Origin of the sequence: Devosia sp. LjRoot3 (assembly GCF_964252865.1) — a bacterium.
Taxonomy (GTDB): domain Bacteria; phylum Pseudomonadota; class Alphaproteobacteria; order Rhizobiales; family Devosiaceae; genus Devosia.
In genome coordinates this window covers 670,397-728,067 of record NZ_CAXUPK020000002.1, presented here as the reverse complement: position 1 = coordinate 728,067, position 57,671 = coordinate 670,397, and the positions used below count along the sequence as shown (strand labels likewise).

47 protein-coding genes (2 of these 47 running past the window's edge) are annotated in these 57,671 nt (G+C 62.4%); 22 read left to right on the top strand and 25 right to left on the bottom strand.

Annotated features, from left to right (window positions below; translation table 11 throughout):
- The 3 genes in view from ACSQ2A_RS10505 to ACSQ2A_RS10495 are tightly spaced (at most 8 nt apart) and all read right to left on the bottom strand, a layout consistent with a single transcriptional unit that may run on beyond the window.
- Window positions 1-524, bottom strand: partial view of a M10 family metallopeptidase C-terminal domain-containing protein gene (locus ACSQ2A_RS10505; protein ID WP_436072185.1) — the start only. It extends 5,233 nt beyond the left edge of the window; only the first 524 of its 5,757 coding nucleotides appear in the window; its start codon is at window positions 522-524; the stop codon falls past the left edge of the window.
- An 8-nt stretch (window positions 525-532) separates the two neighbouring features.
- Entirely contained in the window at window positions 533-1,252 is a 720-nt protein-coding gene (locus ACSQ2A_RS10500) for a tetratricopeptide repeat protein (protein WP_436072184.1), read from the bottom strand.
- Entirely contained in the window at window positions 1,236-2,192 is a 957-nt protein-coding gene (locus ACSQ2A_RS10495; protein ID WP_436072183.1) for an MJ1477/TM1410 family putative glycoside hydrolase, read from the bottom strand. Before ACSQ2A_RS10495 ends, ACSQ2A_RS10500 begins: the two co-directional genes overlap by 17 nt.
- A gap of 163 nt (window positions 2,193-2,355) precedes the next feature.
- Between ACSQ2A_RS10495 and ACSQ2A_RS10490 the strand changes: the two genes are divergently transcribed.
- From ACSQ2A_RS10490 to ACSQ2A_RS10475, 4 genes are read left to right on the top strand one after another with little or no spacing between them, the layout of a single operon-like run.
- Window positions 2,356-3,051 carry a hypothetical protein gene (locus ACSQ2A_RS10490; protein ID WP_436072182.1) on the top strand — a complete coding sequence of 232 codons (696 nt, stop codon included), beginning with the start codon at window positions 2,356-2,358 and terminating at the stop codon, window positions 3,049-3,051.
- A 43-nt stretch (window positions 3,052-3,094) separates the two neighbouring features.
- Entirely contained in the window at window positions 3,095-4,615 is a 1,521-nt protein-coding gene (gene pelF, locus ACSQ2A_RS10485) for a GT4 family glycosyltransferase PelF (RefSeq protein WP_436072181.1), read from the top strand.
- Entirely contained in the window at window positions 4,615-6,009 is a 1,395-nt protein-coding gene (gene pelG, locus ACSQ2A_RS10480; RefSeq protein WP_436072180.1) for an exopolysaccharide Pel transporter PelG, read from the top strand. Before pelF ends, pelG begins: the two co-directional genes overlap by 1 nt.
- A 34-nt stretch (window positions 6,010-6,043) precedes the next feature.
- Window positions 6,044-6,664 (top strand): hypothetical protein, encoded by a 621-nt coding sequence (locus ACSQ2A_RS10475; protein WP_436072179.1) that lies wholly within the window; start codon window positions 6,044-6,046, stop codon window positions 6,662-6,664.
- Between the two features lie 111 nt (window positions 6,665-6,775).
- Here ACSQ2A_RS10475 and ACSQ2A_RS10470 read toward each other — a convergent pair whose 3' ends face one another.
- Window positions 6,776-7,420, bottom strand: a complete 645-nt coding sequence (locus ACSQ2A_RS10470) for a response regulator (protein ID WP_295415194.1) — start codon at window positions 7,418-7,420, stop codon at window positions 6,776-6,778.
- A 24-nt stretch (window positions 7,421-7,444) separates the two neighbouring features.
- Complete coding sequence (locus ACSQ2A_RS10465; protein WP_436072178.1) at window positions 7,445-8,833, bottom strand: sensor histidine kinase; 1,389 nt, start codon at window positions 8,831-8,833, stop codon at window positions 7,445-7,447.
- Window positions 8,834-9,222: 389 nt separating this feature from the next.
- On the opposite strand from ACSQ2A_RS10465, the gene ACSQ2A_RS10460 reads away from it, so the two are divergent.
- From ACSQ2A_RS10460 to ACSQ2A_RS10440, 5 genes are all read left to right on the top strand, one after another.
- Entirely contained in the window at window positions 9,223-16,632 is a 7,410-nt protein-coding gene (locus tag ACSQ2A_RS10460; protein ID WP_436072177.1) for a peroxidase family protein, read from the top strand.
- 72 nt (window positions 16,633-16,704) lie between these two features.
- The gene (locus ACSQ2A_RS10455) at window positions 16,705-18,468 is read left to right on the top strand and encodes a type I secretion system permease/ATPase (protein ID WP_295410010.1); all 1,764 of its coding nucleotides are present in this window, start codon (window positions 16,705-16,707) and stop codon (window positions 18,466-18,468) included.
- Window positions 18,465-20,456, top strand: coding sequence for a calcium-binding protein (locus ACSQ2A_RS10450; protein WP_436072176.1), 1,992 nt, complete (start codon window positions 18,465-18,467; stop codon window positions 20,454-20,456). Before ACSQ2A_RS10455 ends, ACSQ2A_RS10450 begins: the two co-directional genes overlap by 4 nt.
- Before the next feature lie 21 nt (window positions 20,457-20,477).
- Complete coding sequence (locus ACSQ2A_RS10445) at window positions 20,478-21,821, top strand: HlyD family type I secretion periplasmic adaptor subunit (protein WP_436072175.1); 1,344 nt, start codon at window positions 20,478-20,480, stop codon at window positions 21,819-21,821.
- 130 nt (window positions 21,822-21,951) lie between these two features.
- On the top strand, window positions 21,952-22,611 hold the full coding sequence (locus tag ACSQ2A_RS10440) for a response regulator (RefSeq protein WP_295415199.1): 660 nt from the start codon (window positions 21,952-21,954) through the stop codon (window positions 22,609-22,611).
- A gap of 36 nt (window positions 22,612-22,647) precedes the next feature.
- Here ACSQ2A_RS10440 and galE read toward each other — a convergent pair whose 3' ends face one another.
- Both galE and ACSQ2A_RS10430 read right to left on the bottom strand, forming a co-directional pair.
- Window positions 22,648-23,634 carry a UDP-glucose 4-epimerase GalE gene (gene galE / locus ACSQ2A_RS10435; protein ID WP_295415200.1) on the bottom strand — a complete coding sequence of 329 codons (987 nt, stop codon included), beginning with the start codon at window positions 23,632-23,634 and terminating at the stop codon, window positions 22,648-22,650.
- Window positions 23,635-23,774: 140 nt separating this feature from the next.
- On the bottom strand, window positions 23,775-24,572 hold the full coding sequence (locus ACSQ2A_RS10430) for a Crp/Fnr family transcriptional regulator (RefSeq protein WP_436072174.1): 798 nt from the start codon (window positions 24,570-24,572) through the stop codon (window positions 23,775-23,777).
- On the opposite strand from ACSQ2A_RS10430, the gene ACSQ2A_RS10425 reads away from it, so the two are divergent.
- On the top strand, window positions 24,552-24,779 hold the full coding sequence (locus ACSQ2A_RS10425) for a hypothetical protein (protein ID WP_295415202.1): 228 nt from the start codon (window positions 24,552-24,554) through the stop codon (window positions 24,777-24,779). The two genes, ACSQ2A_RS10430 and ACSQ2A_RS10425, sit on opposite strands and share 21 nt — an antisense overlap.
- 84 nt (window positions 24,780-24,863) lie before the next feature.
- On the opposite strand, the gene ACSQ2A_RS10420 is transcribed toward ACSQ2A_RS10425, so the two are convergent.
- The 7 genes from ACSQ2A_RS10420 to ACSQ2A_RS10390 form a co-directional block, all read right to left on the bottom strand.
- On the bottom strand, window positions 24,864-25,727 hold the full coding sequence (locus ACSQ2A_RS10420) for an ROK family protein (protein ID WP_436072173.1): 864 nt from the start codon (window positions 25,725-25,727) through the stop codon (window positions 24,864-24,866).
- A complete protein-coding gene (locus ACSQ2A_RS10415; protein ID WP_436072172.1) occupies window positions 25,724-26,398 on the bottom strand; it encodes an N-acetylmannosamine-6-phosphate 2-epimerase in 675 nt (224 codons plus the stop codon). The genes ACSQ2A_RS10420 and ACSQ2A_RS10415 overlap by 4 nt, the downstream gene beginning before the upstream one ends.
- An 11-nt stretch (window positions 26,399-26,409) precedes the next feature.
- Complete coding sequence (locus ACSQ2A_RS10410; protein WP_436072171.1) at window positions 26,410-27,342, bottom strand: dihydrodipicolinate synthase family protein; 933 nt, start codon at window positions 27,340-27,342, stop codon at window positions 26,410-26,412.
- 14 nt (window positions 27,343-27,356) lie between these two features.
- Complete coding sequence (locus ACSQ2A_RS10405) at window positions 27,357-28,184, bottom strand: ABC transporter ATP-binding protein (protein WP_436072170.1); 828 nt, start codon at window positions 28,182-28,184, stop codon at window positions 27,357-27,359.
- Window positions 28,181-30,172 (bottom strand): dipeptide/oligopeptide/nickel ABC transporter permease/ATP-binding protein, encoded by a 1,992-nt coding sequence (locus ACSQ2A_RS10400; RefSeq protein WP_436072169.1) that lies wholly within the window; start codon window positions 30,170-30,172, stop codon window positions 28,181-28,183. The genes ACSQ2A_RS10405 and ACSQ2A_RS10400 overlap by 4 nt, the downstream gene beginning before the upstream one ends.
- A complete protein-coding gene (locus ACSQ2A_RS10395; protein WP_295415208.1) occupies window positions 30,172-31,137 on the bottom strand; it encodes an ABC transporter permease in 966 nt (321 codons plus the stop codon). Before ACSQ2A_RS10395 ends, ACSQ2A_RS10400 begins: the two co-directional genes overlap by 1 nt.
- An 87-nt stretch (window positions 31,138-31,224) precedes the next feature.
- Window positions 31,225-32,730, bottom strand: coding sequence for an ABC transporter substrate-binding protein (locus tag ACSQ2A_RS10390; protein WP_436072168.1), 1,506 nt, complete (start codon window positions 32,728-32,730; stop codon window positions 31,225-31,227).
- Between the two features lie 206 nt (window positions 32,731-32,936).
- On the opposite strand from ACSQ2A_RS10390, the gene ACSQ2A_RS10385 reads away from it, so the two are divergent.
- Window positions 32,937-33,671 carry a FadR/GntR family transcriptional regulator gene (locus ACSQ2A_RS10385; protein ID WP_436072167.1) on the top strand — a complete coding sequence of 245 codons (735 nt, stop codon included), beginning with the start codon at window positions 32,937-32,939 and terminating at the stop codon, window positions 33,669-33,671.
- A 168-nt stretch (window positions 33,672-33,839) separates the two neighbouring features.
- Here ACSQ2A_RS10385 and ACSQ2A_RS10380 read toward each other — a convergent pair whose 3' ends face one another.
- Together ACSQ2A_RS10380 and ACSQ2A_RS10375 are read right to left on the bottom strand one after the other, a co-directional pair.
- A complete protein-coding gene (locus tag ACSQ2A_RS10380; protein WP_436072166.1) occupies window positions 33,840-34,313 on the bottom strand; it encodes an ureidoglycolate lyase in 474 nt (157 codons plus the stop codon).
- An 8-nt stretch (window positions 34,314-34,321) separates the two neighbouring features.
- Window positions 34,322-35,626 (bottom strand): aminotransferase class III-fold pyridoxal phosphate-dependent enzyme, encoded by a 1,305-nt coding sequence (locus ACSQ2A_RS10375; protein ID WP_436072165.1) that lies wholly within the window; start codon window positions 35,624-35,626, stop codon window positions 34,322-34,324.
- A 75-nt stretch (window positions 35,627-35,701) separates the two neighbouring features.
- On the opposite strand from ACSQ2A_RS10375, the gene ACSQ2A_RS10370 reads away from it, so the two are divergent.
- Entirely contained in the window at window positions 35,702-36,745 is a 1,044-nt protein-coding gene (locus ACSQ2A_RS10370; protein WP_436072164.1) for an amidohydrolase family protein, read from the top strand.
- On the opposite strand, the gene ACSQ2A_RS10365 is transcribed toward ACSQ2A_RS10370, so the two are convergent.
- The 8 genes from ACSQ2A_RS10365 to ACSQ2A_RS10330 all read right to left on the bottom strand — a co-directional run bounded on the left by ACSQ2A_RS10365 (window position 36,732) and on the right by ACSQ2A_RS10330 (window position 45,124).
- Window positions 36,732-37,661 carry a dihydrodipicolinate synthase family protein gene (locus ACSQ2A_RS10365; RefSeq protein WP_436072163.1) on the bottom strand — a complete coding sequence of 310 codons (930 nt, stop codon included), beginning with the start codon at window positions 37,659-37,661 and terminating at the stop codon, window positions 36,732-36,734. The two genes, ACSQ2A_RS10370 and ACSQ2A_RS10365, sit on opposite strands and share 14 nt — an antisense overlap.
- 21 nt (window positions 37,662-37,682) lie before the next feature.
- Window positions 37,683-38,606 carry a dihydrodipicolinate synthase family protein gene (locus ACSQ2A_RS10360; RefSeq protein WP_436072162.1) on the bottom strand — a complete coding sequence of 308 codons (924 nt, stop codon included), beginning with the start codon at window positions 38,604-38,606 and terminating at the stop codon, window positions 37,683-37,685.
- A gap of 21 nt (window positions 38,607-38,627) precedes the next feature.
- Window positions 38,628-39,668 (bottom strand): ABC transporter ATP-binding protein, encoded by a 1,041-nt coding sequence (locus tag ACSQ2A_RS10355; RefSeq protein ID WP_436072161.1) that lies wholly within the window; start codon window positions 39,666-39,668, stop codon window positions 38,628-38,630.
- The gene (locus ACSQ2A_RS10350; protein WP_436072160.1) at window positions 39,661-40,671 is read right to left on the bottom strand and encodes an ABC transporter ATP-binding protein; all 1,011 of its coding nucleotides are present in this window, start codon (window positions 40,669-40,671) and stop codon (window positions 39,661-39,663) included. Before ACSQ2A_RS10350 ends, ACSQ2A_RS10355 begins: the two co-directional genes overlap by 8 nt.
- A gap of 4 nt (window positions 40,672-40,675) precedes the next feature.
- Window positions 40,676-41,617 carry an ABC transporter permease gene (locus tag ACSQ2A_RS10345; protein ID WP_436072159.1) on the bottom strand — a complete coding sequence of 314 codons (942 nt, stop codon included), beginning with the start codon at window positions 41,615-41,617 and terminating at the stop codon, window positions 40,676-40,678.
- 3 nt (window positions 41,618-41,620) lie between these two features.
- The gene (locus ACSQ2A_RS10340; protein ID WP_436072158.1) at window positions 41,621-42,583 is read right to left on the bottom strand and encodes an ABC transporter permease; all 963 of its coding nucleotides are present in this window, start codon (window positions 42,581-42,583) and stop codon (window positions 41,621-41,623) included.
- A gap of 81 nt (window positions 42,584-42,664) precedes the next feature.
- On the bottom strand, window positions 42,665-44,296 hold the full coding sequence (locus tag ACSQ2A_RS10335) for an ABC transporter substrate-binding protein (protein WP_436072157.1): 1,632 nt from the start codon (window positions 44,294-44,296) through the stop codon (window positions 42,665-42,667).
- 108 nt (window positions 44,297-44,404) lie between these two features.
- Window positions 44,405-45,124, bottom strand: a complete 720-nt coding sequence (locus ACSQ2A_RS10330) for an FCD domain-containing protein (protein WP_436072156.1) — start codon at window positions 45,122-45,124, stop codon at window positions 44,405-44,407.
- 362 nt (window positions 45,125-45,486) lie between these two features.
- On the opposite strand from ACSQ2A_RS10330, the gene ACSQ2A_RS10325 reads away from it, so the two are divergent.
- The 7 genes from ACSQ2A_RS10325 to ACSQ2A_RS10295 are packed head-to-tail and all read left to right on the top strand — an operon-like array spanning window position 45,487 to window position 52,655.
- On the top strand, window positions 45,487-46,494 hold the full coding sequence (locus tag ACSQ2A_RS10325) for a Gfo/Idh/MocA family protein (RefSeq protein WP_436072155.1): 1,008 nt from the start codon (window positions 45,487-45,489) through the stop codon (window positions 46,492-46,494).
- Window positions 46,495-46,502: 8 nt separating this feature from the next.
- Complete coding sequence (locus ACSQ2A_RS10320) at window positions 46,503-47,279, top strand: SDR family NAD(P)-dependent oxidoreductase (protein WP_436072154.1); 777 nt, start codon at window positions 46,503-46,505, stop codon at window positions 47,277-47,279.
- A gap of 5 nt (window positions 47,280-47,284) precedes the next feature.
- Window positions 47,285-48,244: a Gfo/Idh/MocA family oxidoreductase gene (locus tag ACSQ2A_RS10315; RefSeq protein ID WP_436072153.1), complete on the top strand. Its 960-nt coding sequence runs from the start codon at window positions 47,285-47,287 to the stop codon at window positions 48,242-48,244.
- 3 nt (window positions 48,245-48,247) lie between these two features.
- The gene (locus tag ACSQ2A_RS10310) at window positions 48,248-49,033 is read left to right on the top strand and encodes an SDR family oxidoreductase (protein WP_436072152.1); all 786 of its coding nucleotides are present in this window, start codon (window positions 48,248-48,250) and stop codon (window positions 49,031-49,033) included.
- Between the two features lie 5 nt (window positions 49,034-49,038).
- Window positions 49,039-49,851 (top strand): HpcH/HpaI aldolase family protein, encoded by an 813-nt coding sequence (locus ACSQ2A_RS10305; RefSeq protein ID WP_436072151.1) that lies wholly within the window; start codon window positions 49,039-49,041, stop codon window positions 49,849-49,851.
- 9 nt (window positions 49,852-49,860) lie between these two features.
- A complete protein-coding gene (locus tag ACSQ2A_RS10300; protein ID WP_436072150.1) occupies window positions 49,861-51,141 on the top strand; it encodes an amino acid deaminase in 1,281 nt (426 codons plus the stop codon).
- A 14-nt stretch (window positions 51,142-51,155) separates the two neighbouring features.
- Complete coding sequence (locus ACSQ2A_RS10295) at window positions 51,156-52,655, top strand: M81 family metallopeptidase (protein WP_436072149.1); 1,500 nt, start codon at window positions 51,156-51,158, stop codon at window positions 52,653-52,655.
- Between the two features lie 68 nt (window positions 52,656-52,723).
- On the opposite strand, the gene ACSQ2A_RS10290 is transcribed toward ACSQ2A_RS10295, so the two are convergent.
- A complete protein-coding gene (locus tag ACSQ2A_RS10290) occupies window positions 52,724-53,500 on the bottom strand; it encodes a phytanoyl-CoA dioxygenase family protein (RefSeq protein WP_436072148.1) in 777 nt (258 codons plus the stop codon).
- Between the two features lie 149 nt (window positions 53,501-53,649).
- Here ACSQ2A_RS10290 and ACSQ2A_RS10285 point away from each other — a divergent pair, with 149 nt between their 5' ends.
- The 3 genes in view from ACSQ2A_RS10285 to ACSQ2A_RS10275 are tightly spaced (at most 8 nt apart) and all read left to right on the top strand, a layout consistent with a single transcriptional unit that may run on beyond the window.
- Window positions 53,650-54,441, top strand: a complete 792-nt coding sequence (locus ACSQ2A_RS10285) for a helix-turn-helix transcriptional regulator (RefSeq protein WP_436072147.1) — start codon at window positions 53,650-53,652, stop codon at window positions 54,439-54,441.
- An 8-nt stretch (window positions 54,442-54,449) separates the two neighbouring features.
- The gene (locus ACSQ2A_RS10280; protein WP_436072146.1) at window positions 54,450-55,523 is read left to right on the top strand and encodes a sialidase family protein; all 1,074 of its coding nucleotides are present in this window, start codon (window positions 54,450-54,452) and stop codon (window positions 55,521-55,523) included.
- Window positions 55,524-55,530: 7 nt separating this feature from the next.
- Window positions 55,531-57,671, top strand: the 5' portion of a protein-coding gene (locus ACSQ2A_RS10275) for an MFS transporter (protein ID WP_436072145.1). Its footprint extends 115 nt past the window's final position; 2,141 of the gene's 2,256 nt are visible here — the first part of the coding sequence; the start codon lies at window positions 55,531-55,533; its stop codon lies off the right edge, out of view.

Genomic DNA, 57,671 nt, shown 5'->3' with positions numbered 1-57,671 from the left:
TCGAGGCGCTGATCCACGGTCCATTCGGTCAGCAGGCCATCAAAGACGCTCGGCACGGGCGTCGTGATCGTATAGGCCGCCTGGGTATAGTCGGCTGGCAGGAAGACGGTATTGTTGATGTCGGCCATGATGCCGACGCTCGATACGCTCGCCCCCAGAAGGCTCTTGGGCAGGGCGATTTCCAGCACCCGGCGGTCAGCGCTCATCGCATAGGTGAGATCACCGACCAGGGTCTGCCCGTCGGCCCCTGTATAGAGCCGGGGCACGCCATTGGCGCCGAAATTGACATTGAACTCGGCACCCGCCGCAAAACCCCAGACCTTGTAGCCGGTATTGATATTGGCATCGGTATTGAGCCAAAGCGTCGAGGTTGCGCCAATCGCCTGGGGCGAACTGAGGGCGAAGTAGAAAACGTCCCCTTCCAGCCGTCCATAGAGGGCATAGCCGGCAATGGTGGTGGCGGCGGTTTCCAGCCGGTCGTCAGCCGTCCAGTCGAGAAGTGCTCCGTCAAGAACAATGGCCATAATGGTTCCTACTCAATCGCCGTAAGTAATGGGGTTGCAGGGGAAGGCAGGTTCGTCAGGGCAAGGACCTGCGCGGATCGCGCGGCCTCAAATCGCCAGAAACTGCCCGATGGAGCGACCCAGAGGGCCGCACTTGCGCCATTGGGAGACAGGGCCTGCAGATAGGCGAGCCGCTCCAGCGACGGCGCGTCCGAACGGCCGTCAGCGACCGCCCGGGTCAACAAGGACGCCTCGCCGGAGGTGTCGCCCGTCAGGCGATAAAGCACCCGCAGGCGCGCAAAATCGGCATCGCTGGGACTGGCGTCGTAGATCCGGCGCAGGATCGTCATCTCGCCGTGCACATCGCCCATCTGCCGGTAGAGATCGCTGAGCTCGCGCAGAGCCTCGATATTATCGACATGCAATGCCGGCTGCTGGGCGAGCAGCAGAGCAGCGCTATCGGGCTGTCGCGCCAGCATATAGAGCCTGAAGAGCATATAGCCCTCATAGTCGTTGAGCGGACGGTCCTCCTCGACGGCGACGAGTATATTGATCGCATCGCCATAGCGGCCCTCTGCAAGAAGGCCCTCGGCCTTTTCTTCGGTGCCGGGGAGCAAGGCCAGCGTGCCCGCAAGGCTCACGACGGCGAGGAGCATGATCGCTAGCAGCGTCCGGTCTGGCCGCGTCGGGGTCGCCGGCACGGCGCGATAGAGCTGGTTGGGATCCTGGAAACTAACGGGACCGGACATCGTCGAGCTCCCTGCTGCCGATGAAAATCGGAACCCCGAGGGCGTCGGCATTTTTGTGGGCCAAGGCCCTCGATTCCGCCGTATCGAGATATTCGATGAGAAAGACGGGCTTGCCCGAGGCGAGAAAGCGCTGCAGCGGCGTCAGGCTTGCGCGCAGCTCGCCCTTGGAATTGAGCGTGCCGTCGCCATCGAGGCCGAAGAACAGGTCTTCCTTGCCGACGCCATCGATAGCAGCCGCATAGTCGGGATAGTTCAACAGCTCTTCGGCATTCTGGCCGACGACGATGAACCCGGGATGGGCGCTGCGGGCATAGGCGGCAATGGTCGAGACGAACTCGACCATCAATTGCATGCGGCTGGCCCGTGAAACCTTTGGGTCGGACACGTCGAAGGCATCGATGCGGTCGAGATAGACCCCGTCAAAGCCCGCCGCCATGATGCTGTCGAGATAGGCTTCCGGCCCGCCCATGATCACGCTCTGCCAGGCAGGATCCCAATAGTGCACCGCATAATTGCCCGGCCAATCCGGGTTTTCTTTCCCGAGCCAGCCTGGTGGCGAAGCCTGCCAGCTCCGGTTCCAGTATGAGCGGTAGTCCTCGGCTTCCCCGATGCTGAGATAGGCCAGCACGATGCGCGCACCGCCATCGGGCTTGCGCTTCATGGCCATGACCTCGGATCGGCTGAACGCCTGCTCTGCCGAGCCATCGCGCGCATAGTCGATGACCATGAGATCATAGGGCGAATCTGCAACAAGATCGGGGTCCACCATCTGCAGCTGATAGCCCCAGCTGCGGGCGTCAGAGAGATGGGGGCGCACAGGCGTGGCGCAAACCGGGCTCGCCGAAACGGCCAGCGCCAGATGCATCATCACCGAGGCGCCAAGCATCGGCACGGAATGCAGTCTTCCGGATCTCGAACTGAGAATTTCGCTGATGCTCATCTTTTCCGCCGGGCGTTGCGCAGGCCGCTCCTGCGCCGTTCCCACAGATAGGACAGTGCCACCAGCACGGCATTGACGGCCATCAATGCGGTCCGACCTGCCCCCTCATAGCCTGATCTCGAACGACCTGCCGCGAACAGGCCTCTATTTTGGGAGTGCTGTCATGAACGAGCATATCAGTGCACAGAATTTGGTTCCCGACCCAGCCGTCCATGGCAGCGGCAGCACCGTGGCAATCAGGACCCTGCAGATCGCCACGCTCATCGGCGAAATCCTGCTCAGCGCCTATGCGCTGGCCGGCAATGGCTGGGGCGCGGTGGCGCTGGGGCACCTCGGCATCGTCGCCGCCCTCGTCTTTGTGATCGTTTGCCTCGAACGGGCCAGGATCGACACCGGCTCGCTGCAGACCTTCACCCTCTTGACCTTTGCCGGCGGGCCGATCGGCGCCGCAGCGGCCCTGCTCGGGGATCAGCCGATCTGGCGGCCCAAGGCCGACGCCCTGGACAAATGGTACAATACCATTGCCCCCGTCGAAGAGCCGGCCGTCACGCTGGTCGACATGATCATCGACGGGCGTCTCATCAGCCCGCAGACTCGCCTGCCGCGCCCCTATGATGCGCTCTTGAGCACCGGGACCATGCAGGAAAAACAGGGCCTCCTGGCCTATCTCGCGATCGAGGACGACGAAAAATTCGTCGAGGTCGCCCTGGCTCTGGCCCTGCGCAGCACCGATCAACGCGTACGCGTTCAGGCCGCCGCCGTCGCTGCCCATACGCGGGGCCGCAGCCGGCGCCGCCAATTGTCGAACATGAGTGAAAACGTCATCCAGGCCACGCTTGGTCGCCCCGCGGCGATCTGAGCGCGGCGCACAGCGTTCTGCGAAATTTTGGGGAGTTTCAATTATGTGGCGTGACGTGAACATGATGCCGGCCAATGCGCCGGAGCCCATCGCCGATATCTGCCTGATAGCGGAGGGTTGCTACCCCTACGTCGCCGGGGGCGTCTCCACCTGGATCGACTGGCTGATCCGCTCGCATCCCGAACTCACCTTCACGGTCCTCGCGATCCTGCCGGGCGCCCCGACCAGCGAGCCGCGCTATGCTAGGCCGGACAACCTCCTCTCGATCGAACACGTCCGGCTCGACGACAACAATATGGGCACGACGCATGACTGGCCGGCCGCGACCCCGGAATATACCGGCGAACTCATCGGCCACCTGCTGACCGACGGCGACACGCGCCAACTCAGCGAGTTGATGAAGCTCCTGGGCCCTCCGGGACGACGGGTCTCGCTCGATACCCTGCTCAACTCGCCGGAAGCCTGGCAGACCATGTGCTACCACTATGGCTCCATGGCCCATGCCTCGTTCCTGGGCTATTTCTGGGCCTGGCGGACGTTGGTCGGCGGCCTCTTCCGGGTCTTGACCTGCCCCCTGCCCCAGGCCCGCATCTATCACGCTGTTTCCACCGGCTATGCCGGCCTCATCGGTGCGCGCGCTGCCATCGAAACCGGCCGCAAGACGCTCATCACCGAGCACGGCATCTATTCCAACGAACGCCGCATCGAGATCCTGATGGCCGACTGGATTTCCAACAGCATCGATAACGGCCTCGACCTCTCCGATGACCGCAAGGATATCCGCGAACTCTGGGCCCGCAGCTTTGAAAGCTTTGCCCGCGTCGCCTACAATTCGGCCACCGAGATCGTGGCGCTTTATGAAGCCAACCAGACCTTCCAGCTGGCACTTGGTGCCGGCCCCGAAAAGCTGAGTGTCATTCCCAACGGCGTTGATTCAGAACGCTTCGGCCGGATCAAGCCGATCTCGCATGACCGCCCGACCATCGCCTTTATCGGCCGGGTCACGCCCATCAAGGACGTGCAGACCTTCATCGACGTCGCCGAACGGCTGCGACGACGCTTCCCCGACCTCCAGGCCCTCGTCATTGGCCCGATGGATGAGGACCCCGAATATGCGCAAAGTTGCATAACCGAGGTCAACCGGCGGCAATTGGCGGACACGGTGTCCTTCACCGGCCCGGTAAATGTCGTCGACTATCTCGGGCGCATCGACGTCCTGGTTCTCACCAGCATCAGCGAGGCTCTCCCCCTCGTTATCCTCGAAGCCGGCGCGGCAGGCGTTCCCTGCATTGCCACCGACGTCGGGGCATGCCGCGAAATCCTCGAAGGCCCAGCCAACGACGGGGAATCCATCGGCCCCGGCGGCATGGTCGCCCCCGTGGGCGCCAATGACGAAATCGCCCTGGCCATCGGCCTATTGCTCGCCGACCAGCAACGCCTCCACGCCTATGGCGACAATCTGCAACGCCGCGTGCGCAAGCACTATCGCGCCGAGGCCGTCGCCGACGCCTATGGCGCACTCTATGGGCGCAATTTCGCGCCTCAACCCCAAATGGTGTCGTGATGGCCGGGATAGGGTTTGCACTGAAAAAACTGAGCAGCCAGGACAATCTGGCTTCGCGATCCCTCGCCGGCGGTCACGCGATCATGATCGCCTCGGGCCCCTGGATCGTCATCATGATCGGTTTGGCGATGCTGCACATCCTGGGGCGGCCACTGCTCGATCCCACGGACCTGAAGGTCTTCAGCATCCTGGTGATCTACAGCTTCGCCCTGTCCCTCGTCATCACCTCGCCGATCTCGCTCGATGCGACGCTGCGGGTGTCGCGCATTCTCTTCCTGCGCCGCTTCGAGGAAGTGCACGGCATCTATCTCGCCGCCGTCTTTATCACCACCTTGCTGTCGCTGATCGGCGGAACCGTGGTCTTCTTCATGCTCATCCGCCTGCCGCTTGGCCTTGGCCTTGCAGCAATCATCTGCGTGGTTCAGGTGTCCCACCTGTGGCTCGCCATGTCCTTCGTCGCCGCCATCAAGCAATACGGCACGGTGACCTCGGCCTTTGCCTTGGGCCTGAGCTGTTCCATCATCTTCGGCACCTCGGCAGCCGCACTCGGCAATGGCCCCGGCGGCATGCTCATCGGCTTCAGTATCGGTCTCTGCATCTCGTTCTGCATCCTCAACTTCCTCATCCTCAAGACCTTCCCCGGCCCCTTGACAGCGCTGCGCGATCTGCCGGCAAAACTGCGCAAAATCCGTCCTGCATCAGGCACGTTCATCGCCGCCGGCATCTGCAGTGCCCTCGCCGTCTGGATCGACAAGATCATCGTCTGGCAATCGAGCGAGGGAACGGCCGTTGCCGATGGCCTCATCTATTCGGCCCGCTACGACAGCCCCATGTTCATGGCCTATCTGTCCATCGTGCCGGTGATGTCGATCCTGGTGGTCTGGCTCGAAACAACCTTCTTCAACAATTACCGCCACTATCGCGACATCGTGCATTCGGGCGGAACGCTGCGTCAGATCGACGAGCAACGGGCAAGCCTGGCGCAGAACGCCGTCGACACGGTCTTCTCAGCCTTCCTCATCCAGCTCACCATCAGCGTGTCCCTGGCGGTCATGGCGCCGCTTCTCGCCGACCTGCTCGGCCTGCCCTATGACGCCATTTCCGTGCTGCGCCTGGCGCTTGTCGGGGCCGCCTTCCACTTCCTGTTCCAGGCCAGTTGCGGGGTCATCCTCTTCGTCCAATACGGCAAGGCCTATCTCTGGCTGCAGGTTCTGTTCCTGGCCCTGAACGCGGCCGGCACGGCCATCATGCTGAGCAATCCCGACTATCTCGGACTCGGCTACGTCCTGGCCTCGATCGCCAGCGGAACCCTGGCCTATGCCGCCATGCGCCGCGCCTTGGGCACCCTCAATCGCCTGACTTTCGTCGTCAACAACCCAGCCATTACCGGCTGATTCATTGCAGAACGTAGATTATTGAGAGGCCGATATGAGCAGCGACAATCCGGTTATTTCCGGCACCGTCCGAGAGCCCCCGATAACTGCCGTTTCGTCCTCCCGGTCAAACGTGCTCGCCTTTGCCGAAGGTATCCTCTTGCTGGGCGGGGTGGCCCTCATCGAGCATTCCGGCTTGATGTCATTTGCCTCCTGGCCCGTTCATCCCTTCCTCTTCATCGCCATCCTGCTGAGCGCGCAATATGGCGTGCTCGGCGGCGTCCTCGCCGCCATGGGCGCAACCGCGATCTCCTACCTCAACGGCCTGCCAACGCGCCCCTTCGATATGTCCCATGCCGAATACTTTCGCCTGACCTGGGCCGACCCGCTCTCCTGGGTCCTTGCGGCGCTCATGGTGGGTATCGTGACATCCCGGCGCAGCCGAATGCTCGAGGAACAAGGCGAGCAATTGCGCAAGGCGCGCATGGCCGAGGGCTTGATAGCTGCGCAGTATCAGGTGCTGGCCCAGCGCACGCACAAGCTCGAGCGCAGTCTCGCCGGGCGCGCTGACTTGTCCATCCCCGAAAGCCCGCCGCCCCTGGCTGACACCGGCAAAGGTCGAGGCAAGACCCCTTCCCGGTCAAAAACGCGGCCAGTGCCTTCGATCGAACGCTGAAGGCAGGCCTGGCCCACGGCACATCTCCCGAAAGCCGTTCCAGCTTCGGGCGACATGCGCAAGCACAGGACTCCTAAGCGCAACAAGCGATCCGGCAGATCACGACACGCCTTAGTTTTCGAGGCTAGGCCACATCCGGCGAGCCGTATTGCTGGCTTCCACCCTGTTGCGCACCTGTAGCTTGGAGAAGGTGTTCGACAGATGAAACTTCACCGTACGCTCGGTGATGTCGAGACGCACCCCGATCTCCCGATTACTGAGCCCCCGCGCCAGAAACTGCAGGACCTGCGTCTCCTGTTTCGAGAGCTTGGCGTCTCCCGCCCGCGCGGCAGGGGCGGACTTGGTCCGCAACATGCCGAGCAACCGCCCGAACATGTCCTTGGGAATGACATTCTCTCCCTTGTTCACCAGGCGCACGATGCTGCGCATGTCGGAGCCGGTCGTGCCCTTGAGCACATAGCCATAGACCCCCGCCTCGACGGCGCGAGCAATATCATTCTCATCTTCTGAAGCGGTGACCACCACGATCCGGGTCTCGGGATGGGCCAGCACGATGTCGGGTATGCGCTCAAGGCCATCGTCGGCCATCTGCGCATCGAGCAAAAGTACATCCGGCCTCAGCGAGGCAACCAGTTCGACCGCTTCTGCGGCGCTGCCACCCTCGCCAACGGCCGAAATATCACCCTCGACCGTCACGGCCTGGATCAATCCAGTCCGGAACATCGGGTGATCATCAACGACCACGATCCTGATCATTTTGAGTTCGACCGCTGCCGGAGCCTAGACATTTCGCACCCACATCTCGAGGCGAGTCTGGCCATCCTTCTGCACGAAAGCCAGGTTGCCACCGATACTCTGGACGCGCGCCCGCAGACCATAAAGGCCAATGCCCCGATGGTCGGCTTGCTCCACGTAGTCTGTTAGATTTTTATTGGTGATCGACAATTTTAGCACCCCTCCCTGCATTGTCGCAGTCATCGTCTGCCCCTCCGGCAGACCATGGTGGAACGCGTTATTCAGACCCTCTTGGATAAATCGATACACACAAACACACAATTCAGGGGCAGCATGAACCGGTTCTACGCGGCTGTCCACGTCTATGGTGACACCGGTGCGACGAATGTGTTGTTGTATTGCGCGCTCGATGACCTGCGCCAGGTTGAGATCTTCTATGTCGGGCAAGACCAGCGCCAAAGCGATGGCGCGGATTTCTGAAAGCGCGCCCCCCAGCGTGTCCTCGATCTCGGCGACAACCGCCTCCCGCTCGTCCTTCTTGGCCAGCCGGCGGATCTGATCGAGCCGCAATACCGCAAAGCCGATCGTTTGCGCCGGCCCGTCATGAAGGTCCGTGCCGATAGTGCGCAGATGCTTGTCGGTAAATTCGGTCACGCTCAGCGAGGCACGTTGCGCCACCGCCTTCAGTTCGCGATGCCGGACTGCGCGCGCATGCGATTGCGCCAGTCGCCGATTGAGAATCCGCCCCTGCCGCTCGATCTTGCGGCTGCCTTCGAGCACGATGCCGAAGAGAGCAGCCATGACGATCAGGCCTATCGTGGCCGCCGTCGCCCAGCTCGACAGGGTCAGCGACCAGAGATCCTTTTCGAGCGACGCGGTCACCTCCCTGAGCTGGGCAACCGCAGCGATGTCCCCGGTTTCGCGGTTGCGCAGGGGGAAATAGACCTCGATAAAATCGGTCGTAAAGCCGTGCTCGGCATAGTCTTCCGAGCTCACATCGGTGAAATCGACGCCAATCTCGCCCGCAAAGGCGCGCTGCACCTTGATGGGCATTTCAAGTTGGCGCGCTTCCAGTTCCGGACTGTTGGAATAAAGGATGGTGCCGTCCGCGAGCCACAGGTCGAGATAGGGAAACTCGGCCAGAAGGGTCTCGTCATTCATCATCGCATCCAGCGCCAGCCGGTCGCTTTCGGCCAGGCGTCCATCCGAGCCAAGTTGCTGGATATGCGGGTCGATCATCCCCTCGACGAGCGCGGGCACCACCGTGCCCCGGCGCGCGAGCGTAATTTCGGTCATGGCGCTGGTGATAAGCACACCGCACAGGAGCATGGCGGCCACGGTGACGGCGCTACCGTAAAGGGCGAACTGGTGGGCGAGTGGGAGCCGCTTCCAGCGCTTCAGCACCCCTTTGAACACGCCTCGCCGATCGGTCAAATCTTGCTCCGCACGCAACGCCGTTCTCAACCAATTCGATAGTATACCTACAGTATTGCCTCTACCAGCCCTCCCCTCGAACAGGGGTTAATAGCGAGATTTTCCCGGCCGCAAATAAATTCAAGGCGGATCAGTGAGATACAAAATAATACTGACAGAAGAACTCACCAATCTCGGGCCGAGTACCTGTTCTTAAGTACAGTTTCCGACGGGCCAAAAGTCTAGTTCAGCGTCGGACCTTTATGCCGCCGATCGGCTAGACGTTCCGACCTGACGCCCAGCCGAGATGTTGGGCACTATCCTTCTCCGATGAAGGCTGCGGCAGTCGCCGGGCCAGGGATGGTGAAAGCCGCCTATTGCAGGCTGCGTTTTGCGCCGGAGGGGTAGTGATGGTTACCTATATCAAGAGCGACCTTGAATTCATTCTCAAGCAGATCAAGATTTCGGAAGCCGATGCCGCATTTCGACAGGGCATTTCGACCGGCGACCCGCTGAATGTGGCTAAGCCGCTGTTTGGGCCCGGAGGATCCATTCCGGCCTACAACATCGCCTGGGGCCTGCGCACGGTCGATGGCAGCTACAACCACCTCCTGCCCGGCCAGGAACAATGGGGCGCCTCGGACCGCGAGTTCAATGAGCTCGTGCCGCCGGAGTTTCGCACCGTCCTGGGCCCGGTAGACACCAATGGCCCCAATGTCCCGAACGGCGTTGTGCAATTTCCATTTCCCTACACACCGGGCAACGACGCCGATGGCGCTGGGCCTAACGCCACTCCCGGCGACGTCATTGACCCATCGGTCCGCACCACCAGCAACCTCATCGTTGATCAGACGCTGAGCAACCCGGCTGCGATCGTGACGGCGCTGACGCGCAACGGCATTGCCGGTGACCTGCTGGTCATTGCGTCCTCCATCATGGCTGCTTACGAGCCGCTCAAGCCCCTGTTCAAGGCGGTAGACGACGCACTCGACGCTTATTCGGAAGCGCAGGCGGCGGCCGACGTGGCCGTTCCTCCCAGCCCGGCGCTCGACGCCGCCGCCGCTGCCGCCCTGGTGGTTCTCCAGGCCGCCCAGACCGCACTTGCCGATGCCCGTGCGCTGGACGCCGATGGCGCCGGCCCGGGTGTCTCGTTCGATGACTTGCTCGCCGCCAACGGCGTCGAATTGAGCGGCGCCAATGTGGTTCTGCCCAATATCGCGCCCGACGAGGGCCTGTCAGCGCCGTTCAACTCCTGGTTCACCCTGTTCGGCCAATTCTTCGATCATGGTCTGGACCTCGTGAACAAGGGCGGGAACGGGACCGTCTTCATCCCGCTGACGACGGACGATCCACTTTATAATCCCGACCTTGACGGGGCCGACAACATTGCCGGAACCGCCGACGATCCAAACAACTTCATGGTGCTGACCCGCGCCACCACCTCACCTGGCGCCGATGGCATCCTCGGGGACAATCCCGCGACGCCGCTGGTCGATGAAAGCCTCGACGATGGCCGGCCGGTCAATACGACGACGGCCTATGTCGACCAGAATCAGACCTATACGTCCCATCCCTCGCATCAAGTGTTCCTGCGCCAATATGTGATGACCGCCGATGGTCCACGAGCAACGGGCCACCTGATCGAAGGCAACAATGGCGGCATGGCCAACTGGGGTGAACTCAAGGTCCAGACCAGCGACATGCTGGGCTTCGAGCTCCTGGACCAGGACGTGGGTAGTGTGCCGCTGCTGCGCACCGACCCCTATGGCAATTTCATCCGCGGCGCCAACGGCTTCCCGCTCGCAGTCACCGATATTGGCCCGGACGGCATACCCAATACCGCCGACGACCTTACGGTCGAGGGTAATCCAGCCGCCAATGGCGGATTGGGCGTCAGCCTTGTCGGCATTGTTCGCACCAATCAGGCCTTCCTGGCGGACATCGCCCACAATGCCGTGCCTGATGGTCTCGCCGATGGCGACATCACGATCGGTCTCGACAATGGCGATGGCTCGCAAACTGACGGAAACTATGACGACGAACTGCTCGACCGGCACTTCATCGCCGGCGATGGCCGCGTCAACGAAAATATCGGTCTAACGGCGGTGCACCATGTGTTCCATGCCGAGCACAACCGGCTGGCCGACCACACCAAGGAAGTGGTGGTGGCCGACGCCCAGGCAATGCTGCTTGGCGGCGCAAGCCACGCCGAGGCCGTGGCATTCCTGAACGAATGGCTGGAAGTCGATGTGGCTACCGTCCCGACCACCGTGGGGCAGATCAGCGCCCTGGTGTGGGATGGCGAGCGCCTGTTCCAGGCCGCCAAGTTCGGCACCGAAATGCAGTACCAGCACCTCGTCTTCGAGGAGTTCGCACGCAAGGTCACACCGTCGATCAACACATTCCTCGTGCCTGACGGTTTTGACACCACCCTCGATCCCACGATCGTCGCGGAGTTCGCCCACACCGTCTACCGCTTCGGCCACTCCATGCTGAACGAGGATATCGAAAGGTTCGACGCGAATTTCGCTGCCGACCATATTGGCCTGATCCAGGGCTTCCTGAACCCGGTCCAGTTCGACACCAACGGCACGGTGAATGACGCAGTCGCTGCCGGTGACATCATCCGCGGCATGACCCGGCAAACCGGCAATCATATCGACGAGTTCGTCACCAGCGCCCTGCGCAACAATCTCCTGGGCCTGCCGCTCGACCTTGCAACCATCAACCTGGCGCGTGGTCGCGATACCGGCGTGCCAACCTTGCAGGACGCGCGCCGTTCCTTCTACGAAATGACCAACCAGGACGCCCAGCTAAAACCCTATGAGAGCTGGACGGATTTCGCCCTCAACCTCAAGAACGAAGTCTCGATCATCAACTTCATCGCGGCCTATGGCACGCACCCGTTGATCACCGGACAGACCACAATCGAGGGCAAGCGCGACGCTGCCCTGACGATCATTACCGGCAATTCTGTCGGCGGGCTGACCGTACCAACTGACCGGCTCGACTTCCTCAATGCAACGGGCACCTACGCACCCGACGGGGTCGGTGCGAACGACGACACGCTTGGCGGACTCGACAATGTCGATCTGTGGATCGGCGGCCTCGCTGAAAGGACCATGCCGTTCGGCGGCATGCTCGGTTCGACATTCCAGTTCGTCTTCGAACGCCAGATGGAGAACCTGCAAAGCGGCGACCGCTTCTACTATCTGCAGCGGCTCGACGGGTTGCACCTGTTCGGCGAGATGGAGGCGAACTCCTTCGCCGCCATGATCATGCGCAACACCAACGCAACCCACCTGCCCTCCGACGTCTTCTCGGCTCCGGGACTGATCCTGGAGGTCAACCAAGCCAGGCAGTTCAATGACTCCAATGGCGATGGCGTGCTGGATTCGCTCGACCCCTTGGGGCCGGGCCTGCTGACCCAGCTGGTCATCCGCAACAACCCGGCAACGCCGGGAGCTGACACCAACTATCTGCGCTATACCGGGGGCGACCACGTCGTCCTGGGCGGCACTGACAGTGCCGACACCCTGATTGGCGGCATCGGCGACGATACGCTGCATGGTGACGGTGGCAACGACAAGCTCGAAGGCGGGTTCGGTAACGACATCATCAATGCCGGTGCCGGCGACGATATCATCGTCGACATTGGCGGCGACGACAACGTCAAGGCCGGCGACGGCAATGACGTCGTCCATGCCGGCCCCGGCCTCGACCTGATCCTTGGTGGCGCCGGGACGGACTTCATCTTCCTCGGCACCGACGAGGGGTCCGAAGTGTTTGCCGGCACAGGCGACGACTTCGTCTATGGCAACAAGAATGCCGAACGCATTCTCGGCAACGAAGGCAGTGACTGGATCGAAACCGGCACGTTCGACGGCGCGCCTGGCGACAACTTCGACGAAGTCTTCGCCCAGGACGAGATCAACGGCCACGACGTGTTCCTGGGTGATGGCGGCTTCGACGAGTTCATCGGCGAAGGCGGCAATGACATCATGGTCGGCAGTGCCGGCCGCGGCAAAATGGTGGGCATGTCTGGCTTCGACTGGGCGACCTACAAGGACAATACGCTAGCGGTGAATGCGGATCTTTCGATCCCCATCATCTTCGACGAAGCGCCTGTCCTGCCCCAAAATGCAGCGCTGGACGAGTATGAATCGGTCGAGGGCCTGTCAGGTACCAAGTTCAACGATATCCTGACCGGTACCGAGGATCTGGCGGCAGACCGTGCGCCGCTGGCACAAGGCGGCACGACCGGCTATCGCGGCAGCGTGCTGACCGCCGAAGGCATCGCCCTCATCCAGGGCCTGCAGGAGCTGCTCGGCGCTGGCGTCACAACCTTCGATGCTGGCGACATCATCCTCGGCGGCGACGGCAGCGACACCATGCGCGGCAATGGCGGCGACGACATCCTCGATGGTGACAAGTGGCTCGACGTGCAGATCGGGGTCTATGCCCCCGGCGACGTGGACCATGAGGGCGAGCCGATCGCCCTGCACAACTCGATGACGACACTTGCCGCCTCGATGTTCAACGGTTCGATCAATCCGGCGCAGCTGGGAATCGTGCGGACCATCCGCAACAGCAATGACCAAACCGACAGCGACGGCATCGCCGATGTCGACCGGGCGGTCTTTTCGGGCGCCCGGGCCGAATACGACATCGACTTCAGCCCGGACGGCACCATAACGGTGGCCCATGTCGGCGGCACGCAGGCCGACGGCACCGACACCGTGCGGAACGTCGAAGTGCTTGATTTCACCGACCAGGACGTCCTGTTGCAAGTGCCAACGCTGGACCTGCATGGCCCAACTACGGCCACAACGACCGCCACGGTGGCTCAGGCCTATCGCGACGAGTTCGCATCGAACGCTTACAACCTCAACAACGGCGCCTCGAACTGGAATGGAAACTGGACCGAGACCAACGACGGGGCTGGGGCCGGCAGCCCTACGGCGGGCGACATCCAGGTAGCTGGGGGCCGGCTACAGTTTAACAACGCAACGGACGGCGGCGAATATGTGGCTCGTGCTGTCAATCTCGCGGGCGTAACGAGGGCAACGCTCTCATTCTCCTGGGAGGCAGACGATCTAGATGGCGGCAATGAGACCGTGTCTGTCGAGGCGCGAAACTCTACGACCGGCGCATGGACCACGATCGGCACGTTCGGCGGCGACACTACCGGTAGTTTCTCGCAGACATTGGCCGCGGGGCTGACCGGAGCGAACACTCAAATCCGCTTTATTGCCAATGGTAGCCTGGAAGGCGACGACAATTTCTATATCGACAACGTCAACATCCAGACCGAGATCGACACGCTTACGCCTGTTCCCGGTGCCCCCGGCAACAACTACGCCGGTACTTTCACCGAAGACGGCGGCGGCGTGGCCATCGTTGCCGGGCCGGTGATCACCGATGACGGCACGACCATCGCTTCGGCCCGGGTGGTGCTGACCAATGCCAGCGACGGCGACACTCTCTCTGCCGCAGGCTTGCCTGCCGGAATCACGGCGGCAGTCACCAATGTCGCCGGGCAGATCACATTGACACTGACGGGCAATGCTTCGCCCGCCGCGTACCAGACAGCGCTGCAGCAGGTGCGGTTCAACAACCCATCGAACAACCCAAGCACGGTTGCCCGTGTGTTGCAGGTGACGGTCAATGATGGCCTGCTCAACAGCGCGATCGCCACGGCCACGATCTCGGTCGTGGCACAGAACGACGCACCCGTTGGCAATGCCGACACCGTCATCACCAACGTGGCTGCCGGGACAACCTTCTCGATCGCGCGGTCGGCCCTCTTGGCCAACGACACGGATCCCGAAGGCAGCGCCCTCAGCATCACCGCGGTGGGCTCGCAGATCGGCCTCAATGCGCCGGCTCTCGGCGTGGATGTAGTGACCGTCTCGGATCTTACGACCGGTCCGGCCGGCGGTTCCTTCAACTACGTCGTCAGCGATGGTGCTCTTACGGATGCCGCCAACCTGGTGACCGTCGTCCGTCAGACCGGCACGATCACTGGTACGGGCACCAGCGACATCATCGTCGGGGATACATTGGGCACGACGATCAACGGCAATGGCGGCAACGACAATATCAATGCCGGCGACGGCAGTGACACGATCGTCGCTGGCACAGGCGATGACATCATCCTGGGCGGTACCGGCAACGATACGATCGTGTGGAACACCAACCTGGCCGGAAGCGACACCGACGGCTTCGACATGGTCAACGGACAGGACGGCGGCAGCGATACCTTCGTGGTCAACGGACGTGCGGGGCTAGCCGAAACGTTCCGGATTTACGCCAGGCAGGCAGCTCTCGACGCTGGCATCCCGGTGACCGGGGCCGACAGCGAAATCATCATCACCCGCACGGTTGGGGCGACGATGACCGTCATCGCCGAGCTCGACAATATCGAGGAGATCAGTGTTAACACGCTGAACACCACGGCGAATAACGGGAATAACCCGAATACCCCCGACGGCGGCGCATCGAACGGCGACACGATCCAGGTGATCGGCAACTTCAATTCGCCCTTCACTAGCCTCAACTTCAGCACGATCACCATCGACGGCAATGCTGGCGACGACACGGTCGATATCTCGGCCCTGAGTTCGGCACATCGCATCGTGTTCAAGTCCAATGGCGGCCACGACACAATCGTGGGCAGCTTGCGACCCCAGGACGTGATCGAGCTGCCGGAGGGGATGACGCTGGACGACTTCGACGAAACCACTGACGAGAACGGCGTGACCACGCTGACCAATGGCCAGCACAGCATTTCCTACGTGGCGACCGGCGAGGGCCCGCAGATCGGCGGTGACGACGACGACGAGGATGAGGACGACGACGAAGACGACGATCACGAAGATGACGACTGCGACGATGACGATGATGACGATGCCTCGTCTGCTGGTGGTCCTGTTCTTGGGACGCCGCAGGATGATGTGTTGCTGGGAACGTCCGGCGGGGACCTGGTGTTCGGCTTTGCCGGGACGGACTACATCATCGCCAATGCCGGAGTGGACGTGATCCGGGCGGGTGCCGGTGATGACTTCGTCGATGCCGGAGCGGGTCGCGATGTGGTCTTTGCCGATGATGGTGACGATGATGTCTTCGGCGGCGATGACGATGACCTGCTCTATGGCGAGGCGGGTGACGATCGCCTCTTCGGTGGCTCGGGCAATGACCTCATCGATGCCGGGGCAGATGACGACACCGTCTTCGGTGGCGCCGGCAACGACCTCTTCGTCGGTTCGCTGAATGATGGCAACGACACCTATTATGGTGGCGAGATCTCGGGCGATGCCGGCAATGACACGCTGGACCTGGCCTTCCTCACCGCCGATGCCACGGTGGACCTGGGCACCGGGGTGGGTGGCCGCGGCAGCGCGGTGTCGAGCCAGAGTGGCACCGATACGCTCTATGGGGTGGAGAATGTCACCACCGGCTCGGGCGATGACGTGATCACCATGAGCAATGCCGTCAATGTGGTGGATGGCGGGGCGGGTGAAGACATCTTCGTCTTCGGATCGGCCACTGCCGCCCATGGCGACACGATCAAGGGCTTTGAGGCCGGCGACAAGATCGATCTCTCGGGGATCGATGCCAATGCCGGGGTGGCGGGGAACAACAGCTTCACCCTCCAAACCTCCACCACGGCCCCGGGCCAGATCGTGGTCACCCATGAGACGCGGGAGGATGGGGAATATACCGTCATCTCGGGCAATACGGCCGGGGACAATGCCCCCGAGTTCCGGATCAGCATTGCCGGCAACCACGCCCTGACCGGCACCGACTTCAACCTTTAGCCTCCAACTGCCCGGCCGGTTTAACCGGCCGGGCTTTTTCCTTTCGATAATCCACCATTCCGGGGGCTGATCATGGCATCGACGACAAAGGTTTTAGCCGAACATCGCGGCGACGAGATGCTGCGCCGGGAGTTCAAGGGCGTCGCGGTCTTCCTGTTCTGGATCTCGGGCATCATCAATGTGCTGGCTCTGACCGGCTCGTTCTACATGCTGCAGATCTATGACCGGGCCCTGACCAGCGGCTCCATCCCGACCCTCCTGGCGCTCTCCATCCTCGTTATCGGCCTCTATCTCTTCCAGGGCGTCTTCGACATCGTGCGCAGCCAGCTCTTGGTGCGCATCGGCGCCCGCTTTGATCGCATGCTGGCCCCCATTGCCCATCGCGTCAGCGTCGACATGCCCCGCTTCGGCTTTTCCACCGGCGAGGCATTGGAGCGCGGCCGCGACGTCGACACCATCCGCACTTTTATGGGCAGCCAGGGCCCGGTGGCCCTGTTCGACCTGCCCTGGGTGCCGCTCTACATTCTGTTCGTCTACTTCCTCCACCCCGTGCTCGGCGCCCTGACGCTGGGTGGCGCCTTTGTCCTGACCCTCCTCACCATCTGGACCGAACTCAAATCCAGAAAGCTCGCCGCCGCCGCCCAACAGGCCTTCCTCACCCGCAATGCCGTGGCTGACTCCAATGCCCGCAATGCCGATATCTTGAAAGCCATGGGCTTTGCCGGCCGGGCCGTCAGCCGCTTCAACGAGGTCAACCAGGACCACCTGACCCTGCAGACCCGCGCCAGCGATGTCATCGGCACCTTTGGCGCCTTCTCGCGCATTTTGAGGATGGTGCTGCAATCGGCCCTATTGGGCGTCGGTGCTTACCTGACGATTCAGGGTCAGATGTCTGCCGGCGCCATCATCGCCGTCTCGGTCGCTTCCTCCCGCGCCTTGGCCCCCATCGACATGGCCATCGGCAATTGGAAGGGCGTCGTCGCCGCCCGCCAGGCGTTCAAGCGCCTGCGCGATACCATGGTGGCCCTTTCCAACATGACCAAACCGCTCGACCTGCCGGCCCCCTCCAAGTCGCTCAAGGTGGACAAGATCTCGGTGGCAGCCCCCGCCTCGGGCCGCGTGTTGCTGACCGAAGTCGCCTTCGAGCTCAATGCCGGCCAGGGTCTTGGGGTGATCGGCCCCAGCGGCGGCGGCAAGACCACGCTGGTCCGGGCCCTGACCGGTATCTGGCCATCCCTGCGCGGTGCCATCCGTCTCGACGAGGCTGACCTCACCCAGTGGGACGAGGACAAGCTCGGCCAATATGTGGGCTATCTCCCCCAGGACGTGGCCCTGCTCGATGGCACGATCGTGGAGAACATCACCCGCCTGGCCCCGCAGCGCGATGCCCGCGCCATTGTCGCGGCCACCAAGGCGGCGGGCGTGCACGAGATGATCGTCAGGCTCCCCGATGGCTATGACACCCAGCTCGGCCCCATGGGCACCGCCCTCTCGGCCGGCCAGCGCCAGCGCATTGGTCTGGCCCGGGCGCTTTATGGCGATCCCTTCGTGGTCATCATGGACGAGCCCAATGCCTTCCTCGATGCCGAGGGCGAACAGGCGCTGAACCTGGCCATCCGCCAGATCCGGGCCCGCGGCGGCATTGCCATTGTCGTTGCCCATCGGCCCTCGATCCTGGCCGAGGTCGACATGGTGGCCGTCATCCAGAATGGCCGGCTGACCGCCTTCGGTCCCAAGGAAGAGATCGTTGCCGGCCAGCGCCAGGCCAACCTCAATACCAATGCCGGTGGCCTCAAAGTGGTCGAGCCGCGGACGGAAACGGGAGGCATGGCATGATCATCGAGGCCAAATCCAGCCAGCAGCAGCACCAAAAATCCGATCCGGCCGACCTGCGGAAGAAGCTCGAGTTCAACGTTCCCGAGAAAACCTCGCGCCTGCCGGTCTATCTGGCGCTGTTCTTCACCGGCATCGCCGCCTATGTGAAAAGCGTCTTTCCGGCTGACGCCCAGGACCAGGTGTCCCCCGGCACCGAAGCCAATCCCGCCGCCAATAGCGGTGCCCCGCGCGGCACCCGCCACGAACCCGGCGGCCCCGGGGTCGATCTCATGACCACCGGCGGCATCGAGGAAGAACAGCCCCGGAGTGCAGTCCGGCACGCCGCCCTGGGCTGGGACGAGGCTTTTACCATGCCCGACCCGATCGCCTTCCACTATACCGCGGCCTCCTTCGACTTCCTGGGCCCCAATGTCGCCCCCTTCTTCCCTGCTGCCGTCCACTACCGGCCGCAGAACGACAATGCCGCCCTCTTCGATCGCGCCGAGCCGAACATCACCCCGTCTTCCTCTGGTCCAAAGTCTCATCAGGACACCCCGAGCCCCAGCGAGGACGACGGCGACAATGACAATGCCGACCTGGACGAAGACGACGAGGATGATGACGACGACAACGCCACCAACCGCGCCCCCACCGTTCTGGGCCCGGTCCGCCTCCACGACGTCTTTGCCGGCCAGGTCGTGCTGATCGGCCTCTCCCAGCTGCTCTTTGGGGCCAGCGATCCCGACAATGATATCCTGACCATCAACGACCTCACCGTCACTGGCGCCACCCTGGTGCAGACCAGTGCAGGCTGGACCCTGACCACGCTCCCCGGCATGCTCGGGCTCGTCACCTTCACCTATGAGATCAGCGATGGCCTGATCGAGATCGTGCAGACCGCCAGTCTCGAGATCGTCCGCAACCAGGTGCACCTGACCGCCAATGCCGACGTCTATGCCGGCACCCCCTGGGACGACGACATCGACGCTCTGCCCGGTCATGACATCATCGACGCCCGCGCCGGCAATGACAGCGTCACCGGCGGGCTCGGCGACGACCACATTCTTGGCGGGGACGGCGACGACACCCTCTTTGGCAATGAAGGCAATGACATCATCTTCGGCGGCGAGGGCAACGACACCATCGGCGGCGGCCCCGGCAATGACCAGCTCTTCGGCGAAGCCGGCAATGACATCATCCATGGCGACCAAGGCAACGACACCATCGAGGGCGGTACAGGCGACGACATCATCAATGGCGGTGAGGGTGACGACACCATTGAAGGCAATGAAGGCAACGACACCGTCGCCGCCGGAGCCGGAAACGACACCGCCAAGGGTGGCGAGGGCGACGATGTTATCCACGGCGACGAAGGGGACGACACAATAGAAGGCAACGAAGGCGACGACATTCTCGATGGCGATGAAGGGGACGACATCATCGCCCCCGGCACCGGCAATGACCGCGTCGATGGCGGCGAGGGCCATGATACGCTCGACTATTCGACCTTCACTGCCGACATTCATCTCGACTTCGAGGCCGGCACCGCCTTGAGCGAAGAGATCGGCGAAGACCTTTTCGAAAGTATCGAGGAAATCATCGGCGGCGAGGGCAATGACACCTTCGTCTTCGGCGCCACCGCAGCCATCGTTGCGGGTGGAGAGGGCCACGACCTCTTTATCTTTGCCGTGGCCGATGAAAGGCCCACCCTGAGCCACCAGATCGTCTTCGGCATTCTCGACTTCGTCGTTGGCGACCGCATTCACGTTGCCCAGTACGAAATATCCCGCCGGGCCGAACGGCTCGAAGAAGAGCGCTTTGGCGATGTCTACGATGCCATCGACGATGGCTTCGAGGCCGGCCTGCCGATCCGCGTCACCTATGCGACCTACGACGATATCGACCACACCATCATCGAGGCCGACGTCGACCGAAACGACTTCTATGAAATCTCCATAACCCTGGATGGCGTCCACTTGCCTCTAGCGATCGGCAATCAAGTCGCTTAACCGGCGACCCGGAGTAAACAGATGAGTTCCATGGACATGGCGGCACCCTATCCTCGTGCCAACCCGACGCATAGCAAGGTCAAGAGTTCGGACTTCTCGCTGCGTGGACGTGTGATAACCGGCAGTATCGCAGCCGTTCTGCTCCTCGCCGGCATTGGCGGCTGGGCCGCTACGGCCAAGCTGTCGGGCGCCGTCATCTCCAGCGGTACCGTGCTGGTCGCCGAAAACGTCAAGATCATCCAGCACCCCGATGGCGGGGTGATCCAGGCCATCAACGTCCACAAGGGCCAGCATGTCGATGCCGGAGAGGTCCTGCTGCGTCTCGACGACGTGCAGATCCGCACCGAGCGCTCGATCATCATGGGCCAGCTGGCCGAACTGTCGGCGCGGCAGGCAAGGCTGATCGCCGAGCGCGACGCCGCCAGGGAAATCTCGTTTCCGCTCGATTTTCTCTCGACCTATCCCGACGCCATCCTGATCCTGCACGGCGAACAGCAGCTGTTCGAAAGCACGACCAGGAACCGCGAATCCCAGCGCGAACAGCTCCAGCTGCAAGTGTCGCAATTGGAGGAGGAAATCGGCGGCCTCCAGTTCCAGGCCACCGCCCTCGCCGACGAACTTGCACTCGCGCGCGAGGAACGCGACCGCATGGGCGCACTCTCCGAAAAGGGCCTGATCGAAGCCACCCGCCTCAATTCCGCCGATCGCGAGCTGGCGCGCATGCTCGGCTCCCAAGGCGAGCTGACCGCCAGCATAGCCCGCTCCACCGCCCGCATCAGCGAAATCAATCTGCAGATCCTGGCGATCGATGATGTTGCCTATACCGAGGCCCAGCGCGAGCTGCGTACCGTAACGGCCAACATTGCCGAGCTGAACGACCGCCTCGTGGCGATCGAGGATCGCCTGGACAGAACCCTGATCCGCGCCCCGGTGAGTGGCTCGGTCAACGAGCTGGCCGTGACCACCCTGGGCGGTGTCATCGGCTCGGCCGAACGCCTGCTCACCATCGTGCCCGACGATGCCGATCTCTCGATCGAGTTCCGCGTCGCCATCAACGATATCGACCAGATCCTGCCCGGCCAGGAAATAAAACTCCGCTTCAGCGCCTTCGACCAACGCACGACCCCGGAAATCCCTGCCGTGGTCTCACGCGTCTCGGCGGCCGCCACCAGCGATCCGCAGAGCGGACAGAGCTACTATGTCGCCGAGGCCAGCGTCACCGGCGACCTTTCGGTGCTCGGCAATCGCGGGCTCATTCCCGGCATGCCGGTCGAGGTCTTCGTCCAGACCCAGGAACAGGTCGCCATCGCCTATTTCGTCAAACCCTTCACCGATCAGATCTCCCGCGCCTTCCGTGAAGAGTAAGTACTACTGACATTCGGGTTAATCACATTTGCAAACTCACAAATAAAGGGAATTTACCGATCATTAATAAAGTCGTAGGCTCCGAAGTACGAGGAAAACGGGGGTTGCAGGCAAGTACTGCTTTTGTGCAATGAGGAAAGCAATCAGAGTCGCCATCGCCGATGACCATCCGGTTTTGCTTGCCGGCATGGTCTCACTGTTCTCCGGTAGCGATCGGCACGAGATCGTCGGTCAGGCCGACAGCGCCGACGCCAGCATGGAACTTGTCAGGACCCTTTCCCCTGATGTCATCATCATGGATCTGAGCATGCCGGGCGACGTGTTCCGGACCATTGCCCAGATCGGGGCGACTGCCCCGGATACCAAGGTTGTTGTCTTCACCGCCTATTGCAGCATCGAATCCGCGCTCAAGGCGCTCGATGCCGGCGCCACCGGTTTTGCTCTCAAGGGCAGCCCCTCTTCCGAACTTCTCGAAGCCATCGATACGGTCATGGCCGACCAGATGTTCGTCACCCGCCAATATGCCAGCCAGGTCATGAATGGCCTCCGCGACCGGGCGCGCCGACAGGCACTGGACGAGGCCGTCCGCCTCAATGTGCGCGAAAAGCAGATCGTTGGCCACCTCATGCAGGCCCGGACCAATCGCGAGATCGCCGCCGCGCTCCACATCAGCGAAAAGACCGTCAAACACTACATGACCGGCCTCATGCTCAAGCTCAAGGCACGCAACCGCGTGGAGGTCGTCATCGCCTCCCGACTGAGCCAGGAGCAGGCAGACGCCCGCTCGTGACCGGCACAAGAGCCGCGGAAACGCCGAGGCTATGCCTCAGCGGTTGCGCAGCATCAGATGCCGTTCCCAGGCAAAAGCCGTATCGACAATCGTATAGAGATCGTTGAGCCGCGGCACCCAGCCCAGCAGCATGCGCGCCTTTTGTCCGGTTGCCGTCACCGAGGCCGGATCGCCCGCCCGGCGTGGCGCTTCATTGACCCGGAACGGAACGCCGGAAATCTCGCGCACCGCGTCGATCACCTGCCGCACCGAGTACCCCTGCCCATAGGCGCAATTGATGGTGCTGCTTTCCATGCCGGCCCGCAAATGCTTCAGCAGCAAGGCATGCGCGGCGATAAGATCGGTGACATGGATATAGTCCCGTACGCCCGTTCCGTCCGGCGTGTCGAAATCGGTCCCGAAGATATCCATATGGTCCCGCTGCCCCAGGGCCGTCTGGCAGGCGACCTTGATCAGATGGCTTGCATGCGGCGTCGACTGCCCCGTACGCATCCCCGGATCGCCACCCGCCACGTTGAAATAGCGCAAGACACCAAAGGTCATGGGATGGGCGGCCGCCACGTCGGCCAGCATCCATTCCGTCATGAGTTTTGAACGCCCGTAGGGCGACATGGGGTTGAGCGGGCTCGTCTCAACCACCGGCTCAAGCCCGGTCATGCCGTAGACCGCGGCCGTCGAGGAAAAGATGAAATGCTTGATGCCGCCGCGCACCGCCGCATCGATCAGGTTGCGGGATGTCGCCGTATTATTGGCGTAATATTTGAGCGGATCGACCACGGATTCCGGCACCACGATGGAGCCGGCAAAGTGCACGATCTCGGAAATGTCGTGTTCCTCGATCAGCCGCCCGACCAGTGCGATATCTCCGGCATCGCCCCGCACGAAGATCGCCCTGCTGTCGATCGCCCAGTCAAAGCCGGTCACGAGATTGTCGAGCACCACGACCGTCTCGCCGGCATCGGCGAGGTTGAGCACCATGTGGCTCCCGATATATCCGGCCCCGCCGGTGACGAGTATCGCCATGTCGACCTCCCAAAGCGCTGCTGCATGTCTCCCGAGAATGGTCGCCGGCTTCGGAACAAAGACATGCGTGAAAACGAAGAGCTAAAGCGCAGGAAGCGAACCCCTGAGATCGCGACGCGCTGCAGATTCCACACCGACGATCACACCCATGACGCCGCCTGGGACGCAGGCAAGCCAGCGCGTCCATACCCATCCGTGCGCTCAAGCGACATCGCCGATTCCGTCGTTTTCTTTCCGCGGCTGCGCACCATTTCAATGAGATGCTCCTCATCCTGGCGCGAAATCGCAATCAGGTCGGCTCGCCGCAAGATGCGGAAATTGGCGCTATTGATCACGGCAATGGTCCCTCGGCGGACCAGGGCCTGAATGGAGCGACTGACGCTCTCCTCGGTGGTCGCGAGATAGGCGGCAAAGTCGCGCCGATTGATCGGCACACGGACGATGCCCGCCTTGCGATCCTGATCCGAACCGGCCAGCAGCTTCAGCATCATGAAGGTCGACACGCGTTCGATGACGCTCGTGCAGGCCAGGACGAGAATGCGCTCATGCGCTTCGTCGAGCTGGTGGAGGTTTTCCATGTGAATGAAGTGTTCGAGTTCGGGGTCTGCGACCAGTTGCGCTTCGAAAGCCGAACGCTCGAAGCAAGCAACAATCACACAACTCGCTGCCTCAATGGTAAATTCGGTGGCCACGCCAAAGATACGTCCAAAAAAACCGGGCGCTTCGATGACTCCGATAATATTGGACCGACCATCTGGCAGGAACGTTACCAGCTTGACTGCCCCCGAAACGACATAGCCGACGATGTCGTTCATGCCCGACTCGTATATCGTCTCGCCCTGCGAGAATTCACGCATCCGCCCTGAGGCAATCGACCGATCCGCCAGTCTTTTCAATGACAAAGGGAAATCGCTTCTATGGATAAACTGATGCGTCATTTCGCTCTCCTTGCCCCCTCAAGTGCAATTAGAGCCGAGCCAGTCGAAGCGTTCTATTCACGATGGTCGCACCAATATTCAGACAAAAGGCGCCAAGCCGAAATTGACGTTGGTCGCCTGCCGATCAGACCTTGGTCCGATCCGAAAGAAAAAGTTCAATTTGAAATCGATACAAATAGTCAAGCCGTTGATTTCTCGGGAATTTGAAACGCCGACACCGGCCGGCCACTTCACTATTTTGTGTCTTCGGATCGTACGGTTAGCGACCGGGTCAGGCCACTTGAGAGGGCATCAGCCCGCCGACGCCTCCTGAGCGATCAGCAGCGCACCAACCAGTCCGCTGTCATGGTTCAGTTCGGCCGGCACGACCTCTGGGCGGAAAAGCGGCGGTTCATCCTCAAGATGCCGGAGCACACGCAGCAGGTAGCCCGGCGCCAGCCCAATACTGCCGCCGACGGCCACGCGGTCTAGTCCCAGGATCGCGGTAAGATCCCCAATCAAGCCAGCGATAGCGGCAGCAGACCGATCCACGATGCCGTCAAAGCCACCATGTTCGAAAACCGAGCGCGCATCGGGCAGTCCCGCCGCCGCCGCGATCGCCCGTCCGCCCGCCACGCTCTCCACGGTTCCCAGGCGCCCCGAGCCACAACGCTGATCGCCAAGACGGCTCCCGGCAAAGCCGACATGCCCGGCCAGACCATTGCCGCTATCGATCAGTCTGCCGCCCAGAACCAGCCCTCCGCCAACCCCGGTCGAAACCGTCAGATAGGCAAAATTGTAGGTCCCGCGCCCTGCCCCCAGCCGCGCTTCTGCCAAGGCCGCGGCAGCGGCATCATTGACGCAATGCGCCCGATGACCAAACCGGCGGCGCAACGTGGCGCCCAGGGGCGCGGCGCTGATCCCCCGCAGGGTCCCGGTATTGATGGCATGCCAATCCCCTTGCCGGTCGACACGCCCCGTCACAGCGACGCCCAGGGCTTCGCCGTGACCATAGCCGAGCTCGGCGAGGAGGCCGGCGATCACCTCGACCTGCACGTCCATATCCGCGCCGGCATCGGTGGATGTCTGAAGCCGGGCCACAACCTGCCCGTCCTCGATCCGAGCCGCCGCCGTCTTGGTGCCGCCAAGGTCAACCGCAAAACCCGAAACGCTCATTTGGCGCCCCGAACGGCCGCGGCGAACCACGCGGTGACATGCTCGAGCCGCGTCAACGCGCTGCCCACCGTAACTGCATCAGCACCCGCTGCCATAGCCCGCGCCGCCAGTTCCGGCGTATTGATCCGCCCCTCCGCCATGACGAAGCCACCCAGTGCCTTGAAGGCAGCGATCAGGTCAAAATCCGGCCCCTCATGCCGGCCCTCTGTCTCAGCCGTGTAGCCGGAAAGGGTCGAGCCGAGCACCGATGCGCCGCCCAGAAGAGCAGCCTGCCCGTCTTCCAGCGTAGCACAATCGGCCATGGCCAGCCGCCCGCGCCCCAGAATGGCCGCCAATATCTCTTCCCGCGCACTGGGCCGTGCGCGGGGCGTCGCGTCATAGGCGATGATATCGGCGCCGGCATCAGCCAGCGCCAAAGCATCTTCCACCGTCACCGTGATCCGCACGGGGCTATCGGCAAGGTCCGTCTTGACGATGCCGATAATAGGCACATCGACCACCGGCCGCACCGCACGCAGATTGTCGACCCCTTCAATGCGCAGTCCGACCGCCCCGCCGGCCACGGCCGCCTGGGCCATGGCTGCAACGATCTCTGGCCGGTCCATGGGACCGTCGTCCACGGGTTGGCACGAAGCGACGAGGCCGCCTTTCAGCCGTTGCAGCACACTCATCTCAACGCCTCTCACGCAGCCCGATTCTTGAGGCCGACATCCTTCACGATGGCGCGAATCTTGTCGATGGTCGCCCCATCGAGCGGCTTGATCGGCGCTGTCATTGTCGCCGAACTCAGGAGGCCCACTTCGGCCATTGCCGCCTTGAAGGCGCCAACCCCCGCCGCGTCACCCGACCGTCCGGTCGAGCAGAAGACGATCTCGAACAGGCGATTGAGATAGTCCTGCTCGGCAATGGCCTCGTCGACCTTGCCCGCCTTTGCTGCCGCCCAGAGGCGGACATAGGCGCTGGCATCGACATTGGCGAGGCCCGGCACGGCACCATCGGCACCGATCAGCGCCATGGCGTCCACGACCACTTCATGACCGGTAAACAGCGCCAGCGGATGGCCCGCCGCCTCGTTCATGGCAATCAGCCGGCGGAAGCCGACATCGTCGCCCGAGGAATCCTTCACGCCGACGATGACCCCTTCCTTGCCCAGCTCAACCAGGAGCTTGGCAGAGAGCTTGCGATGCACGCGCACCGGAATGTCATATGCAAAGAGCGGCACATCGATCCCGGCGCGGATCAGGCGGAAATGGTCGGCCACCTCGGCCTCGTCATTGATCGTGTAGACCGGCGCCGTCGCGACGATAGCATCGGCCCCTGCCGCCACCAGCGCCCGTGCGCCCTCGGCAATGCGCGCCGCCGTCAAGTCTATGGCCCCGGCAATCACCGGCACTCGACCCGCCGCCGCCTTGCTGACGGACTTCACGATTTCAACGCGGTCGGCATCGGTGAGATAGGCCACCTGCCCCGTCGATCCCAGCGCGAAAATGCCATCGACGCCCGAGACGATCAGATGCTCGACGAGCTTTTCGAGGTCACCATAATTGATGCTGCCATCGGCATTGAGCGGCGTGACAATGGGAGGAATGATGCCCTGATAGATGTGCTTGGTCATGGTCTTTCTAGGTCTCAGATCGAGAGAGATGAGGGTTGGGAGTTAGTTTTCTGCGCCTGCAACAGGCTCGGCGCCGCTTCGAGCAGCGTGCGCGTATAGTCCTGCGAAGGATTGGAAAGGACCTGGCTGCCCGGTCCGAATTCGACGACCTTGCCGTGCCGCATCACCGCAATATCGTCGGCGATATAGCGGACGGTCTGGATGTCATGGGAGATGAACACCATGCCCAGCCCCAGCTCGCGCTTGAGGTCCTGCAGCAGGTTGAGGATCTGCGCCCGCACCGAAACGTCAAGCGCCGAAGTCGGCTCATCGGCGACGATAACCTCGGGCTCCAGCGCCAGTGCCCGGGCTATGGCGACACGCTGCCTCTGCCCGCCCGAAAGCTGCGCCGGAATGGCATCGAGCACCGATTGCGGCAGGCCCACCAGTCCCACGAGCTCCGCCACCCGCGCCCGCCGGCTCGCCGCATCGCCAATGCCATGCACTTCCAGGGGATCAGTCAGCGCATCGCGCACCAGCATGCGCGCATTGAGCGCCGTCGCCGGGTCCTGAAATACCACCGACACAACCCGGCCAATGCGCTTCCGTGTCGCCGCATCAAAGCGGCGAACAACTTCCCCGCCGAACAGCACCTGCCCGGCGCTCGGTTCGATCAGCCCGACTAGCACCTTCGCCGCCGTCGACTTGCCCGATCCGGACTCGCCCACAATCCCCAGTGTCTGCCCCCGGCGCACCGAGAGCGAAACCGTATCCACGCCACGCAGAACCTGCGGCTTGAAGAGCGAAGAGCGGGTGCGAAAATCGACAGAGACCTCGCGCAGTTCAATAACGGGCGTGCTCATCGGCCAGCCTCCAGCGCTACGACAGCTTCGTCTTCAGGATGGGCGGCATAAAAATGGGTGGTTCCCGCCACCTGCCGCATCACCGGCGTCACCCCGGCATTGCGTTTGGGATCAGACGAACGCGGCGCAAACCGATCCCCCTTGGGGAATTCGCGCGGCGAGGGCACCACACCCCTAATCTGATGCAGGCGCGACGCCCCTGCCTCGATGCTGAGCACCGCGCCGAGCAGGCCCCGCGTATATTCGTGGATCGGCTGGGTAAGAATATCCCGGCTACTGCCCTGCTCCACCAATTGGCCCGCATACATCACGGCAATGCGGTGCGAGATTTCGGCCACCAGCGCCAGGTCATGCGACACGAACAGCATGGCAAAGCCCAGCTCTTCACGCAGGCGGTTGAGCAGTTCCACCACCTGCTTCTGCACCGTCACATCGAGCGCCGTCGTCGGCTCATCGGCAATCACCAGCTTGGGATTCCGCGTCAGCGCCATCGCGATCAGCACACGCTGCCGCTGCCCGCCCGAAAGCTCATGCGGATAGGAGTTCAGCGTCCGCTTGGGATCGAGCCCAACCAGCTCCAGCAAGTCCTCGGCGCTACGCGTACCGCCACGCGAGGTCAGCTGCTTCATCTGCGAGCGGATCAGCATGGCCGGGTTCAGCGACGACAGGGCATCCTGATAGATCATGGCAATGCCCTTGCCGCGCAGCCCATTGCGCTGCCGCTCGGTCATGGTAAGCAGGTTCTGCCCCTCGAAAAGGATCTCGCCCTCAATCTTCGCCCGCGGATCGAGCAACCCCATGATGGCAAGCGAAGTAATCGACTTGCCGCACCCAGACTCGCCGACCAGTGCCATGGTTTCGCCCGGCCGCACGCTGAACGAAACATCATCCACAACATTGACCGAGCCATGCCGCGGAAACGCGATGCTGAGATTGCGCACTTCAAGCAGCGGCGCCTCGCCACCGGTATAGATCAGCCGATCCGTGCGCGTGCTTTCCACGCCGCGTAACTGTGCCAGCCGCTCTTCCAGCGAAACCACCGGCGCTGCAGATGCCACAACCTTTGGCGCTTCCGCCCGATCGATCGCCGCCTCGACAGCTGCAGCATTCACCTGCGTCCGGCTCCGCGGTGCCGCCATGGCGTCCGTCATACCCTCAGCCAGAATATTCAGCGCCAGCACCGTCGTCGTGATCAGCGCACCGGCAAAGAGCGTCGGCCACCAGCCACCCGACATCACCAATTGCCGGCCCGAAGCCATCACATTGCCCCAGGACGGCTCTGGATCAGGCACGCCGGCCTGGATGAACGACAGCGACGCTTCAAAGACGATCGCATCGGCCACGAGCACCGTGGCAAAGACCAGGATCGGTGCCAGGCAATTGCGCGCCACATGCCGGATCAGGATGCGCGGCGTCGAAGCGCCCATCACCCGCACGGCCGCAACATAGTCCTCGCCGAACTGCCCGATGATATTGGCGCGGATGACCCGCGTGAGCTGCGGCGTATAGAGAAACGCGATGGTTAGGACGAGCACCGGCAGCGACTGCCCAAACACCGTCACCAGCATCACCGCCAGCGCAATGCCGGGAAACGACATGACCATGTCGAGGCAGCGCATCAGCACTTCAGCGACCCATTTGTGCGCCGTGGCCGTAATGGCGCCCAGCACGGAAGCCGCCAGCAGCGCCACACCGGTCGCCGCCAGCCCGATCACCAGCGAAGAACCCGCGCCATGCACGAGCCGCGAAAACACATCGCGCCCCTGCCGGTCCGTCCCGAACCAGTGCACCGCATCCGGCGCCGCCGGACCGCGCGTCAACCCCGTCGCCAGCGGATCGAATGGCGCGATGAGGGGCGCGAATACCGCCATCAGCGCGACCACGACCAGCAGGCCCAGCGCAATTTTGGACGTCATCGACAGATGCCGCAGACCCATGAGCCGCATGCCCGGCACGGAGAGTTTTTGAGTAGTTTCGGTCCTGATCATCAGATCGTCCTGATACGCGGGTTGACCAGCACGTAGAGCAGGTCGACGACGACATTGATCACGACAAAGGCGAGGGCCACGGTGAGGGTCACGCCCTGCACCAGGTTGGGCTCGTTATTCGTCACGCCGTTCATGATCAGCATGCCCATCCCGTTGATATTAAAGATGATCTCGATCACCACGGCGCCCCCCATGAGGTAGCCGATCCGAAGACCAAGCACGGTAATCGGGGTAATCAGCGCATTGCGCAGCACATTGCGTCCGACGACGACATAGCGCGGAATGCCCGCCCCCAGCGCCGTACGCACATAGTCCCGGTCCAGTTCTTCCACGACCGCTGTCCGCACCACGCGCGAAAGCTGCCCGATGACCGGCACGGCCAGCGCCACCGCCGGCAGCAACATGCGATAAAACCAGCCGCCAAAGTCCTCGGTAAGAACCGGCAGCTTGCCCGAGGTCGGCAGCATGGAAAAAATCCCGACCTTGTTGCCCAGCAACTGGATCAGCAGCACGGCCAGCCAGAACGACGGCGTCGAGAGCGAGGCGATAGAGAGCACCCGGATCACCTGGTCCGGCCAGCGATCGCGATAAATGGCCGCGACGACGCCCAACACCAGCGACCCCACAACTGCAAAGATCAACCCTAGAAAGGTCAGCTGCAGCGTCACCGGAAAGGCTCGCACCACCTCGTCAATGACAGGCAATTGCCGCGCCGAATAAGTCCCGAGATCGAAATGAGCCAGCCCCGTCACAAAGCGCACATAGCGGGTGAGCAGCGGATCATCGAGCCCATGTTCGAGCCGATATTCCTGCCGCGCCTCGATAGAAGCTCCCTCGCCCAAAGCGGTAATGGCCGGGTCGATCTTCGAAAACGACATGACGAAGAAAACGAGAAAGGTGATCCCGAGGATCATGAGCGGCAATTGCACAAGGCGCCGCCCGATCAAGTTGAGCACTTTTGACATATCGACTGGCCCGCTTTGCGAATTGCGATTGGCAGAAGGCCGCCTGGGCACCGGGGGAGAACATCCGGCGCCCAGGCAGTTTGGCGCCTATTCCTTGACGCCAACACCGAGGAAGGAGAGGCCGGTGGTCGGCACTGGCGCAAAGCCTTCAAGCTCGTCGGCATTCCATGCCGTCGGCAGCTGGCGGTGCAGCAGCGGATAGAGCGGCACCTCTTGCGAAAGCAGATCGAAGGCTTCGTTCCACTTGGCCTGCTGCTCATCACCCGACAGGCGCTGCGCCTCCGAGAGAAGCGCGGTCAGCGCCTTGTAGCCTTCGCTTTCGGCCCAGCGGTAACGCGTGGTCGGCCAGACATTGTCGCCATACCACCACTGCATCAGGATATCGGGGTCGTTGCCGAACACCGACGGATCACCCGGGGCAATCATCACCTGCATTTCGCCGGCATCGACCTTGCCATATTGGCCGCCCGACTGCCCGATATCGAGCGTGGTGTTGAACCCGACCTGATCAAGGGATTCCTTGATGATCGGCGCCACATCCTTCACCCAGCCATGATCCGTGCTCATCAGCGTGATGTCGAGCTCCGGCGTACCGGCTTCGGCAAGCAGCGCCTTGGCCTTTTCCGGATCATAGCCATAGACCACCGCGGCCTCATGGTAGTTCGGATGCGTGGCCGGCAGGAATGAGGTCGCCGCCACCGCATTGTCGAGCATGCCGGTGCCGATGATCTTGTCCATGTCGAGCGCATAGAAGAACGCCTGGCGCACGCGGACGTCGTCGAACGGCTCAGCCTGCGTGTTGAACATCGCAAACAACAGGCCGAAGGACTGCGCCTTTTCAAGCGTCGAGGTGGCCGCTACGGCGTCGACGTCGATATAGGGCACGTCTTCGATAGCCATCACCGTACCCGAAGAGAGCGCATTGACGCGCGCACTGGGGTCGGCAATCAGGTTCCAGACCATGTCCTTGGCCAGCGCCGGGCGCGGACCGGTATAGGCATCATTGCGCTCGAAAACGATCTGCGCTTCCGGCGTCGCCGAAATCAGCTTGTACGGACCTGAACCAATCGGCTGCTTGCCAAAGGCATCAGCATCCGCCTCGACCGCAGCCTTCGGCACGATTTTCACCGAACCCAGACGCTCGTTGAACAGCGAGAACGGGAATTTCGTGGTGATTTTCACCGTATCGGCCGACACCGCCTCGACCGTGTCCACAAAGGCCACGAACGAGCGGAACAGCGACTTGGATTCCGGATCAAGCACGCGCTCGAACGAGAACACCACGTCATCGGCCGTCACCGGCGTACCATCGTGGAAAACCGCGCCATCGCGCAGCTTGATCGTATAGGTCAGCCCATCTTCGCTGACCGGCATTTCCGCAGCCAGAGCCGCGTAAGGCTCACGGGTCACCGGATCGAGGTCCACAAGACCTTCGAACAGGTGCCAGTTGACCCCGACCGTAACGGCGCCCGAGGCGCTCATCGGGTCAAACGTACCCGAAAGACCGTAGGCAATCGCTGCCTGGATCGTCGCATCGGGATCAATGCCTTCCGGCACGTCCTGAGCATAAGCATTGGCTCCCAGCATCCACATGGACGCAAAGGCACCTGCCGCAAGGCAAAGTGCACGCCGTGAAATTCCAAAACCCTTAACACGCATGATTACGACCCTCCAGTTGACATCAGACGTCTGATGTCTTCTAGAGATTAACGACGCCCTGCGCAACCCCTCTTGTTTCGCCGGGCCAAACCGCCAAAACTGCGGCGCAGCCCGTGGGGCGACAAGTAAAGGAATCGGGGATGAACGGTCCTGCCGAGCTGACCAGCAATGAATCTCGGATGCGTCGCAGCACCACCGCCGAAGAGATCAAGCGCTTGATTCTATTGCGGGGCCTGCATCCGGGCGACCCCATCCCCACCGAAACCGAGCTTTGCCAGGAGCTGGGTGTCTCGCGCTCCTCGGTGCGCGAAGCCATCCGCACCCTCGCCACCCTCGACATCGTCGAAGTGCGCCACGGCACCGGCACCGTCGTCGGCCAGATGAGCCTTGCCCCGCTGGTCGAAACCCTGGTTTTTCGTGGCGTTCTCTCGCCCGGCGACGATCTCGCGGCCCTGCGCGACGTGGTCGACCTGCGCCGATCCCTCGATCTCGCGTTGACGGACGATGTGGTGGAAGCCCATTCGGGCCAGGTCGACGAAGAAATCCCGCATCTCGTCGAGCAGATGCTGACCAGCGCCGAAAACGGCAAGGCCTTCCTCTACGAAGACCGCCAGTTCCACACGAGGCTGCTTGCGCCCCTCAAGAACCAGCTCGCCGGCCAGTTGGTCGCCGCCTTCTGGGATATTCATACCGCGGTGCTTCCGCGCCTTGATCTGGCCCTGCCGGCCGATCTGCGCCAAACCGCCAAAGCCCACAGCGACATGTACGCCGCCGCACGATCAGGCGACGGCGACGCCTATCGCAAGGCCGTAGTGGATCACTACCAGCCCCTCTTGCGCATGCTCAAAAGCCGCTCGGAAGGCGGGCGCGGCTAACTGCTGCGAATTGCGCACCACCACCTTTACCCCAAACACCGAACGTCATCCTCGGGCTTGGCCCGAGGACACTTCACTTGGCCATGGCCCAGCAAGTGCAAAGCCCTCGGGTCAAGCCCGAGGGTGACGATCTGCAGGGGTGATGGCTTGAGTGAGGGACGGCGCCCCCTAGATCTCCACCTCAACCGCCTCATCAAGCTGCCACAGCACCCCATCTTCAGCGTTCTCGGCCTTCCACATAATCATGCCAAACTGCGCCGGTTGATCAAAAACCGTCAGCCCCGCGTGCCACACATCCTGCCCGATGCAGATCGCATCCTCAGGCCCGGCAACAAATGCCAGCGCCCCACCCAAATCCGGCTCCCCACTCGCCATCTTGGGCGCCACCAGCACAAGCCACCGCCCCGCCTTGATCGGCACAAAACTCTGCGTCGAATGCGGATGCCGCTCGAGTGCAGCAACCCGCACCGCCCCTTCCACCGGCTTGGGGCAGAGAATGGTGAAGGCATGCGCGCCCGGCACATCGCCCTTTTCCATCACCTCGGGAAAAGCCCGCGCCTTGCCATCCGCGGCATCAAGCACTGTTGCATAGGGAGCGAGCGCCCCGGCATCCACCGGCCGAGCCTTGAGAACGAGAGTCATAACAAGTCCTAGTTGAGACGTTTGAAACCAGCGTGGCACACCGGGCCACGCAAAAGCGAACCGACATCCCGTCCCGCCTCGCATTCAGCGATAAGCGCGAAGACGGGATCGAGCGCATCGAAATAACCATCGACGATCTCAGGCGTATGGGCGACGGAGGTATAGACGCTGGTCGCCGCCAGATAGCCCTTGTCGAGCATTTCCTGGCTGATCAGCGTCTTGTAGGCGGCAGCATTCGCCCCCTTGAACGCGAACCCGGTCAGCGCCGGCAGACCCGACGTCGAAATATCGAGCCCATGTTTTGCCGCCAGCTCCCGCCAGCGCCGGGTAATATCCCGGCCAATCCCGGTAATGACCTCCCAGGACTGCGTCTGCGCCATCACATCAAGCGTCGCCAGCGCCGCCGCCGAGCCAATCCGCTCGGTCCAGAAGGTCGAGCTGATAAAACTGTTCTGCGCCGCTTCCATCACCTCGCGCCGCCCGATCACGGCCGTCACCGCATAGCCATTACCCAGCGCCTTGCCGAACACGGCCATGTCGGGATCGACACCATAGAGCTTGTGCAGCCCGCCAAAACTCTGACGAAAGCCGGATGTGCACTCGTCAAAAATGAGCACGATGCCATTAGCCGTCGCCAGTTCGCGCACCTTCTTGAGAAAGTCCGGCGACGGATCAAACGTCCGCGCCACCTCCATCATGATCACGCCGATCTTGCCGGTCGCGATCAGCGCCTCAAGCGCCGCAATATCATTGAAGCCGAACGGAAAGACGGTACCCCGCAGGTTCCTCGGCACACCCTGCGGATCGAGCCCCGGCAACAGATGCCCCGCAAGGCTATCGTCCTCCCCGAGATTGGACGCCAGATACCAATCGTGCCAGCCATGATAGCCACAAATGGCAACGCCATCCCGCCCCGAAGCCGCCCGCGCGATGCGGATGGCCACCGCATTGGCCTCCCCGCCCGTCCGCGCAAAGCGCGCCATATCGGCCCAAGGATGCAGCTCCACCAGTCGCTCGGCCAGTTCCACTTCTTCGGGCGCATTGAGCGTCGACATATTGCCCCGCATCACCGTGGTGACCACTGCCGCGTCGACCCGCTCGTCCCCATATCCGAGCGTATTGGCCCCCACGCCCATGATCGTCATATCGATCAGTTCGCGCCCATCAAGATCCCAGATCCGGCAGCCTTTTGCCTTGCTGAAATAGGCCGGCCATTGCTCGGGCAGGAACATTTCCGGACGCTTCGACAGCAGCATATTTCCGCCCGGTATCAGCCGTTTGGCCTTGTTCCAGAGATCCTGTCCCGTCCCCACAAAATCCTCCTCTTGCGCTTTAGTTATATTGTTATCAGTGTAACATGATAGTTCAAGGCAAAAGGGAGCAGCGCCATGTACGATTTCACGCCCACCGATCTCGACCAGCGCATCTGGGCGGAGGAACTGGACGGCTTCGTACCGGATCGCGTCTTTGACGTGCACACCCACATCTATCGCTGGGCCTTCAACCTCAATCCCGACAAGGAGACCGGCCCCTACGCCCCCAGCATCGGCCGCTATTTCCCCGAAGTGACGACCAAACTCGCCGACGAAATCGACGCCGCCCTCCTCCCCGGCCGACAGGTCGAACGCCTGGCATTCCCCTTCCCCTTTGCCGGCCAATGCGACTTCGATGGCTCCAACACTTACGTCGCCAATGAAACCGCCAGGAGCGCAGATTCCGCCGCCCTGATGCTGGTCCATCCCGGCATGAGCGAGGGTGAAATCCTCGCCACGCTTAAGCGCACCGGCGCCATCGGCCTGAAACCCTATTTGGTCTACGCCACGAGTGCCGACCGCACGGAAGCCGGGATTACCGACTTCCTCCCCGAGCACCAGATCGCCCTCGCCGATCGCCTCGGCCTCATCGTCATGATGCATCTCTCCAAGCGCCGGGCCATTTCGGACCCCGACAACATCTCGGAAATGCTGCGCCTCAGCGGAAAATACCCGCGCGTGCGCTGGATACTCGCCCACTGCGCCCGCTCCTATTCCGCCTGGGCCATCGAGAAAGCCGCCGCGAACCTACGCGGTCTGCCCAATGTCTGGTACGACACCTCCACCGTCTGCGAAGCCGATGCGCTCGACGCGCTCTACAATGGCGCCGGCGTCGACCGCGTGATGTACGGCAGCGACGACATGATCGGCCCCATGCGCGGCAAATACATCGCCTTCGGCTTTGCCTGGGCCTTTCTCTCCGAAACCAATCACCAGCTTTCGCTCGGCCATTGCGATAGCCGCATGACCTATATCCGCTACGAGCAATTGCGCGCCATGAAGCGCGGCGCCCGCCAACTGGGCCTCAGCACCGCACAGCGCGAAGCCCTCTTCCACGACACCGCCCGAGGCCTCGTGGATGCCGCGCGGAACGACGTCCGCGCCTTCATGCGTTCATGATTTCGGGAATAAGCGCCTGCGCTGCCCGGCGTAGCGCCGGCACTTCGGCCGCATCGATCGAGCCATAGGGCATGCGCAAGCGCGTGCCCACATCGGCCCAGCCTCCAATAGACGCCAGCAGCTTGTCGAGCGCCGCGTTGGAATAGCCGGCCTGGGCAAAGGGCAGGATATGCTCGGTGATGAAGGTGCGGATACGGCCCTCCCATTCGAGCGCCGTGTCGAGGTCGCCCGCCATCATGTCGGTCCAGCGCTGCGCACCGCGCGGCGAGAGGCAAGCAATGTTGGAAAATGCCCCCGCCGCCACGCCTTCCCGGACACCTGTCGCCAGATGATGCCCCGGCACAAATACAGCCAGATGCTGCAGGTGCCGTCGCGCCTCGGTATAGAACGTCTCGCCCACAAGGCTCAATTTGGTGGCAGTAACGGCAGTACCCGCCGTCGCCACCGAGATATCTGACGGCGCCAACACGCGCTTGGCATGCGGCGGATTGTAGAGCACCAGCTCGGTGTCTTCAGCGGCCTCCGACGCCCGCAGCAGAAAAGCCCTGGCCTCCTCGTTGGACACTGGCCACCAGTCGGGCAGGATGACCTGAATGGCACGCGGTCGCAGCGCCGCAGCGCGGCGAACTCGAGCCAGCTGCAAGACGGGATCGGTCTGGCTGGCGCCGATCATGAAGCTCATCCCCGCCGCCCGACATTTCTCTGCCAGCAGCGCCTGGATGGCGTCGAACTCGGCCTCGGTCTGCGCATAGAATTCCGAGGCCGTGCCATTGGAATAAATGCCGTCCACCCCGGCCGCGATCAGCACATCGATCGCCTGGGCCAGACGCACGATGTCGATGCTCTCATCCGCATTGATCGGCAACAGCAGCGAGGCCCAGTTGCCGGAAAGGCGAGGCTTTCGATTTTCGTTCATCTCGGCCTCGCCCAACATTCTCTAGATCGCGTCGAGGAAATTGACGCCCGTCAGACCGCGTTCCGCCTTGAATGCACGGAACTCGGCCTTGAGCTTTTCTTCCTCGGCCTCGGTGTAGAAATTGCCAAACGGCTTGCGGCAATAGCCGGCATCCGCCCCCTGCCAGGCCATGGCCCGCTTGATCGCTGCAATCGGATTGCGCGCCAGCGTGAAGAAGATCACGGCATTGCCCACTTCCTGCAGCGCCTTGGCCTTTTCCATATCGCCGGCCGCCACCGCCGCATTCAGCGCCAGATAGACCTCGGGGATGGAATTGTAGAAGCTGCCGATAATGCCATCGGCACCAAAGGCGAGGCCCGACATGGCCATCTCGTCGGCACCCGAATAGATGATGAAATCCGACCCGATCTCGGCCTTGATCCGCATGATCTCGTGATGCGTCGTCGCGGTATACTTGATGCCCTCGACACCGGGAACATCGGCCAGCTTCTTGATCAGGTCGAAGCCAAACAATCCCGCCAGCGGCACGTTATAGGCGCACATCGGCAGCCCGGTCGAAGCGGTGATGTCGGTATAGTAGGAAACGATCTGATCCTGCGAAAAACCCCAATAGAAGGGCGGCACCGAAGAGAGCGCATCCGCGCCCACCTTCTCGGCGTGCTTGGCCAGATCAATGGATAGGTTCGTGCTGATCGCCCCGATATGGGCAATCACCGGCACCCGGCCCTTCACCTCATCCGTCACCACCTCAAGCGCCCGCTTGCGCTCTTCGGGCGACATCATGAAAGCCTCGCCGGTGCTGCCGGTCACGTAAAGCCCGTCGACACCGCGGTTGATAAGAAAGTCGACAACGGCGCGCATGCGCCCCTCGTCAAAATTCTCGTTCTCGTCGAACGGGGTAACAAGCGCAGGCAACACGCCCTTGATTTTGGAAAGTGCGGACAATTCCGTCTCCGGGTTGAAAGGTCAGGCCGAAAGGACGACGGGCTCTTCCGTCGCTTCCGGCAAATCGATGAGATGGCAGGCGGCAAAGTGCTCGTGCCCGCCGGTGTGATAGCGCTTGAGCGGCGGCACCACGGATTTGCAGACGTCCTTGGCGTAGCGGCAGCGCGGATGGAACGGGCACCCCGAGGGTGGATTGACCGGGCTCGGCACGTCCCCCTGCAGAACGATGCGCTCGCTCTTCTTGTCGAGATCGGCCACCGGAATGGCCGACAGCAGCGCCTCGGTATAGGGGTGGAGGTTATTGGCAAAAAGGTCCTCGGAGCGACAGAGCTCCACGACCTTCCCGAGATACATCACCGCCACCCGGTCACAGATATATTCGGTGACGCTGAGATCATGCGTGATGAAGATATAGGTGAGCTTGCGCTCATCCTTGAGTTTCATCAAAAGCTGCAAAACCTGCGCCTGGATCGACACGTCGAGCGCCGACACCGCCTCGTCGCAGACGATCAGCTCCGGCTCGATGCTCAGTGCCCGCGCAATGCCGATACGCTGCCGCTGCCCGCCGGAAAACTCATGCGGATAGCGATCCATATATTCGCGCCGCATGTTCACCGCTTCGAGCAGATCGCCGATGATTTTCCGGCGCTCCTCCCGCGATTTCACCCCATACTTCTTCAGCGGATCTTCCAGCGACCCAAAGATCGTGAAAGCCGGATTGAGCGAGGAATGCGGGTCCTGAAACACGATCTGCAAGCGCTTCCGAAACGGCACCAGCCCCGCATTGTCGAGCTTGGTCAGGTCCGATTCCTCGTCCTGCGGCGAGCGATAGACGATCTCGCCCTCGGTCGAGCGCACCAGTTGCAAAATGGTCTTGCCCAGCGTGGTCTTGCCACAGCCGCTCTCACCCACCAGCCCCAGCACTTCCCCGCGATAGACGTCGATATCGACGCCATCGACAGCCCGCACATGGCCCACCGTGCGCTTGAACACGCCCGCCTTGACCGGGAAATGCGCCTTCACCCCGCGCAGGCGCAGGATAACGTCCTTGTTCTCAGCCATTGGGGACCAGCTCCTTGTAGCGCCAGCACATGACCCGATGGGTCGGCGTAATATGGGTTTCCTCGGGCATGGTCTGGCACTGCGCCACCGCGAAGTCGCAGCGGTCGGCAAACTGGCAGCCCTTGGGGCGGTTGAGCGGATCGGGCGTCGACCCGCGAATTGCCTTAATGTCCTGGTTCTTGCCCTTGCCGAGCACCGGCACCGAGGCGAGCAGCGCCTTGGTATAGGGATGGGTCGGCTGGCGCAGAACCTCGTCCACCGTCCCCGCCTCGACAATATTGCCCATATACATCACGGCCACATCGTCAGCGAGTTCGGCCACCACGCCCATGTCATGGGTGATCAGCATGATCCCCGTGCCATGCTCGCGCTTGAGCTTGTCCATCAGCTCAAAGATCTGGGCCTGAATGGTCACGTCGAGCGCCGTCGTTGGCTCGTCGGCAATCAGCACCTTTGGGCTGCAGGCCATGGCCATGGCGATCATGGCGCGCTGCCGCATGCCGCCCGAATAGCGGTGCGGAAAGTCGTTCACCCGCTTTTCCGGCAAGGCGATGCCCATTTCCTTGAGCAGCGAAATCGCCTTCTGATGCGCCGCCTGCCCCACCATCTTCATATGGTATTTGAGGCTTTCCTTGATCTGGAAACCCACCGAATAGACCGGGTTCAGCGCCGTCATCGGGTCCTGGAAGATCATGGCGATCTCGGCCCCGCGAATGCGCCGCATATGCCGCCCGTTCTTTTCGAGCGCATGGAGCGGAATGTCGCCGCGGTCGGCGTGATAGATGATCTCGCCCTGCTCGATCCGCGACAGTGTCGGCAAGAGCTGCATGATCGAGGCGGCGGTCACGGATTTCCCGCAGCCGCTCTCCCCCACGATGCACAGCGTCTTGCCCTTCTTGATATCGAAGGACACCCCGTTGAGCGCCTTGTTGCAGCGATTGTTCGTATAGAAGAACGTTTTGAGATCGCGCACGCTGATGGCGATGTCTTGAGTAGCGGTCATCGCATCACCCCTGCTGGCTCGGATCGGTCGCATCGCGCAGACCATCGCCGATGAAATTGACGCTCAGCACGAAGAGCGAGATCACCGTGCCCACCGGCAGCCAGATCCACCAATTGGTCTGCAGCACGCGAATGTCCTGCGCCACGTTGAGAATATTGCCCCAGGTCGGAATGGAGAGCGGCACGCCGAGCCCAAGGAAGCTCAAACCCGCTTCCTGCAGAATAAAGGCCGCCGTCGAGAGCGTGATATTGACCATGATTGGCCCCAGCGCATTGGGCAGCATGTGCTTGTAGGCAATCAGCGGCCGGCTGAGCCCAAAACTGCGCAGCGCCAGCACATACTCTTCTTCGCGGAGGCTCAGCATCCGCGCTCGCGCCATACGATAGATGCCGCCCCATCCGGTGAGGGTAAAAATCAGCATCAGGTTGACCAGCGACTGGCCCATGATCGAGACCAGCATCAGCACGAGGATGATCTGCGGAAACGACATGAAGATTTCCGAGACGCGCATCGCCAGCGCATCGAGCCAGCCGCCGACATAGCCGGTATAGACGCCGATCAACACGCCGATGATCGCGGCCAGGACAGCGCTTCCCAGACCCACCAGAATGGAAATCCGGCCGCCATAGAGCACACGCGCGAAGAGATCGCGCCCCGTCCGGTCGGTACCGAACCAATGCTCCCAGCTCGGCGCCTGCAGCATGCCGCGCAGGTCGATCTTGTTGGGATCATAGGGCGTCAGCAGCGGCGCAAAGATCGACGAGAGAATGATGATGGCAAAGACGATAAGGCCAAAAACGGCAAGGCGATTGTTGAGGAATTTCTTGACCGCACGCGAGCCGCCGCCGGACTTGGCAAGACCGGCTTCTTCACGGGCGCGGATGCGGTCAAACTGCGCATCGAGCCGGGTGCGGCGGCGTGTGGTTGGGTAAGTGGGGCCTGACATGGACTATTCTCCCAGCCGCACGCGCGGATCGATCACCGCGGTCAGAATATCGACGATGAGGCTGGCGACGAGCACCGCCATGACCGAGAGCAGCGCGATGGTCATCACCACCGGATAATCCTGCGAGCGCACGGCGGAGATGAATTCATTGCCGATCCCCGGCCACTGAAACACCTGCTCGATGATCACCGAACCGCCGATGAGAACCGGCAGGCGGAAGCCGATGAGCACCACAACAGGGGTCAGCGCCACGCGAAACCCGTGCAGCAGATTGACCCGCCATTCCGGCAGGCCCTTGGAGCGGGCCGTCTTGATGAAATCGCGGCTCAGCGCATCGAGCATGGACGAACGCGCATAGCGCATCACGCCTGCCGTCAGCATGATAGAGAGCACCATGGCCGGCATCACCATATGCGGCAGCCGGTCCCAGAGCGTCACATAGCCGGGCATGGAGCGGCCGCCGACCGGGAACCATCCCAGGTTCAGCGCAAAGATCGAAATGGCAACGAGACCGAAGAAGAATTCGGGGATCGAGACGCCAAGCATGCCGATAACGGTGAGCGCGCTATCGGTCTTGCTGCCCCGCTTGAGGGCACTGAGAACGCCGAGAAGGCTGCCGATCAGGGTCGAAAAGACCAGTGCTACCGCCGCCAGTTCCAGCGTCGCCGGCAGGCGCGTGGCAATGATATTGGCAATGGGCACACCACCGCTCATCGAGTAGCCGAAATTGCCCTGCAGGAGATTGGTGAACCACGACCAGAACCGCACATGGAACGGCTGTCCGAGCCCCAGCGATTGACGCAGGGCTTCGAGCTGGGCCGGATTCATGCTGCCCGCGGCATCGGGATTGATCATGTGGGAGACAGCGTCTCCCGGCGTGAGTTCAAGTCCCAGATAGACCAGGAAGCAGATGACAAAAGCCATCGGGATCAGGATCAGGACGCGCCTGATTATGTAGGTCAGCATGGTGTCTGGCCAATCCCCGTCAATAAAAGGAAAAAAGACGTGGGAGCATCGGCATTTCTGCCAATGCCCCCACAGTCAGGGTCACTTCGTCGGATGCGGGAACTGGTTGATCCAGAGCATGCGGGTATAGGGAATGTCGATCGGGTGGACATTCATGTAGTCGAGGGCCTGAAGGCCCGGCACGTCGCCGGCCGCCTTGGTGTAGCCGAAGTCGGCCTTCTGGGCCTGGGCATTGACCAGGAGGTTACCGTCATTGTCGCTCGAAGGACGGGCGATGATCTGCTCGATCTTCGGCGTGCCCTTGTGATAGCCCTCGAAGGGAACGAGCGTGGTGTAGTCGTTCATCACCACTTCATCGATCTTGAACGGGCCCGAGCCGATCGGCTTCTGCCAGAACGGCGCCTGCTGCAGCGTTACCGGATCGACACCTGCGAAGTGCTTGGACGGCAGCGGTGCAAACTGGCTGAAGGTCAGCAGCACATTGGGGTCGAGCGTCGAGAACTTTACCGTCACGGTATTGCCCTCGGCACTGACGCCAGCCAGCGTTTCGGCTTCGCCCTTGATAAAGGCATCGGCCCCTTCGATCTTCTTCAGCGTCGACTGCACCACCGGATGGGTGACCGGGAACTTGGCCGCCGCGCCGATCGACCAGACAATGTCTTCGGCCGTGATCGGTGCACCGTCATGCCAGGTCAGACCGTCCTTGAGCGTGAAGGTGAAGGTCAGCCCATCTTCACTGATCTCATAGGTGTCGGCCATTTCGCCGCCAATCGGGGTCAGCGCGCCATCAGCCTCGAGCACGGTGTCGAAGGCGAACTTGTTCGCGACCCAGATACCGAGATTCTGCCACGGCACTTCGAAGAACTGCGCCGGGCCGGCATTGGTGTAGAGCACACCCTTGCCCGAAGAGTCGGGATCGATCGTCCAGGTCTCGACGCCCCAATTGTAGTTGTACTGCTCGTTGCCATAGGGGGCATCATTGCGGTGCAGGCGGTCGCTCTCATAGGTATAGAGCTGCTGATAGTAGAGGGGGACCTGGTACACACTCTCATTGATGATGTGTTCCATCTCGAAGTAGCCCTCACGCTGCACTTCGGGATCGGTCGTGCCGTTCACCTTGGCGACGAGCTCGTTCATCCGCGGAATGTTCGGGATCATCGGCTTGAGGCCATAGGCGTAGCGGTTGAAATATTCCTGCAGGGCCAGCGCGGCGCGGGCGCCGTAGAGCATGTCCCAGGTCACCTTGGACGGCCCGTTCACCGGATCATCTGGCACGACGGCGATTTGCGAAGCAACGTCGCCTTCAACCAGGCGGTAGTTCATGGTGATGCCGACATCGGCCAGATAGGCCTGGAGCGCGGCCATCAGGTCGGCGGTCGCCTGGTCGGTATAGTAATAGACGACATCGAGTTCGCGGCCTGAATCCCAGCCCGCTTCGGCCAGAAGCGCACGCGCCTTGTCCGGATCGTAGTCGTAGTGGATGAGATCGGTCGGCTTGTTCGGACCATCCGGAAGCATGCCAATGGCACGAACGGCCTGGCCTTCAAAAATGGTCTCGATGATGGTGTCCATGTCGATGGCGTAGGCAATAGCCTGGCGCACGCGCGGATCGGACAATGGGTTCTCATTGATCGGCTGGGCCAAAGCGGCACCGATCGCGGTCGTCGACATCAGCGCGGCAAGGCCGACGGCGATGAGTTTCTTGAATTGCATCTGCGTTCCCCTGTTATGAAACTTGTTCAATTTGGTCCGGGCCGAATCCCCACTCGGTGACGCCGGACGGTCGCGGTCTCCACACCGCGACGAGTTAAAGACCCTGGATCACACCTCCGAATTCTGGCTGCCGTCCCCGATCGGGGTCAGCACGTGATTGACGTAGATCGCGTAATTACGCGTCAGGTGTTTCGTCAGGATGGTGACAGCGGCCTCCGCGTCATGCGCGATGATGGCCTGGACCACACCCTTGTGTTCGTCATTGCTGCGCCGGTTGTGGCTCACGACATCCTTCGGCCCCGGCCGCGACATCATCAGCCCGCCCACGAACGCATCGTGCAGCGCCACGAAGATAGGATTGCCCGGCACTTCCGCCAGCGCCCGGTGAAATTCCACGTCGGCAATCCGGAAGGCAGGCAAGTCGTCGAGCGCCTTGTCACCCTTCTCGATAGCCGCAACCATCTTGCCGATCTGGGCCGGCGTCGCCGATTGCGCCGCATAGCGGGCAAGGCTCGTTTCGAGAAACAGCCGCGCCTGCTCCATATGTGCACCACCCTCGGTGCCCCTGAAGAACAGCCCCGAAGCCGCCGAAATACTGCCCATGAGCTGGGTCAGCGTGGGATAGGCGACCCGTGGTCGATATCCCTTGCGCAGCTCCACCAGCCGCATGCCTTCGAGACGCTTCACCGCCTCGCGGATCGTCGTCCGGCCCACGCCGAAGCGCTCGCAAAGATCACGCTCGGAGGGAAGCATCGCCCCCACTTCAAGAATGCCCGCATGCACTTCTTCCGCCAGCATGCCAGCGATTTCAGCCGCCCCCAAAGTCACCGCTTCCTCCTCATGGTCGCGCCTTACACGCAACCACGAACCTGAATTTGGTGTCAAATTATTCATCTTTGGTCGACCAAAACCGCTAGGAACGTTGAAAGAATTGAGCTTTGGCGCTTCAGGAGACGCCATTTTCGACATAAATGACGGCACTCCTGAAAAAATTGTTTCACAAATTAGCGCAGAATGTCTGTTTTGCGAAAGATTGTTCTATCTTTCTCGGGAATTTCGGCCCAACACCCTCGTTAAGCCGCTAAAACCGTTATTGACACCCTAAGCTATCTCATTAACATAACAACATAGTTTTTTGGAGTGTCAAGCGGCATTCATAAATTGCGCTTGATCCGAGGGATGGGGATCGAATGAAGAGGGTTCTGATTATCGGCAGCGGCGGCATTGGTCGCAGGCACCTGCGCGGCTATGCGGCGACGGGGCGGGCGAGCCTCGCCATCGTCGAGCCGCACCCCGAGCGCCGCGCCGAGGCCGAAGCGATGTTCTCGCTCGTCGGCAGCTATGCCGATCTCGATGAAGCCGACCTGTCGTCCTTCGACCTCGCCGTCATCTGCGCCCCGGCCCATCTGCATGTACCGCTCATGCTCAAATGCGCCGCGGCAAAGCTCCCCTTCATGGTCGAAAAGCCCCTCGCCGTGACCATGGATGGAGTCGACGCCGCGCTCGATGCTGTCGAAAGCGCCGGCATCCTTGCCAGGGTTGGCTATATCCGCCGCATCGCCCCCGAAGTGCTAGCAGTCCGTCAGCAAATCCATGACGGAAAGATCGGTTCGCTAAAGCTCGCCTACGTCAATTCCTCGCAGGAATTTCCCAAGTACCGCCCCGACTTCCAGCGCACCTATTACGCCCGTCCTGAGATGGGCGGCGGCGCAATTCTCGATGCCGCCAGCCACACATTCGATATGCTGATCTGGCTCATGGGCCAGCCCGTCGCCGTCGGCGCCATGTATGATCGGCTGGTTCTTGAAGGCACCGAAACCGAGGATACCTGCCTCGTAAACATCTGTTTCGAAAACGGCGCCATGGCCAATGTGACCATCAACCAGTTCCAGAAACCCAATATAAATCAGGCCTCTTTCATCGGCACATCAGGCAATCTCTTCCTCGAACACTCCGTCCTCAGCTTTGCCGATGACGACAGCGGCCAGTGGAAAGATCGCCACGACTACATGGACGGCCTCGTCCCGACCGAGGCCCATCAGGCCCGCTTCACCATCCAGGCCAACGCCATGCTCGACGCGCTCGAAGGCAAACCCTGCCACCTCGCAACGCTCGGCGAAGCCCGCCAGAACCTCCAGATCGCCCTTGCCGCCAAGAAGTCCTGGCAAGACCGCGTCATCGTCTCGATAAACCGCTGAGGCCGAACATGTTTTCTCTTGAAGGCCGCAGCGTCCTCGTCGCCGGCGGCGCCGGCTATCTCGGCACTCCCGTCTGCCTGCTGCTCAAGGCGCAGGGCGCCAATGTCATCATCGCCGACCGCGATATTGAGCGTCTCGAAATCGCCCGCACCACGGTTGCGGCAGCGCCCGGCACCGGCGGCGTCGCCACCCTGCCCCTCGACATGGCCGACGAAGCCTCGATCCTCGGCTGCGTCGACGGCGCCACCATGGCCTTCGGCAATCTCTCCGGCCTCATCGCCGCCACCGCCTTCAATTCCGGCAAGACCTTTGATGCCCTCGACGCCGATACCTTCGACCTCGCCAACCGCATCAACCTGACCGGCACCTTCCTCCTCGCCCGCGCCGCGGCAGGCAAGATGGCCCCTGGCGGCGCCATGGTGCTCTACTCTTCCATGTACGGCGTCGTCTCGCCCGACCCGAAAAACTACCCCGGTAAAATGGCCCCCAACGCCATCGAATACGGCGTCGGCAAGGCCGGCCTCAACCAGATGGTGCGCTACATGGCCGGCCACTATGGCCCGAAGAATATCCGCGTCAACGCGCTCTATCCCGGCCCCTTCCCGCATGCCGCCGTGCAGGAAACCCATCCCGATTTCATCGCCAATCTCGAAGCCGAAACCATGCTGGGTCGCATCGGCCGCCAGCATGAAACCGCCGGCGCCGCCGTATTCCTCGTTTCCGAAGCTGCCTCCTACATTACCGGCCAGGTGCTGGGTGTAGATGGTGGCTGGACCGCCTGGTGACCTCCATGAACTTTCCTTTCGCCGACCGCCCCATCCGCCTCGCCATGCTCGGCATGGTCGAGGGCAATGGCCACCCCTTTTCCTGGTCGATGATCATCAACGGCCGCTACGACGCCGAAGCGCTCAAGACCTGCCCCTATCCGGCGATCATCAACTATATCGGCAAGCAGCCGCCCGAAACGCTGGGCATCCCCGGCGTCGAAGTCACCCACGTCTGGACCGACAATCCCGCCGAAGCTCCGCAGGTCGCGGCAGTGGCAAAGATCGCCAATGTCGTCACCCGCGCCGAAGACGTCATCGGCCATGTCGACGCGGTCATCGTCGCCACCGACAAGGGCTTTGAACACGTCGAGCGCGCTCGCCCCTTCGTCGAAGCCGGCCTTCCCGTCTTCATCGACAAGCCGCTCTGCGACAACCGCGCCGACCTCGAAACCTTTTCGAACTGGATCGCCGAGGGCAAGCCGATCATCTCGTCTTCGGGCATGCGCTTCGCCAAGGAATTCGCGCCCTATCACGGCGCCACCTACGAATTCGGCCCCCTGCGCACAGTCTTCGCCACCATGGCCAAGAAGTGGGAGACCTACGGCATCCACGCGCTGGAATCGATCTACCCGATTACCGGCCCCGGCTTCGTCTCTGTCCGCAATACCGGCACCTACGAGCGCAATGTCGTGCACCTGAAGCACTCCAAGGGCATAGACATCGTCATCACCGTCACCGCTGACCAGATCGGCGGCTCGGGCTTCATCACCCTCGCTGGCACCGAGGGCGGCGTGACCCTGCGCAGTCAGGACACCTACACCGCCTTCAAGGCGCAGCTCGAAAGCTATGTCGGGTTCCTGCGCACCGGCGTGCCACCCGTCCCCTTCGCCCAGACGCGCGAACTGATGCAACTGGTCATCGCCGGCATCGAAAGTCGCGAGGCCGGCGGCACTGAAATCCCGCTTTCCAGCTTCGGAGCCTGACCCATGGGCGTTCTCGACACTTTTTCATTGAAGGGCAAAGTTGCCCTCTGCACCGGCGGCGCGGGTCTCTATGGCCGCCAGATCGTCGCCGCCCTCGCCGGAGCCGGCGCCACGACCTATCTCGCCGCCCGCGACCAGACCAAGCTCGAAGCTGTCGCCGCCGAAGAACGCGCAGCCGGCAATGACGTCACCGCCCTCTCGCTTGATCTCAGCTCCGACGCTTCCATCGAAGCCCTGCACAAAACCATTTTCGAGCGCAGCGGCCGCTGCGACGTGTTGATCAACAATGCCGTCACCCGCTCGGCCACCGATGGGTGGGACCACGATCTCGAAGCCTATGACCGGAGCCTGCGCGTCAACGCCTCGGCGCTGTTCAAGATTACCTCGCTCTTCGGCAAGTCCATGGCGGCCCAAAAATCCGGCTCGATCATCAATATCGGCTCGATGATGGGCATGGTTGGGGTCGAAATGGGCAATTATGCCGGCACCGACATGAACCCCAATCCCTCGCCCATCTACTTCTACGAAAAGGGCGGCATGATCAATTTCACCCGCTGGGCCGCCAGCATTCTGGGCAAGGACAATGTCCGGGTGAACTGCCTCTCGCCCGGCGGGCTCTTTTCCAACCAGCCCGCGCCCTTCGTGCAGAACTATTCCGATCGCACCCAGCTCGGCCGCATGGCCAATGAGACCGATCTCATGGGCGTCATCGTCTTCCTCGCTTCCGATGCCTCCGCCTACATCACCGGCACCAATATCCCGGTCGATGGCGGCTACACCGCAAAGTAACAGCCATGACCGAAAAGCAGCTCTATTCCGCCACCCCCGCCACCCAGCACCGCATGCGCAAGAGCCGCGTCCTGCGCACCATCGCCGCCGGCGGCGTCGCCAAAGTGCTAAAGCTCAACACCTTTGACGCCAAGGTCGCCGAGATTTTTGCTCAGGCCCAACCCGACGCCCTCTGGCTCTGCCAGGAGCACACTTCGGCCAGCCTCGAAGCCATCGAAAACCAGATCCGCGCGGCCAAGATCTACGACGTCGACAGCCTCGTCCGCGTCGCCCGCGGCAGCTATTCCGACTATATCCGCCCGCTTGAAGCCGATGCCACCGGCCTCATCGTCCCCCATGTCATGGGCGCCGCCGATGCCCGCGCCGTGCGCGACATGACCAAGTTCGCCCCGCTCGGCCGCCGCGCCGTCGATGGTGGCAACAATGACGGCATGTTCACCCGCGTCGGCTTTCTCGACTACCTCGAAACCGCCAACAAGGAACGCTTCGTCTGCCACCAGATTGAAGACCCCGAGGCGCTCGACGAAATCGAAGCCATTGCCGAAATCGACGGCGTCGACGCCCTCTTCTTCGGCCCCGGCGACTATTCCGTCCGCCTCGGCATTCCCGGCCAGATTCAGGCGCCCGAGATCATCAAGGTGCGCGAGCGCGTCGCCGAAGTCGCCCGCAAACACGGCAAGATCGCGGCCACCGTCGCCGGCAAGGTCAATGTGAAGGACTATGTCTCGATGGGCTACAATCTGCTCAGCGTCGGCGCCGACGTGGTGGCCCTCGCCACCTATGCCGACGACATGCTTTCCGCATTCGACGCCATCTAGGACGGAAAGATGCACCTCGACGCGCTGCAGAAGACCCTGCTCGACGGCCGCACCAAGGGCATCCCGGCCACAGCCGAACCCTTTGCCCTGAAGGACATTGCCGGCAAGGGCTGGAACGTCCTCCGCGAAGACCTTCCCATGCCATTGATGCTGCTCAAACGCAGCGCGCTCGACCACAATGCCAGCGTCTTCGGGCAATACCTGACGAGCCACAACCTGTCCCTGGCGCCCCATGGCAAGACCACCATGAGCCCGCAAATCTTCTCCGAGCAATTGGCGGGCGGCGCCTGGGGCATGACGGCCGCCACCGTCAATCAGGTGCAGGTCATGCACCACTATGGCGTCAAGCGCGTCCTTCTCGCCAATCAGCTCATCGGCAAGGCGCACCTCGCCGGCATCGCCGCACTCATCGACGCCGATCCGGAATTCGAATTCTCCTGCTTCCTCGATTCCGCAGCCCAACTCGACAACATGCTCACGCATCTGCGTGATCTCGCGCCGACCCGACCGATAAAGGCACTGCTCGAAATCGGCGCCAAGGGCGGCCGCACCGGCCTCCGCACCGAGGCCGAAGCTCTCGCCCTCGCCGACAAACTGGCCAGCAGCGACCAGAACCTCGTACGCTTCGCCGGCATCGCCACCTTCGAAGGCGTTGTGCCCGGCATCGACAAGGACCCGATGCTCGTCGAACCCTTCGCCCAGAGCATCGTCGACATCGCCCGTGCCCTGCCCAAAAGCCTCTATGCCGGCCTCGACGAATTCATCCTCTCCGGCGGCGGCTCCTCCTATTTCGACATCGTCGCCGACCGTTTCTCGACCCTCGACCTGCCCCTGCCCGTCCGCGTGCTGCTGCGCTCGGGCTGCTACGTCACCAACGACTCCGGAGCCTACAAAAAGGCGCAGGACGAGGCCAAGGCCGATCCGCGCCGCTCGTGGAAATCCGATCTGCAGCCTGCGCTCGAGGCCTGGGCCTATGTCCAGTCCATGCCCGAACCAGGCCTCGCCTTTCTCTCCATGGGCAAGCGCGACGTGCCGTACGATTCTGGCCTGCCCGTCCCCTTCAAGCGCTACCGCCCCGGCATCGGCTTCCTGCCCATCGGCGAAGCCACGATCTTCGCCACCAACGACCAGCACGCCTATGTCCGCCTCGGCCCAGACACCGATTGGCAGGTGGGCGACCTCGTTGCCTCTGGCGTCTCCCACCCCTGCACCGCCTTCGACAAATGGCGGTTCCTCCCCATCGTCGACGACGACTACACCGTCATCGACGGCGTCCTGACCTTCTTCTGACCTGGGGGTACACCATGTCCAAGACCGTGCTTTTCGGCGGCCTCTATCACGAGACCCACACCTTCCTCGCCGACAAGACCGGCATGGCCCAGTTCGAAGATGGCGGCATCCGCATCGGCCAGGCGGCCGTGGACCAGAACCGCGGCAATGGCTCACCGAGCGCCGGCTTCATCGACTATGCCGAAAAGGCCGGCTGGCGCGTCCTCCCCACCATACAGATGGCGGCCCAACCGGCCGGCAAGGTGACCGACGACGTGGTCGATCTCTTTTTCGAGCACTTCCTCGCCGGTCTTGATCGCCACATCAATGAGATCGACGGCATCTTCCTCGTCCTCCACGGTGCTATGGTCAGCGAGGGCTCCGACGACGTCGAAGGCCTCGTCATCAAGACCATTCGCGACCGCCTGAAAGCCGCCGGCCGCAGCGATCTGCCGGTCGGTGCCGTCCTCGACCTCCACGGCAACATTTCGCAAGTCATGGTGGAAAACGCGACGGTCCTCCGCGCCTATCGCGAAAACCCGCACACCGACGCCTATGAATCCGCCGTGGCCGCTGCCGAACTGCTGGACCGCGCCTTCAGCGAGCCCAACATCCGGGCGCTTCACCGTTCGACCAAATACGTCATCTCGCCCGTCGGCGTCGGCTCCGCCAATGACCCGATGAAGAGCGTCCTCGCCGCCGCCCGCGCTATCGAGTCCAGCGATCCCGACATCCTCACCATCAACGTCATGGCCGGCTACGCCTATTCCGACATTCCCGATTGCGGCTTCAGCCTCAATCTCGTCACCAAGGGTCCGGTCGCCGCCGCCGAAAAACACCTCGACACCCTGGTCAGCGTCCTCGAAGCCAATATCGAAGCCGGCTATCCGCACGAAGACGATCTTGCCACCGCCCTCACCAAAGCCGACGCCCTGCCACCGGGCACAGGCCCGATCCTCCTCATCGAGCCCGCCGACAACATAGGCGGCGGCACGCCGGGCGATGCGACCGGCCTCCTCGGCCCCCTCCTCGAAACCGGCCGCAAGAACATCCTCGCCGCCCTCGCCGATCGAGAGGCGGTGGCCAACTGCTCTGCCGCCGGACAGGGCGCAGAAGTCTCGCTGCTGATCGGCGGCAAGACCGACGCCCATCACGGCGCGCCGATCCCCTTCACCGGCACCGTCGAGCACCTCAGCGACGGCGTCTTCCAGCTCGAAAACCCGAAATCGCACCTCGCCTCCATGGGCGGCACGACTATCCGCATGGGCCGCTGCGCCGTCATCGCCAACGACCAGGCCAAAATCCTGCTCTCCGAGCGCAAGACCGCGCCCATGGATCTCGGTCAATACCATTCGCAGGGTCTGCGCCCCGAAGACGCGACCTATGTCGTCATCAAGGCCGCCGTCTCCCATCGGGCCGCCTATGACTCGATCCAGCGCGCCAGTTTTTACGTCGACAGCCCCGGCCTCTGCACCAGCGACCTGCGCCGCCTGCCCTTCACCAAGCTTCAGGGCAAGGTCATTTCCCTAGGCTGACCATGCCAAGCTCTCAGCGAGATCAACGAGGTTTGCGGCGGAGCCCTCCGGGGCTCCGCCAATGCCATTCAGATCTTGCCTGCGGCCCGAAGATCGGCCTGCAACTTGGCCTGATAAGCCGCCCTCGCTTCCTCATCCACCTTGGCGCTTTCCCCAAAATAGACAAAGCCCAGCGCCCGCCGCGCCCGTGTGGGCGAGGTGTTCGGCCCGGCCCAGTGAATGGTCTTGGAGTGGTGCATCAGGAAGGTGCCAGCGTCGCCCGGAAAGGCCACCGTATTGGCCTTGTCGTCCGCAGTGCCGAAATCGGTAATGCCCTGCGAAAAACCAAGGATTTCCGATCGCCCATGCGGCCGATAGCCTTCGTTTTTATGGGACCCACGCACATAATGGATGCAGCCATTTTCCGGATCGACCCGCTCCAGCGCCAGCCATCCGGTAACGGCCGCAGGCGGATTGAAATGGAAATAATACCCGTCCTGATGCGGCGGCGTCGGCTTGCCGATGCCGGCAGGCTTGTTGAAATATTCAAGGTTCACCGCCCGCGCCTTCTCGCCCAGCATGCTCTCGGCCAGTTCGCGGATCGTGTCGGTCTCGAGCAGATCGCGAAAATACGCATCATAGTGCTGCATATTCTGCATCTGCTTGAGCGTAGCCTTGGCGCCCTTCTCTTCGTAGAACACTTCCGTGTCCTTCATCTCAGGCACGCAGCTTTCGACATAGCGGTCGAATTCGCGATTGATCTCCGCCATCTTGCTGGCGTCGAAAAGCGGCTTGATGGCGATAAAGCCATCCCGGTCGAAATCACTCTTGAGGCTGGTGAGCGGGTCCTGCATGGCCGCGGACATCGGCATTCTCCTTATTGGTTCCCTCTGCCACCATCTGAGACCAACCGCCGTCCATCGTCTGTTGAGCAGTACGGTAGCGAACTAGGAATTCCGATTGCGCCTGTCACACATCAGTGGCGGCACACCCCACTTCATGGTGCTGTGCCGACATGATCCAAAGCTTCGATCCCGATAGCATCATTCTGCGCGAGCACCGCCTCGGTCGCTTCGACCGACGCATGCCCATCGGCCCGGCGCAGTGGGACTTTCATGACCTGCTCTGGATCCACGAAGGCAGCGTCCGCCTCAGCGTCAATGGCGGCGACAGCATCACGCTCAGCGCCCCCAGCGGCATCCTGATCTTGCCCAACACCCCCTTCTCCGGCACCACCATCGGCGGCTTTGCCACCGCTTCGATCTGTCACTTCACTTTGGCCAGCGCGCAAACCAGCGGCCCCGGCTATCTCCTCCCCCGCCCCGGCGAAGCCATGCACGTCCAATCCATGCTGCGCCTGAGCCTTGATCTCGCCAACGCGACCACCGAACCGGACCTGCAACGCCGTCGCCGGCTCCTCCTCGCCATGCTCGACTGTTTCGATCACCCCACCGCCACCCACAGCGAGCCTGCACCCGGCGACGACGGCCTCGATATGGCTTGGGGCCAGGCCACAAAATCCCTCCATAAGATGCGCACCCTCAGCGACGTCGCCGCGGTGATGGGCGTCCATGAAAGCGCCCTGCGCGCGCGCCACCGCCGCCAATACCGCACCTCGGCCGGCAGCCATCTGCGCGAAATGCGCCTGCGCCGCGCCGAAGACCTGCTCTCGACCACCCGCTACACGCTCGGCGAAATCGCCCGCCTCGTCGGCTATGGCCACGCGGAAACCTTCATCGCCGCCTTTCACCGCAGCCGCGGCTGCACCCCCGGCGAATTCCGCCACCGCTCCAATCCCTTTGCCTGAGAGCCCCAATGCAGCTCCTTGAAACCGGCACTCTCTACGCCAATCCCGATCCGCTTCTCGTCAGCCGCCAGGCCGCCTTCCCCGGCCTTGCTCGCTTGCCCAATGGCGATATCGTCGCACTTTTCTCCATCGGCCAGGCCTTCGACGCCGCCGACATGCGCGCCTTTGTCAGCCGCAGCACCGACAACGGCTACACCTGGAGCCCCCCCGCGCCGCTCCACACCCAAACCTTCACCCCCGAGGAATCCGAGACTTTCAAGCCCGCCGCCCTCGCCGAGGGCACCCTGCTCGCCACGGGCTATGTCTTCCTCCGCCCCACCCCGCTCACACCCATCGTCGATCCCAAGACCAACGAACTCCTGCCCCTCCACAACAAGCTGTCCCGCTCCCACGACGGCGGCCACACCTGGACCGTGCCGGAGCGTTTCATCGTCGAAGATGCCGGCATCGAACTCTCCGGCCCCATCATCCAGCACGCTTCGGGCGAACTCCTCGGCTCAGGCGCCCCATTCCACCTCGGCCCCGACAATCACGAAGGCTGGCTGATTTCCAGCGTCGACAATGGAAAAACCTGGCAGAAGAAATCCATCTTCTTCCGCGCCGAACCCAGCACCATCGCCCCGTGGGAGAGCCGCCTGATCGACTTCGGCGGCGACCGCATCGGCGTCCTCTTCTGGGCCTTCGACATCGCCGCCGGCCGCAACCTGACCAATCGCCTCGCCCTCTCCGAGGATGGCGGCAAAACATTCCGCACCCTCGACACCGGCATCCACGCCCAGGCCTCCAACGGCCTCGCCCGCGGCGACAGCGAAATGCTCAGCATCCACGCCCACCGCGAATCCCCCGTCGGCCTCAATATCTATCGCTCCCGCCTCCACCACGATCGCCTGGAAGTGCTGGACACACTCGCCCTTTTCGCCGACGAGAGATTGGGGCAACGGACGGGGGAGGCCGATCCATTCGCCAGCCTGCGCTTCGGTCAGCCGAGCCTCCTGGCGCTGGGCCAAGGCGAATACCTCGCCTGCTGTTGGCAGGTGGAAAACAGCCAGCACGTCATCAAAACCTTCCGCATCCGGCTCTGAGGCCATTGTGTCGACGACACCAGAACTAACCGACTACGCCAAGCTAAGAAAAATGCCGTTCTACTACGGCTATTCGGTACTCACCGGCACCGCCGTGCTCTGCACTGTCGGCGCGCCGCTGGTGCTGTTTTCGGCAGAACTCGGCATCGACAAGGACCGCATCGGCCTCATCGGCGGCATCCTGCCCTTCTTCCAGGTTCTCGGCATTGCCGCACTACCGGTCATCCTGCACTTCGGCACCAAGCGCGTCGCCGCCCTCGCGCTCATCGCTCGCTACCTCTTCCTGCTGCCGCTTTTCATCGCGCCCCTCTTCATCGCGACGCCCAATGTCGCCTTCGCGCTCATATTCGGCGCCATCATCTGCTTCGCCATCTGCCGTACCCTCTCCGAAGCTGCCGTCGTCCCCTGGTCGCAGGAAATCATCCCCCGCCTCGTGCGCGGCCAGGTCAGCGGCAAGAACGCGCTGGCCTATCTACCCACCGCGCTGGTCGGCTCCTTCCTCATCCAGCTCTGGCTCGATGGACAAGACGGCATCGAGCGCTTCTACCCCGTCTTCGCCATCGGCATCGGCATTGGCATTGTCGGCGGCCTCTTCCTCTTCGGCCTCGGCGGCGGCGGCCCGCGCGCCTCCTCCCGCAGCAGCCTCGACGCCATCCGCCAGCTTCGCGTCCCCTTGCGCGACCGCAATTTCCTCGCCTTTCTCTATTCCTCCGGCAGCCAGTATCTCGTCTTCGCGGCGCTCAACATCTTCCTGCTGCTCTTCTTCCGCGAACGCCTGGGCATATCCAGCGGCCAAATCGTGCTCATGGCCGCGCTCATCCCGGTCGGCTCAGCCGCCGGCAGCTATGCCGCTGGCTGGTTCATCGACCGCCACGGCACCCGTGCCATCCGCATCACCCTGCAGACGCTGCAGGTCGTCATGCTCCTCGCCCTGCCCTTCCTCCATGACGGCATTCCCGGCGTCGAGCTGCTCGTCGGCCTCGTCTTCTTCCTCTTCGGTTTCCTGGTGCAGGGCGCCATGGTCGGCGGCAGCGTCTATATGCTCAACTATGTGCCGTCCACCGAGCGCGAGAGCTACATGGCCCTCGCCTATTCAAGTGACGGCATCTTTGGCGGCGGCCTCACGGTCCTCGCGGGCATCTTGGTCCAATATTTCGAGCACAACGGCACCAATCTCGGCTCCGCCCATATCGGCGGCTACGAGGTTCTCTTCCTCGTCACCGCCCTCGTCACCGCCAGCTCTGCCGCCGTCTTCGCCCTCCTCAAGGAAGAAGGCGCCACCGGCGTCCGCGATTTCCTTGGCCAGTTCTCCACCGGCAATCCCCTGCGCGCCCTCTGGGGCATCCAGCGTTTTTCTAGTTTCACATCGGAACAACGCCGCCGCGACCTCGCCTATAGCTTTGGCGGCACCGGCAGCACCCTCGCCAAGGACGAACTGATCTCCGCTCTGTCCGATCCCAGCTTCGACGTCCGCCACGAAGCCATACGCGCCCTCGGCCGCCTCCCGGCGACGCCCAAGGCCATCCACGCCCTCGAAGATATCCTCACCTATGACGGCCTGATCGAGCTGCAATATGCCGCGCTCGATTCCCTTGGCCAGCTTCAGTCCCGCTCCAGCGCCGCAAAAATCGCCCGCTTCCTCGACGACGGCAATCGCCTCCTGCGCTCGCGCGCCGCGCGGTCGCTCGGCGATATCCGCGCCGAGACTTACCTGCCTGCCATCAGGAAAATGCTCGCCGAAGACACCGACATCGACTGCCGCCTCGCCGCCGCGTCGGCTCTAGGAAAATTCGGCGATCGGCAAAGCGTCCCCGCCCTCGTCGCCATATATGTCGATCAGGCAGGCGACGAAAACCCGATCAGCGAACCGCGCAGCAAGGTCGTGCTGCTGGCCATTTCAAAAATCCTCGGCATCGAAGAACAATTCGCCCGCAACTGGCGCCGCGAACAACGCATGCCCGGCTACTGTCTGCCGGCCTTGCTGAGCCGATTGGCCAAGTCGCTCGACGCAAAGGACAAACGTACTGAGAGCGTGCGCGCCACCTTGCAGCAAGCCGCCGCGGGCCTCGGCACTGGCCCAACCGCGGAAAGCTTCGCCGCCCTCCGCGCCCTGCGTCCGCTCATTGCCGCCTCGCCCCATAGCGAAGC

What these genes read in the sequence shown, in the direction of transcription:
- ACSQ2A_RS10500 (WP_436072184.1), bottom strand. Translation starts at nt 1,252, where the DNA reads ATGTCCGGTCCCGTTAGTTTCCAGGATCCCAACCAGCTCTATCGCGCC.
- ACSQ2A_RS10495 (WP_436072183.1), bottom strand. Translation starts at nt 2,192, where the DNA reads ATGAGCATCAGCGAAATTCTCAGTTCGAGATCCGGAAGACTGCATTCC.
- ACSQ2A_RS10490 (WP_436072182.1), top strand. Translation starts at nt 2,356, where the DNA reads ATGAACGAGCATATCAGTGCACAGAATTTGGTTCCCGACCCAGCCGTC.
- pelF (WP_436072181.1), top strand. Translation starts at nt 3,095, where the DNA reads ATGTGGCGTGACGTGAACATGATGCCGGCCAATGCGCCGGAGCCCATC.
- pelG (WP_436072180.1), top strand. Translation starts at nt 4,615, where the DNA reads ATGGCCGGGATAGGGTTTGCACTGAAAAAACTGAGCAGCCAGGACAAT.
- ACSQ2A_RS10475 (WP_436072179.1), top strand. Translation starts at nt 6,044, where the DNA reads ATGAGCAGCGACAATCCGGTTATTTCCGGCACCGTCCGAGAGCCCCCG.
- ACSQ2A_RS10470 (WP_295415194.1), bottom strand. Translation starts at nt 7,420, where the DNA reads ATGATCAGGATCGTGGTCGTTGATGATCACCCGATGTTCCGGACTGGA.
- ACSQ2A_RS10460 (WP_436072177.1), top strand. Translation starts at nt 9,223, where the DNA reads ATGGTTACCTATATCAAGAGCGACCTTGAATTCATTCTCAAGCAGATC.
- ACSQ2A_RS10455 (WP_295410010.1), top strand. Translation starts at nt 16,705, where the DNA reads ATGGCATCGACGACAAAGGTTTTAGCCGAACATCGCGGCGACGAGATG.
- ACSQ2A_RS10450 (WP_436072176.1), top strand. Translation starts at nt 18,465, where the DNA reads ATGATCATCGAGGCCAAATCCAGCCAGCAGCAGCACCAAAAATCCGAT.
- ACSQ2A_RS10445 (WP_436072175.1), top strand. Translation starts at nt 20,478, where the DNA reads ATGAGTTCCATGGACATGGCGGCACCCTATCCTCGTGCCAACCCGACG.
- ACSQ2A_RS10440 (WP_295415199.1), top strand. Translation starts at nt 21,952, where the DNA reads ATGAGGAAAGCAATCAGAGTCGCCATCGCCGATGACCATCCGGTTTTG.
- galE (WP_295415200.1), bottom strand. Translation starts at nt 23,634, where the DNA reads ATGGCGATACTCGTCACCGGCGGGGCCGGATATATCGGGAGCCACATG.
- ACSQ2A_RS10425 (WP_295415202.1), top strand. Translation starts at nt 24,552, where the DNA reads ATGGATAAACTGATGCGTCATTTCGCTCTCCTTGCCCCCTCAAGTGCA.
- ACSQ2A_RS10430 (WP_436072174.1), bottom strand. Translation starts at nt 24,572, where the DNA reads ATGACGCATCAGTTTATCCATAGAAGCGATTTCCCTTTGTCATTGAAA.
- ACSQ2A_RS10420 (WP_436072173.1), bottom strand. Translation starts at nt 25,727, where the DNA reads ATGAGCGTTTCGGGTTTTGCGGTTGACCTTGGCGGCACCAAGACGGCG.
- ACSQ2A_RS10415 (WP_436072172.1), bottom strand. Translation starts at nt 26,398, where the DNA reads ATGAGTGTGCTGCAACGGCTGAAAGGCGGCCTCGTCGCTTCGTGCCAA.
- ACSQ2A_RS10410 (WP_436072171.1), bottom strand. Translation starts at nt 27,342, where the DNA reads ATGACCAAGCACATCTATCAGGGCATCATTCCTCCCATTGTCACGCCG.
- ACSQ2A_RS10405 (WP_436072170.1), bottom strand. Translation starts at nt 28,184, where the DNA reads ATGAGCACGCCCGTTATTGAACTGCGCGAGGTCTCTGTCGATTTTCGC.
- ACSQ2A_RS10400 (WP_436072169.1), bottom strand. Translation starts at nt 30,172, where the DNA reads ATGATCAGGACCGAAACTACTCAAAAACTCTCCGTGCCGGGCATGCGG.
- ACSQ2A_RS10395 (WP_295415208.1), bottom strand. Translation starts at nt 31,137, where the DNA reads ATGTCAAAAGTGCTCAACTTGATCGGGCGGCGCCTTGTGCAATTGCCG.
- ACSQ2A_RS10390 (WP_436072168.1), bottom strand. Translation starts at nt 32,730, where the DNA reads ATGTGGATGCTGGGAGCCAATGCTTATGCTCAGGACGTGCCGGAAGGC.
- ACSQ2A_RS10385 (WP_436072167.1), top strand. Translation starts at nt 32,937, where the DNA reads ATGAACGGTCCTGCCGAGCTGACCAGCAATGAATCTCGGATGCGTCGC.
- ACSQ2A_RS10380 (WP_436072166.1), bottom strand. Translation starts at nt 34,313, where the DNA reads ATGACTCTCGTTCTCAAGGCTCGGCCGGTGGATGCCGGGGCGCTCGCT.
- ACSQ2A_RS10370 (WP_436072164.1), top strand. Translation starts at nt 35,702, where the DNA reads ATGTACGATTTCACGCCCACCGATCTCGACCAGCGCATCTGGGCGGAG.
- ACSQ2A_RS10365 (WP_436072163.1), bottom strand. Translation starts at nt 37,661, where the DNA reads ATGAACGAAAATCGAAAGCCTCGCCTTTCCGGCAACTGGGCCTCGCTG.
- ACSQ2A_RS10355 (WP_436072161.1), bottom strand. Translation starts at nt 39,668, where the DNA reads ATGGCTGAGAACAAGGACGTTATCCTGCGCCTGCGCGGGGTGAAGGCG.
- ACSQ2A_RS10350 (WP_436072160.1), bottom strand. Translation starts at nt 40,671, where the DNA reads ATGACCGCTACTCAAGACATCGCCATCAGCGTGCGCGATCTCAAAACG.
- ACSQ2A_RS10345 (WP_436072159.1), bottom strand. Translation starts at nt 41,617, where the DNA reads ATGTCAGGCCCCACTTACCCAACCACACGCCGCCGCACCCGGCTCGAT.
- ACSQ2A_RS10340 (WP_436072158.1), bottom strand. Translation starts at nt 42,583, where the DNA reads ATGCTGACCTACATAATCAGGCGCGTCCTGATCCTGATCCCGATGGCT.
- ACSQ2A_RS10335 (WP_436072157.1), bottom strand. Translation starts at nt 44,296, where the DNA reads ATGCAATTCAAGAAACTCATCGCCGTCGGCCTTGCCGCGCTGATGTCG.
- ACSQ2A_RS10325 (WP_436072155.1), top strand. Translation starts at nt 45,487, where the DNA reads ATGAAGAGGGTTCTGATTATCGGCAGCGGCGGCATTGGTCGCAGGCAC.
- ACSQ2A_RS10320 (WP_436072154.1), top strand. Translation starts at nt 46,503, where the DNA reads ATGTTTTCTCTTGAAGGCCGCAGCGTCCTCGTCGCCGGCGGCGCCGGC.
- ACSQ2A_RS10315 (WP_436072153.1), top strand. Translation starts at nt 47,285, where the DNA reads ATGAACTTTCCTTTCGCCGACCGCCCCATCCGCCTCGCCATGCTCGGC.
- ACSQ2A_RS10310 (WP_436072152.1), top strand. Translation starts at nt 48,248, where the DNA reads ATGGGCGTTCTCGACACTTTTTCATTGAAGGGCAAAGTTGCCCTCTGC.
- ACSQ2A_RS10305 (WP_436072151.1), top strand. Translation starts at nt 49,039, where the DNA reads ATGACCGAAAAGCAGCTCTATTCCGCCACCCCCGCCACCCAGCACCGC.
- ACSQ2A_RS10300 (WP_436072150.1), top strand. Translation starts at nt 49,861, where the DNA reads ATGCACCTCGACGCGCTGCAGAAGACCCTGCTCGACGGCCGCACCAAG.
- ACSQ2A_RS10295 (WP_436072149.1), top strand. Translation starts at nt 51,156, where the DNA reads ATGTCCAAGACCGTGCTTTTCGGCGGCCTCTATCACGAGACCCACACC.
- ACSQ2A_RS10290 (WP_436072148.1), bottom strand. Translation starts at nt 53,500, where the DNA reads ATGTCCGCGGCCATGCAGGACCCGCTCACCAGCCTCAAGAGTGATTTC.
- ACSQ2A_RS10285 (WP_436072147.1), top strand. Translation starts at nt 53,650, where the DNA reads ATGATCCAAAGCTTCGATCCCGATAGCATCATTCTGCGCGAGCACCGC.
- ACSQ2A_RS10280 (WP_436072146.1), top strand. Translation starts at nt 54,450, where the DNA reads ATGCAGCTCCTTGAAACCGGCACTCTCTACGCCAATCCCGATCCGCTT.